The sequence below is a fragment of the Vibrio sp. KUL80 genome, from assembly GCF_059725495.1.
Map to the genome: position 1 here is coordinate 461,373 of NZ_AP045841.1, position 57,671 is coordinate 519,043.

The following is a 57,671-nucleotide window of genomic DNA, read 5'->3' on the forward strand; positions in this document are numbered from 1 at the left end:
CCAAGTGGCTGTGACTTACGATATCCCGATGGCAGAAGTGGTACTCGACTTCTTCGACCGTCTGAAGTCGACCTCTCGTGGTTACGCATCACTGGATTACAACTTCCAACGCTTTGAAGCGTCGAACATGGTTCGTGTAGACGTACTGCTGAACGGCGATACAGTAGACGCACTGGCAATCATCACACACAAAGACCAATCTCAGAGCCGTGGTCGTCAGTTGGTTGAGAAGATGAAAGAGTTCATCCCTCGCCAGATGTTCGATATCGCGATTCAGGCTGCGATCGGTAACCACATCATTGCGCGTTCGACTGTGAAACAGTTACGTAAAAACGTAATCGCGAAATGTTACGGTGGTGACGTGAGCCGTAAGAAGAAACTGTTGAAGAAACAGAAAGAAGGTAAGAAGCGTATGAAGCAGATCGGTAATGTTGAACTGCCTCAAGAAGCGTTCCTTGCGATTCTACACGTAGGCAAAGACTAATTCTTTTGCTTAACGTGGCGACATAATACAGCAGAAGTGAAAGTGCTCAGTGAGTGCTTTCACTTTCGTTATTTTTAAAGATACGAAAATTAAGGGAATTGAATGGCTAATACCTTCTCATTGATCCTCGTCATCGTGACGTTAGTGACTGGTGTCGTTTGGGTTTTGGATAAGCTCGTATTAAAAAAGCAGCGTCAGCAGAAGCTGGCCGATATCCAAGCACAAGCAAATCAAATTGATGAAGAGACGGCAAACAAAGCGGTCGCGCCATCTTGGTTTGTTGAGAATAGTGTTTCAATCTTCCCTGTGATTGCCTTTGTTTTGGTGTTGCGTTCGTTCATTTACGAGCCGTTCCAAATCCCATCAGGTTCAATGATGCCAACGCTATTGGTTGGTGATTTCATCTTGGTTGAGAAGTATGCGTACGGATTAAAAGATCCAGTATGGCGCACTCAGCTAGTTGAAACTGGCAAACCAGAGCGAGGCGATGTTGTCGTATTTAAGTACCCACCGCAGCCAAATATTGACTACATTAAGCGTGTCGTTGGTCTGCCGGGTGATACGGTTCGTTACAGCGCTCGTAAGGATATCTGTATTCAGCGTCCAGGCGAGTCAAACTGTAAGCCGGTTAAGCTGTCTAATGTCCAAGACAGTCCCTTTATCCAAAATGGTATCCCGCTTATCCAGATGGATGAAAAGCTGGGTGAAGTGGGTCACCAGGTATTGGTGAATCCACTGCGTCGTGACCGTGTTGATCAATATCAGCCACGCAATGGCGTGAACGAATGGGTTGTGCCAGAAGGTCAGTACTTTGTGATGGGTGATAACCGTGACAACAGTGCCGACAGTCGTTACTGGGGCTTTGTGCCAGAAGGCAACCTAGTGGGTAAAGCGGTTGGCATTTGGATTAGCTTCGAATTTGAACGTGGTGCAGACAGCATTCTGCCTACATGGATCCCAACCGGTGTCAGATTTAATCGCATCGGTGGAATAGACTGAACGAGAGAGCATGAATTCTCCTATTAAACTTTTAGAAAAAAAGCTCGGCTATCAGTTCAATGATAGCGAGCTGCTGATGCTGGCGCTGACTCACCGCAGCGCCCACGGCAACCATAACGAACGACTAGAATTTCTGGGCGATTCAATTTTAAGTTTTGTCATTGCTGACGATCTTTACCATCGTTTTCCTAAGGTAAACGAAGGGGACATGAGTCGAATGCGTGCCACCTTGGTTAGAGGTAATACTCTGGCTGAGCTAGGGCGTGAATTCGTCTTGGGAGATTACTTAAAATTAGGTCCAGGCGAGCTGAAGAGTGGCGGATTCCGTCGTGACTCAATCTTGGCTGATGCGGTTGAAGCGATTATTGGCGCGATTTATCTTGATAGCGATGTCGAGACGGTTCGCGGCATCGTGCTGAGCTGGTATCAATCGCGTCTTGACGCGATCAAGCCGGGTGTGTCACAGAAAGATCCAAAAACTCGCCTGCAAGAGTTTCTACAAGGTCGAAGAAAACCACTCCCTGTCTACACAGTGACTAATATTAAAGGGGAAGCGCATAACCAAGAGTTTACCGTTTCCTGTGAAGTGGCAGGTGTGGATAAGCCTGTTATCGGCAAAGGCACCAGCCGCCGCAAGGCAGAACAAGCGGCTGCGGAACTGGCTCTAGAGAAACTGACCAATGTCTGATAAACCAAATTCTGATCAAGAGTTCGATCTCGATGCGTATTTCGCTTCAACGAGCGACTCGACAAGCGCAACAACCCAAGAAAGCACTGGTGAGCAGCACTGTGGCTTTGTGGCTATCGTAGGTCGCCCTAACGTCGGTAAATCGACGCTGCTTAATCGCATTTTAGGACAGAAGATCTCGATCACCTCACGCAAGCCTCAAACAACGCGCCACCGTATCATGGGTGTGGACACTGAAGGTGACTATCAAGCGATCTATGTTGACACTCCGGGTCTACATATCGAAGAGAAGCGTGCGATCAACCGCCTAATGAACCGCGCGGCAAACAGTTCTCTAAGTGATGTGAACTTGGTACTATTCCTTGTGGATGGCACACAGTGGACTGACGATGATGAGATGGTGCTGACTAAGCTGCGTAAGTCGAACTTCCCAGTTATCTTGTGTATCAACAAGGTAGACAATGTGAAAGATCGCAATGACGTGATGCTGCACATGCAAGAGATGACCAAGAAGATGGAATTTGTTGATGTAGTGCCAATTTCGGCCAAGCACGGCAAGAACATCGACGTGATTCGACAGCATGTTCGTGAGCACCTGCCTGAAGCGATTCACCACTTCCCAGAAGAGTATGTGACTGACCGCTCTCAGCGTTTTATGGCATCTGAAATCCTGCGTGAAAAGCTAATGCGATTCACCGGTGACGAGCTACCTTACTCGGTAACGGTTGAGATTGAACGCTTCGATTACAACCCAGATACCGATGGCTTCCACATCAATGCGCTGATCCTTGTAGAGCGCAGTGGCCAGAAGAAGATGGTGATTGGTAAAGGTGGTGAGAAGATCAAAACCATCGGCCGTGAAGCTCGTCTTGATATGGAAGAGCTGTTCGACCGTAAAGTGTACCTAGAGACCTGGGTGAAAGTGAAATCAGGTTGGGCTGATGATGAGCGTGCACTGCGCTCCCTTGGCTACATCGACGATATCGAAAACAAATAATACCCTAGATCAGAGTAGCACTCGCTGCTCTGATCCCCTTTAGACAGAATATGACCTATGGATGGATTGCAACGTTGCTTTGTTTTGCATCGAAGACCTTACAGTGAATCGAGCTTAATACTCGATATATTCAGTGAGGAATATGGTCGTGTTACGCTGCTATCCAAAGGCGCTCGAAGTAAGCGCTCTAATCTCAAAGGCGCTCTACAGCCTTTTACCCCATTATTGTTGAAGTGGTCCGGCAATGGCTCAATGAAAACATTGAGACAAGCGGAGGCCATCAGTCTTGGTCTGCCGTTAACCGGTGTGAACCTCTATTCTGCTATGTACGTGAATGAGCTGATTGCTCGCGTATTGGCAAGTGAGATACCGTTTCCTGAATTGTTTCACGACTATCTTCAAGCTTTAACAGAGCTCGCCCACAATACCAATCCTGAACCTGCTTTGCGGCGTTTTGAACTCGCTCTACTTTCTGCAATGGGATACGGTGTAGACTTCTTGCACTGTGCTGGTACCGGCGAACCTATAGACCCGACAATGACTTATCGTTATCGCGAGCAGAAGGGATTCATCGCGAGTGTGCGGAGAGACAATCTGACCTTTTTAGGTGAAGAGCTCATCGCCATCAGTGAGCGACGTTTCCTAAGTAAAACACAGTTACAAGCGGCAAAACGCTTTACACGCATAGCATTAAAGCCGTATCTTGGCGGAAAACCATTAAAAAGCAGGGAGCTGTTTCGAATGAAGCAGTCCTGATCATGGAGTAATCATCGATGAGTTCTATCCTTTTAGGTATCAATATTGACCATATCGCGACCCTACGTAATGCTCGCGGTACTAAGTATCCAGACCCAGTGCACGCAGCAGAGATTGCTGAGCGTGCAGGCGCAGATGGCATCACGATTCACCTTCGTGAAGACCGCCGCCACATCCTAGACCGCGACGTGCGTATCCTGCGTGAAACGCTGCAAACGCGTATGAACCTAGAAATGGCAGTCACCGATGAGATGATCGACATCGCGCTAAAAACTAAGCCTGAATTCGTGTGTCTGGTACCAGAGAAGCGTGAAGAGCTGACGACGGAAGGTGGTCTAGACGTTAAAGGTCAGTTTGAAAAGATCAAGGCTGCGACTGAGAAGCTAACGGCAGCAGGCATTAAAGTGTCTCTGTTTATCGACGCTGATCGCGAGCAGATCGATGCTTCAAAAGCGGCTGGTGCACCATTCATCGAGCTTCACACCGGTCACTACGCGGATGCCGAAACGGAAGAAGATCAGCAAGACGAACTGAAGAAGATCGCAGCTGGTGCAAGCTACGCGGCGGACATCGGTATCACGGTTAACGCAGGTCACGGCCTGACTTACCACAACGTTGGCCCTATCGCGGCATTGCCAGAGATCTACGAGCTGAACATTGGTCACTCTATTATTGGTCGCGCGGTATTTGATGGCCTGCATAAAGCCGTTGCTGACATGAAAGCGGTCATGGAAGCGGCGCGACGCGGATAATCTGAGCGCGGTATATAACGAGTAGAGGCGAGACTTAGTGGCAATCTTAGGACTAGGGACAGACATTGCAGAAATAGAGCGTGTAGAGAAGGCGTTGTCGCGAACAGGTGAGGCGTTTGCTAAGCGTATCTTGACTGAGAATGAGTTTGCGCAGTTCCAGAGCCTGAAGCAGCAGGGGCGCTTTTTAGCTAAGCGCTTTGCTGTCAAGGAAGCTGCCTCTAAAGCTCTAGGTACGGGTATTGCTCATGGTGTCACGTTCCATGATTTTGAAGTCACAAACGATGAGCATGGCAAGCCTTTACTGACGCTCAATAAAAAAGCCGCACAAATTGCGGCTTCTATGGGGGTGGTGTCTAACCACCTCTCTATCTCTGACGAGCGGCACTATGCCGTCGCGACAGTCATCTTTGAAAGCTAGCCCTTATCTTCGCTGTTATCCCCTTTTAGATACAGTTTTGAGCTTTCCAGAACCTTATCCATCTCATCCTGCAGCTCAAACAGTTCAGGCTCAATGTCTTCCAAAGTGTCTCCGGCACGCAGTGCTTTTTCAATCGTAGCGCAGATAGATTTTAGCCTTGGGACTCCGCAATACGAGCAACTGCCGTGCAGTTTGTGGATCAAATGAATCACCTGCTCGACATCATCAAAGCCATTATCAAGGATATTCTCACTTAACTCGGCGACTTCAGGAATAAAGTCGACCAGCATTTGGAGCATATCGATAGCCAGATCTTCTTTGTTTGCGGCTTGCTTGAGTGCGGCATTCCAATCGATTACTTGTGAGGTCGGTGCCTCGATGACAATCGGTTGAGGTGTTTCTGACTGCTGTGCTACGTCGCTCGGTGCGACAAAATCGAGGCATGACTCTGGCTCCGATGGGCGTACCGGCACCCATTTATTGAGTACTTGCAGTAGCATGGTCTCGTCAATTGGCTTGGTGAGGTAATCATCCATACCCTCAGACAGCAATCTATCACGCTCTCCAGTCATCGCATGGGCAGTCACAGCAACCACTGGTGTCGCGCTATTTTGCTGAGTCTCTTTGACCAATTTGCACGCCGTCACACCATCCATTTGCGGCATTTGAATATCCATAAATACCATATCGAAATGCTGCTCTTGCGCCTTCTCTACAGCCGCTTGACCGCTGGTACAAGAGACGACCGTTTCGACGCGTTCAGAGAGAAGCGCCGTAATCAGCTTAAGGTTCGCTGGGTTGTCGTCTACCGCCATCACATTGAGTGCGCGTTTCTCAGTAGAGGCCACCTCAACCACAGGGGCGATAAGTGCCGGCTGCTTCTCAACCAGCGATTGCAGCAGTTTCTTACGTGATAATGGCTTAGTGAGACACTGTACGTCATGGGTTTGCATTAGGTAATCAGAGAGCGCTAGCTGAGTACTCGCGGTACCAATGATGATGTTCGACGTCGATTGCTTACAGCGAGCGATCCAATCCTCAATTACCGTCAGTGGTACTTCTTCATTGGTAGGCAAGCAGACAATGATGTAGTCAAACGACTCAATACGCTCAGGTAAGGTTGAGCGATAGGTCACCATGACACCTTCATTGGTCAGTGTTTGTTGCAACACAGAGGCGGCTTGCATGTTTGGCTCAACCAAGAGTAGGCGCTTGTTATTGATCACCGCTGGGTCGATAGGGGCCAACATAGGAATGTCGGTTGAACTGAGTTTCACCGTAAACCAGAAGGTCGAGCCTTGGTGTAGGCGACTGGTTAGACTGATGTCACCACCCATTTGCCCTACCAATTTCTGAGTGATAACCAGACCCAGACCTGTACCGCCATAGCGTCTTGAGATACTGGCATCTGCTTGACTAAATGCTTGGAATAGCTGTGCCTGCTGACGCTCCGAGATACCGATACCGGTATCTCGCACCATAAATTGCAGTTCCACTCGGTCTTCTTTGGTGCTTTTGAGTTCTACGGAAATATCAATATTGCCTCGCTCGGTAAACTTGATTGAGTTACCCACAAGGTTCGTCAGGATCTGCTGGATACGCAGCGGGTCTCCCACCAAGCCGCTTGGGATCTTAGGATCAATTTTTAAGGTTAGCTCTAAGCCCTTTTCATGAGCGCTGGTGGCCTGCAGGGCGACGACTTCATCGAGGCTATCTTGGAACTCGAAAGGTATATTCTCCAGAGCCAGCTTACCAGCTTCTAGCTTCGAGAAATCAAGAATGTCATTAATGATGTTCAGCAGGTTGTTCGCTGATTTTTCAATGGTTTGTAGATAGTCTGTCTGGCTATTGGTGAGCTGAGTCTTCAGCATCTGACGTGTAAAGCCAATCACACCATTAAGCGGGGTTCGTAGCTCGTGTGACATGTTCGCCAAGAACTCAGATTTCACTCGGGCGGCTTCTTGTGCGCGTTTTTTCGCGATATCCAGCTCGACGTTTTGGATCTCAAGTTGTTCAAGTGTTTCTCGCAGATCGGAGGTGGCCTGGTCGATACTGTGTTGCATCTCGACATGGTACTCAGACAGCGACACCGCCATGGCGTTGATACCGTTTTTCAGTGAGTCGAGCTCACCATGCATCTTGCCCTCAATTCGCACGTCGAGGTGACCACGACGGATACGGTCGACCATATTCTTCATGTGTGAGATAGGGCGCGTAACATCGTACATGAGTCGATAAGCGAAGATGCCTGACAAGATAAGCCCTAAAACCATGACCAGGATGGCGGAGAAGACTTCTTGGTATTGCTGCAAGCGCAGCGAAGATAGGTCGAGTTCAATCGCGATATAGCCAAGCATCTGGCTGGTAGAGGTCAGTTCTCGGGTGTCCGATACTAACTGGCTCTCTGCCAAAATAGGCGCACGCAGTATCAGAGTATTATCATGAAACTCTGATGAGCTAAGAAACGGTATTGGTCTATCTTTGGGAAACGTTAGCGTATCAAAGTTGGGATGAAAGTTTGAGGTGACAAACAGTTCATGAGAGGCGTCGAACACCGCTATACTGCGGACAAATTTTGAGTTTTTGCGGTGGGCGTAACTAATAAGGCGTCGTACGGACTCGCGGCTCTGATTCACAAGTCCTTGCTCACTGGCGATAGCGAGTGGCTCTATGATGCTCGCCCCCGCATTCAGTACCTGTGATTCAAGGTCGTGATAACGGTTATACGAGAAAAAGGCACTCAGAAGAAGACCGATGATTAGGGTCGGTGCCAAGGTCAATGTGATTACGCGAGCGCGAAGGCCGTATCTTGTCATTTTAATTCGAAGTCATTATTTGCCAACAGAGTATTATCTGATGGGGGGATATGGGACAATACCCAGTATTGCATCCTCAAGATGACGTAAGCTTAATCAAAGCAGCGCTGTTCGACAATCATTCAGACTCAGAATAGTGAAACTCTAACAATATTTTAAAGGCGCAGAGCATTAACGCTTTGCCTTGGAACTGGTCATGGCACGTTTTTTTAAACCAACAAAGAAAACCTCTTTTTCCAAAAAGCACCAAGAGGTGCAGATTGAACGCTTGGATCACCACGGCGCAGGTATCGGTTACATCAACAAGAAGCCTGTATTTGTCGAGGGAGCCCTAGCGAATGAAAAGGTGTTGGTGCAGTTGACTGAGAGTAAAGCTAAGTTTGCCAAAGCCAATCTCATCAAAGTCTTAACGTCCTCAGAGCAGCGTGTCGAACCGTTTTGCCCTCATTACCATGAGTGTGGCGGTTGCAACCAGCAGCACTTAGAGCGTGAAGAACAAACTACCCACAAAGAGCGTGTGCTATCGCAGTTGATGACTAAGTTTGCAGGGCAGACTCTAGCGTTATCACCTTCGATCACAGGAGAGGGGCTTGGCTACCGTCGCCGCGCGAGATTGAGTATTCATGTCGATAAGCAGCGTGGTCTGATGATGGGCTTTCGACGCAAACAGAGCAATCAGATCGTCGATGTCGACCATTGCCCTGTGCTCGATAACAAGCTCAATGCATTGATTCCTGAGTTACGTAAGATTTTTGATGGCTTTAAACAGCCAAGTATTTTAGGGCACCTTGAACTTGTGCTTGGCGAGTCAGGACCTATCGCGGTTATTCGTCACACTAAAGCACTGAGCGAGAAAGACCAAGCTCGCTTAATCGAGTTTGCTGAGCAAATGGGCATCACGCTTTATTTGATGCCAGAGGCCAATCAATTAGAACGAGTGGTCGGAGAGCAGCCCTATTACGCCGAGGTTGGCGTCAATCTGCCGTTTTTGCCCTCTCATTTCATTCAGGTCAATCAAGCGATCAATGCGCGTATGGTGACGCAAGCGCTAGAGTGGCTAGCGCCAGTAGAAACGGATCGCGTACTAGACCTATTCTGTGGGTTGGGTAACTTTACCCTGCCGCTGGCCAGTCGCAGTGCCCACGTGGTTGGTGTTGAAGGGGTTCAAGATATGGTCGACTGGGCCGCGGACAACGCGAAACTAAATGGCCTTTCGAATGTCGAATTTTATCAAGCGAATTTGGAACAAGAGCTGTCTCAGCAGCTTTGGGCATCGCAGCAGTTTGACAAGATTTTGTTGGACCCTGCGAGGGCAGGTGCGAGCGGCGTGATCGACCAAGTTTCCGCATTAGGTGCGACACGTGTCCTTTATGTTTCTTGCAATCCTGCTACCCTTGCGAGAGACAGTCAAAGCCTACTTGAACAAGGCTATACATTGACTCGATTAGGTATGATGGATATGTTCCCTCATACCAGTCACCTTGAGTCGATGGCGTTGTTTGAAAAATAGCGCAGATGTCATAGTAATAACGCTAACTGGGATAGGTTAGTGAACCAATAAACTAGGAAGAAAAAGAAATGGTTGCGGTAAGAAGCGCGCATTTGAACCCAGAAGAGCAATTCAATTTGGACAATTGGATTGCATCACTTAAGCAAGATAAAAACACCTCAAAAAGATTGAAAGACGTGTATCGTCAGTGCGAGGAAATCGTTGCCGATAGTGAGCAAGGGGCATTGCTGTTGTGGCGCGGGAGAGAGATGAATGAAATCCTCATTACCCTGTCTATGGATAAAGCGACGCTGGTGGCGGCGCAATTGTATCCCGTGGTCTCTAGTGGTCTTTACGATCGTGAATTGCTAGAAGAAAACTACGGCAAAGAAATCATCAAACTGATCGACGGCGTGGAAGAAATGGCTGCCATCGGTCAGCTCAACGTCACCCTTGAGGACTCTGAGGCATCAGGACAAGTCGATAACGTGCGTCGCATGCTACTTGCCATGGTTGACGACTTTCGCTGCGTGGTTATTAAGCTTGCAGAGCGTATCTGTAACTTACGCGAAGTGAAAGATGAGCCTGATGAGGTACGCCGCGCGGCCGCGAAAGAGTGTGCCAACATTTACGCACCACTCGCCAACCGCCTCGGTATCGGTCAGCTCAAATGGGAAATTGAAGACTACGCCTTCCGCTACCAGCAGCCAGACACCTACAAACAAATTGCCAAGCAGCTTTCTGAGCGTCGTATTGTCCGTGAGCAATACATCAAAGACTTTGTTGACGATCTAACCAGTGAGATGCAAGCCTCGAGCATCCTTGCAGAAGTCAGTGGTCGTCCAAAGCATATCTACAGCATCTGGCGCAAAATGCAGAAGAAGAGTCTGGATTTTGACGAGCTGTTTGACGTGCGCGCGGTGCGAATCATCGCTGAGCGTCTACAAGACTGCTACGCCGCTCTAGGTGTCGTACACACCAAATACAAGCATTTACCGAGTGAGTTTGACGATTACGTCGCTAACCCTAAACCGAATGGTTACCAATCGATTCATACTGTGATCTTGGGGCCAGAAGGTAAAACCATTGAAATCCAGATCCGTACCAAACAGATGCACGAAGACTCAGAGTTGGGTGTTGCCGCGCACTGGAAGTACAAGGAAGGCGGCAGCGGCGGTCGCAGTGGTTACGATGAGAAGATCACGTGGCTGCGTAAACTACTCGACTGGCAGGAAGAGATGTCAGACTCTGGCGAGATGCTCGATGAGCTTCGCAGTCAGGTGTTTGATGACCGCGTTTATGCCTTTACACCGCGTGGTGATGTGGTCGACCTACCAATGGGCGCGACTCCGCTTGATTTTGCTTACCACATTCACTCTGAAGTGGGACACCGATGCATTGGCGCTAAGGTCGCTGGACGTATTGTCCCGTTTACTCACAAGCTCGCAATGGGTGATCAGGTTGAAATCATCACCGCGAAAGAGCCAAACCCATCTCGTGACTGGTTGAACCCATCACTTGGCTTTGTGCACTCTGGTCGAGCTCGCGCCAAGATCAATGCGTGGTTTAGAAAGCAAAGCCGCGAGAAGAATTTAGAAGCGGGTCGTGAGATCCTTGAGGCCGAGCTGGCTAAGATCGGCGCGACACTCAAAGATGCTGAGCAATATGCCCTGAAGCGTTTTAACGTAAACTCGGCGGACGAGCTGTATGTCGGTATCGGCAGTGGCGATCTGCGTATCAATCAGATCATCAACCACATCAACGCCTTGGTCAACAAGCCAACGGCGGAAGAAGAAGACCAGCAAGCGCTTGAGAAGCTACAAGAGTCAGAGAACAAGGCTCCAGCGCAAAGCCGCCCGCACAAAGATGCGGTGGTGGTGGAAGGTGTCGATAACCTAATGACTCACTTAGCGCGCTGCTGTCAGCCAATTCCAGGCGACCAGATCAAAGGTTATATCACCCAAGGGCGCGGTATCTCGGTACACCGCGCTGACTGTGAGCAGCTTGAAGAGCTCAGTCATCACGCACCAGAGCGTATTATCGATACGGTATGGGGCAGCGGATTTGTTGGTTCATACATCTTAACGATTCGTGTTGAGGCGATGGAGCGTGGTGGTCTACTGAAAGACATCACTACCTTGCTGACCAACGAAAAGATTAAGGTGACTAGCATGAAGAGTCGCAGTGATTACAAGCGCCAATTGTCTATCATGGACTTTGATCTGGAAGTGAACAATATTGAGGTGTTGTCGCGCGTGACTAAGCGTATTGAGCAGATTAAAGATGTGATGAATGTGAAGCGGTTGGGGTAGTTTAGTTGATTGCTGTTAGTTCAGTGGATCTTACCCCTCCCAGCCTCCCCTTATAAAGGGGAGGAGCAAACGGCTCGCTGCGCATCGCCTACTAATCTTGGCGATGCGACGATAGGAGCGAGCAGTAGTTCTCCCCCTTTATAAGGGGGAGTTAGAGGGGGTAAAAACCACGCGCTCCCAACTCAATCCAAATAAAACAAAAACCAAGGGCGAGTGCTATCACACTCGCCCTTGTCGTAACCAGGAACCCAACATGACCCAACCCATAGACCAACTCCTCACCATCATGGCTCAGCTCCGCGACGAAGAAAAAGGCTGCCCATGGGACAGAAAACAAACCTTCGAAACCATTGTTCCTCACACCATCGAAGAGACCTTTGAGGTGGTGGATGCCATCCACAACAAAGACTGGCCGAACCTAAAAGAAGAGCTGGGCGACCTACTTTTCCAAGTCATCTTTTATAGCCAGATGGCCAAAGAGCAGGGACTGTTTGATTTTAATGAGGTAGTAGAAGGGCTTAACGAGAAGCTTACCCGTCGTCATCCGCACGTTTTTTCTGACGTCGAGTTTGAAGATGAAGCGGCGATCAACGCCAACTGGGAAGCAGAGAAACAGAAGGAAAAAGCCCAACTAGGCAAAACCGCGCAAAGTATTCTAGACTCAATACCACAGTCGCTTCCTGCACTTTCTAAAGCCAACAAAATACAGAAACGTTGCGCAAAATTTGGCTTCGATTGGGATGCGCTTGGGCCTGTGGTTGAGAAGGTTCAAGAAGAGATCGAAGAGGTCGTTGAAGAAGCGATACAAGTCGATGTAAACGAAGACAAACTGGAAGAAGAAGTGGGCGATTTGTTGTTTGCCGCGGTGAACCTTTCTCGTCATTTGAAGAAAGATCCTGAAGTGGCGCTGCGAAAAGCCAATGACAAATTTGCACGCCGATTTAAGGGTGTAGAAGCCCGTGTTGCGGGCGAAGGTAAGTTATTGACAGACTTTAGCCTTAACGAGTTAGATGCGTTTTGGAATGATGTAAAAAAACAAGAAAACAGCTCGGATTTGTGAACCACTTCTCGCTGGTGTAAGTTTCTACTATTGATTTGAAGCAAAAAATAAAAATTTTGAATGTGATAAGTTTCACGTTGTGGCGGTAAAGGGCTTCTGGTATATTTGCATCCCGTCCAGAAGAAATCCATTTTCCCTCATTCAACCAACTTCAGGTTAAACATGACGACAAATTATATTTTTGTTACTGGCGGGGTAGTATCCTCTCTAGGTAAAGGTATTGCAGCAGCATCTCTTGCAGCAATTTTAGAAGCACGTGGTCTTAAAGTGACCATGATGAAGCTTGACCCTTACATCAACGTTGATCCAGGCACAATGAGCCCAACTCAGCACGGTGAAGTGTTCGTCACGGAAGATGGCGCTGAAACTGACCTTGACCTTGGTCACTACGAGCGTTTCATCCGTACCAAGATGACAAAACGCAACAACTTTACTGCTGGTCGTGTTTACGCTGACGTTCTACGTAAAGAGCGTCGTGGTGACTACCTAGGTGCGACTATTCAGGTTATCCCACACATCACAAATGCTATTAAAGATCGTGTCATCGCTGGTTCTGAAGGCCATGACGTTGCGATCGTTGAAGTTGGTGGCACCGTTGGTGATATCGAATCTCTACCATTTATGGAAGCAATCCGTCAGCTAGCGGTTGAGCTTGGTCGTGAGCGTGCAATGTTCATGCACCTGACTCTCGTTCCTTACCTAGCAGCAGCGGGCGAAGTGAAAACTAAGCCAACGCAGCACTCTGTAAAAGAGCTTCTATCTATTGGTATTCAGCCAGACATCCTTGTTTGTCGTAGCGATCGCATGATCCCTGCAAACGAGCGTAAGAAGATCGCTCTGTTCTGTAACGTATCAGAGAAAGCGGTTATCTCAATGAAGGACGTAGATTCTATCTACAAGATCCCTCAGCTTATCAAATCGCAAGGCCTTGACGATCTTGTTTGTACTCGCTTTGGCATCAACGCTCCAGAAGCTGACCTATCTGAATGGGAACAGGTTATCTACGAAGAAGCGAACCCAACGGGTGAAGTTGTTATCGGTATGGTTGGTAAGTACATTGAGCTTCCAGATGCGTACAAGTCGGTGAATGAAGCGCTTAAGCACGCAGGTCTTAAGAACCGTCTGAACGTGAAGATCAAGTACGTTGACTCACAAGATGTTGAGAGCAAAGGCGAAGAAGCACTAGCAGGTCTAGACGCTATTCTAGTACCAGGTGGCTTCGGTGACCGTGGTGTAGAAGGTAAGATCCGCGCAGCTCAATACGCACGTGAGAACAAAGTACCTTACCTAGGTATCTGTCTAGGGATGCAAGTGGCGCTTATCGAATACGCTCGTAACGTAGCGGGCATGGAAGGCGCACATTCAACAGAATTTAACAAAGAGACGAAATACCCTGTGGTAGGCTTGATCACAGAGTGGGTTGATGGTGAAGGTAAAGTTGAAGAACGTACTGAAACCTCAGACCTTGGCGGTACAATGCGTCTAGGTTCTCAGCTGTGTCACCTTGAGAAAGGCACGAAAGCTTTCGAACTTTACGGCAACGCGAAGATCCACGAGCGTCACCGTCACCGCTATGAAGTGAACAACGTACTTCGTCCTCAGATTGAAAAAGCAGGTCTTAAAGTTTCTGGTCTGTCAGCAGACAAGAAACTGGTTGAAGTGATCGAGAACCCAGCACACCCATGGTTTGTAGCTGCGCAGTTCCACCCAGAATTCACTTCAACACCACGCGATGGTCACCCACTGTTCTCTGGCTTTGTTAAGGCAGCAGGTGAGTACCAGCGCGGTACTGAAGAAGAGTAAAAAGGATACGGGCGGCAGCGAAGGTTGTGCGGCTGCCCTAAATTTGACATTTATATTTAATGAGAGGAAACATTAATGTCTAAGATCGTTAAAGTTCTAGGTCGTGAAATCATCGACTCACGTGGTAACCCAACTGTTGAAGCTGAAGTTCACCTAGAAGGCGGTTTCGTAGGTATGGCTGCGGCTCCATCTGGCGCATCTACTGGTTCTCGCGAAGCTCTTGAGCTACGTGACGGTGACAAAGCACGTTTCCTAGGTAAAGGTGTTCTTAAAGCTGTTGAAGCTGTGAACGGTGCAATCGCTGAAGCTCTAGTTGGTAAAGACGCTAAAGCTCAAGCTGATGTTGACCAAGTAATGATCGACCTAGACGGTACTGAAAACAAGTCTAAGTTCGGCGCGAACGCTATCCTAGCTGTTTCTCTAGCAAACGCTAAAGCTGCTGCAGCGGCTAAAGGTATGCCTTTGTTCGAGCACATTGCTGAGCTAAACGGTACTGCTGGTCAGTTCTCCATGCCTCTACCAATGATGAACATCATCAACGGTGGTGAGCACGCAGACAACAACGTTGACATCCAAGAGTTCATGATCCAACCAGTTGGTGCTAAGACTCTTAAAGAAGGTCTACGTATCGGTGCAGAAGTATTCCACAACCTAGCTAAAGTTCTTAAGTCTAAAGGCTACAGCACTGCAGTTGGTGACGAAGGTGGTTTCGCTCCTAACCTTAAGTCTAACGCTGAAGCTCTAGAAGTTATCGCAGAAGCTGTTGCAGCTGCTGGTTACGAACTAGGTAAAGACGTAACTCTAGCTATGGACTGTGCAGCATCTGAGTTCTTCGACAAAGAAGCTGGCATCTACAACATGAAAGGCGAAGGTAAGACTTTCTCTTCTGAAGAGTTCAACCACTACCTAGCTGAGCTTGCTAACCAATTCCCAATCGTTTCTATCGAAGACGGTCTAGACGAGTCTGACTGGGATGGCTTCAAGCACCAAACTGAACTACTAGGTGACAAGCTTCAACTAGTAGGTGACGACCTATTCGTTACTAACACTAAGATCCTTGCTGAAGGTATCGAGAAAGGCGTAGCTAACTCTATCCTTATCAAGTTCAACCAAATCGGTTCTCTAACTGAGACTCTAGCTGCTATCAAGATGGCTAAAGACGCAGGTTACACAGCTGTAATCTCTCACCGTTCTGGCGAAACTGAAGATGCAACTATCGCTGACCTAGCGGTAGGTACTGCTGCAGGTCAAATCAAGACTGGTTCTATGAGCCGTTCTGACCGTGTTGCTAAGTACAACCAGCTAATTCGTATCGAAGAAGCTCTAGGTGAAAAAGCACCTTACAACGGTCTTAAAGAAGTTAAAGGTCAAGCTTAATTCTTGATTTTTAAAAGACTTTGAAAAAGCCGCTCAATAGAGCGGCTTTTTTATGGTCAGATTAGCCCCACTGTTCTGTGACGCTTGTCATCAAAACGGGTAACAGTTTAAGTAACAGCATCCAGTATGTTACTTCTGAAATATGCCTCATCGGTTAAAGTGACTACAGTTTTCATAAAAACGTATTCCTACTTATACAGAGGACATTACCATGGCTAAAGTTAGCAGCCCTACTACTACGTTTAACAACGAGTACTTCTCATTCATCGTTTCTGAATCTTGGAAGCACATTGGTGCCTCTCAAGCACACGCTGATATCCTAGCGCACAACCTTCTTGTAGGTGGCCTACAGGGTAAACTACACCAAGGTCTGGGTGTTATCGAAGCGGTAACTATCCCGTACGAAGCGGGTATCCTTGATACGACTACAACTCCAGAAATCGAGTCTGAAGGTGACACTTGGGCTGTTTACAACGGTAAGAAGTCTTCTGGACACTACGTATGTACGCTAATGGCTCAAACGGCTATCGAGAAAGCACGTAAGCACGGTATCTCAATCGTATTCGGTTACGACCACTGTGACGGCGGCAACTTCTCTAACTACACACAGATGGCAATGAAAGAAGGCATGTTTGCGATGTCTTCAAACAACTCTGTACCTCTAAACGCACCATTCGGCGGTATGGATCCAGCAATGTCTTGCCCTCCATTCGACGCTGCATGTATCGGTGGTGAAGAGCTTCCGCTAGTCACGTCTATCATGATCGGTGAAGGTTACGACTCTCACATCTGTGACGCTATCGTTAACGACCGTGACCTACACGTTGCAGCACTTGTTGACCAAGACACGGGTGAGCTAACAGCTGATGCACGTAAGTGGGGCTCTCTAATCGAAGGTTACGGCCGCGTTGCTGACTGTAAAGCACCATGGACGTTCCTAACGCCACGTCTATACTCGCTAAACATCTGGAACGAAGTAATGACTGCAATCATCAACCCGAAAGGTAAGATTGCTCCTGAGCTTCCAGCAGTACCAAGTGACTTCTTCACTATGGAAAATGCACCATGTCCAGTAGGTGGTTCATACATCCTAGTGATCGATCCAAGCCACTTCGGTCCAATCGAAGAAGTGAAGCGTAAGTCTGACATGTTCGTTAAAGCACTGAAAGAAAACCGCCCACGCGCTGGCTTCAACGAAGTATTCATTCCAGATGAGTGGGGTCTAAAAGCGCTTGCAACTGCAACTGATGAGCACCAAGTAATGGACGCTCACTGGGACGGTTTCAAAGACTTCCTAAAACGTTCTGGCACTTCAATCGAAGAGCTAAACGCGAAGTGGGAAGCGAAAGTTGGCGCTGAGCGCGCTGCGGAAACTATCCGTAAGTAATTTGAAAATCATACGCACATGATTTTTACGCCCAGTCCTTTGGACTGGGCTTTTTTATGCTTGTTACTCATAGAGTAGATAACTTTGGAAGAGATCGACGGGGCTTATTGTGGTTTGTTCTGCACACGAAACTGCTTAGGACTGCAGCCAACGTAGCCTTGAAAAGCTCGGAAAAAAGGTGGGGCAGAGTGGTAGTTCAACATGTCGGCAATCTCCGCCGTCGATAGATCTGAGCTAACCAAAAACTCCTTGGCGACACGCATTCGTGTATCCAAAACCAGATGCTTGAAGGTAGTGTTCTCTTTTTCTAGTTTGCGACGCAGCGTGCGTGGCGTCATGTTCATTTCCTCGGCGACCGCCTCCATACTAGGAAGGCCGTATTTCAGCTGAGATAGTAGCTTGACGCGTATCTGGTAGCTGAGCGGCGCATCCATTTCATCATCAAGCTGCTGACTTTGGAGTGAGGCGATGTGAGTGACCAAAGATGGCTGCAAGCTAATCGCATGATGGATCCAATCTACGGGGAAGCGCACTTGATGCTGATTGGCATCAAAACTTAGGTTGTCTGAGAACACCTCTTTGTAAAGCGCTGCGTAGCTCGGGGCCGGATAGGCAAAATCGACATGAATCAAGGTCGCATCAAATCGCTCTCCCAGAAACTGTTGTATACCCAGGTAATAGTGGCAAAGTGATTCTTCGACATTGTAATGCTGGGGAGAGAGGCCATCAGAGCGATCAACAATGGTGATGTAAGCCCACTCGCTATCGTAGCCAATATGGATATCGACATAGTCTTTGGTCACAAACGAAAACTGCAAACCCGTATCGAGCAGCTGTTTGATATTTTGGCAGTTGATCATAGCGTATCCCCACGCTCCCATATCTTGCAGCTTCAATCGCTTAGCAATGCGAAGCCCTAGACCGTCAATATGGAGTTGATTCACCGTGCTGCTCATCAATTGGTGTACCTGTGAGACCTCAATCGGGTGATAGTGACCGAGATTGATGCGCACAATATTAGCCCTACGTAAGAATTGTTGGGCATCGAAGTCACTGCCGACAGATTGACGCACGACTGCTTCCCAGTGACCGATAATGGCTTGCAAAAAGTGCTGACGGTTTAAAGAGTACACAAATAATGTCCTGAAATATCATGTTGCTGTCCTGAAGTGTAATTAATAACTCAGGGGTTAGCCACTATAATGAGCCTATCTTGAGAAGCAACGCTGATTTGCTTGTCCAATAACGAGAGGAATTATCCATGTTTAAGCCAAAACGTGTTGAAATTGCGAAAGAGAAGCTAGACCTATACCAAGACATCTACTGGAACAAGTCAGATGCTGATTTCTACATCAACGAAGACATCGCTCCTATGCAAGCACGCATGGCTGAGCAGGGCGTTGAAGCATTCAGCTTACTAGGTAAGCAGCACGTTGGTGCGTTTGGTGCGCCATATGTGAACAGCTTTGAAGGCGTTGACATTGCAATGTACGGCCTAACTATGGATAAGTGCTCACCAAACGCTGGTGGCCACAAGTTCGGTCCTGCCGCTATCCGTGAAGCATCAAAAACGGGTATGGGCATGATTCACCAAGACGGTACGATGCCGTTCGAACTGTGTAACATCATCGACTACGGAAACTGGGATGGCCTAGGTCAGTTCAACCTAGACGAAGAAATGCGTGCAGCTCAAGAAGTGGTAGATGACATGGTTATTAACCACGGTATCACGCCATTCTTCTTTGGTGGTGACCACACTGTGGCATACCCAGGTCCAGCGGCACTGGCGAAAGTTCACGGCCCGGTATCGCTCATCCACATTGATGGTCACTTTGACCTATTGACTCGCAAAGACTTTGACTACGAGTCATACTCAGGCAACTGGTACTGCCGTCTAGCATCAGAAGGTGCGATGGATCCATCTACGAGTGTAAGTCTTGGTATGCGTGGCCGCTGGTGTGCATCACAACAAGGTAAAGCGAAAGCGATTGGTGGTAACTTCTACCTAGCGGACGAAATCTACGACCTAGGCATCGACTACATCGTTGAGCAGATCCTTGAGAAACAAGGTGACGGTCGTCCAGTATACCTAACGTTTGACCTAGACGGCCTGGATCTTCTAGACCACAGTGCAAACTCAAGCCCAGATCCATTCGGTGTAACTGCGCGCATGTACTACGACATCTTCCGTAAGCTTCGTGCGACTAAGCGTATTAACCTAGTAGGTGCAGATATCGCGGAATTTGCTCCTCAGAAGAACTCTGACGAGAAAGATGCGCTACTAACAGCGGCATTCGGTTGGGAACTACTGACATGGTTGGCAGAGTGTCGCCACATCCGTGAAGGCAAGAAGAACCCAACTAACTGGCCAATGAACTTCGGTCGTAACATCGAGTTCTAATCTGGTTTTAGATAGAAAAATGCCCGCTCAATTGAGCGGGCATTTTGTTTTGTAGCAAAAGGAAACTATTTGCTGAAATTCATCGCCATCGCAGCAGCGATGTTGCGAGAAGTCATCTCGACATTAAACGCCGCCTCTTTCAAAGCCGTTGGCAGATCGGTCGCGCCCAGTACCACACTGTAAGCTGCATCAATACCGTGTTCATGCACTACTGCGCAATCTTTCGCAGTGCTACCAGCAATCGCGATCACAGGAATATCGTATTGCTTAGCGGTGCGCGCCACACCAATTGGCGTTTTTCCATGGATAGTTTGGCTATCAATTCGACCTTCACCAGTAATCACAAGGTCGGCATCTTTGACCACTTCGCTAAGGTTTACAGCATCCATCACGATCTGAATGCCCGGACGAAGCTCGGCATCGAAGAGACCTAAAAGTGCAGCGCCTAGACCGCCCGCAGCGCCGGCGCCTGCGGTATCCACTACGTCACGACCATTGGTCGATTTAATTACTTCTGCGTAGTGCGCCAGGTTACTGTCTAGCGTTTCAACCATCTCAGGTGTTGCCCCTTTTTGCGGGCCGAACACATGAGAGGCGCCCTTAGGGCCACACAGTGGGTTATCGACATCGCAAGCCACTTCAAGTCTGACTTCGGCCAAGCGAGGATCTAGCTCAGAAAGGTCGATACTTGCAAGCTTACTTAGCTCACCCCCACCAAAGCCCAGCGCATTGCCATCGGTATCAAGCAGTTTTGCACCTAGAGCCTGCGCCATGCCAATACCACCGTCATTGGTCGCGCTACCACCGATACCAACGATAATGTGTTTAACGCCGCGATCCAGCGCCGCTTTAACCAGTTCACCTGTACCAAAAGTGGTGGTCACAAGCGGGTTGCGCAGCTCTGGTTCCACCAAGTGAAGACCAGAAGCCGCTGCCATCTCGATGATGGCTGTGGAACCATCACCCATCAGACCGAAGAAGCCTTCGACAGTTTGACCTAGCGGGCCAGTGACCTCACAAGTAACAATCGAGCCGCCAGTAGCATCAACGAGTGACTGTACTGTACCTTCGCCGCCGTCTGCCATAGGTAGTTTGATGTACTCGGCGTCGGTGAAGATTTTCTTGAAACCTGCCTCAATAGCTTCGGCAACTTCCATGGCCGTTAGACTTTCTTTGTATGAATCTGGAGCGATAATAATTTTCATAATTAAACCTTAAACAAATAGACCGAATACACCGAAGATCATTACCGAAACGAAGGCGATCATCAGACCAACCGCAGACTCGTAAGGAATGAGTTTGAGACGCTCGCGGATATCCATATGCACAGCGCCGCCTGTGGCGTGGAAGAAGCTACCGTGTGGCATGTGATCCAAAACAGTAGCACCAGAGTGAATCATGGCTGCGCCCGCTAGAGCAGGAACGCCGAGTTCAAGAATGGTTGAGCTAAATACGCTAGACGCGACCGCTGTACCTGCTGTGGTCGAGGCTGTTGCCAATGCCATCATGGCACCAGAAATTGGTGCAAGAAGGTAAGAAGGCAAGCCAGATGCGGTTAGCACATCAATAAGACCGTCTTTAAGACCGGAGTTAGCGATGATGCCAGCAAGCGTACCCGTACCAAGAAGCATCACAGCCACTGGCGCCATGCGCGATAGACCAGATACTGCAAAGTGGTTGGTATCGGCAAAGCGACCCATTACTACAGCACCGATCAAGCCACCTAGTGGTAGTGCGATAAGCGGGTCAACGTTGATGCCAGCAATAGGACGAAGCGCAAGCAGTGCGATAGCGACAAGAGGTGCCACAATCGCAGCGCCAAATTTAGGTAGCTTAGAGTGGTCAACTGCAACGACTTCGCTCTCTGCGACCTTCGAGCCTTTGTTTACCAGCTTTTTCGCGATGAAGTAGGCGAAGATCATGCCGCACAAACCAGGGATGACACCGGCTGCCATTACTGAGGTCAGTGGAACGTTGAACGCATCGGCTGCTGCTATGGCGTTCGGGTTTGGTGACATTACGTTGCCCGCTTTACCACCGCCGACCATCGCCAGCAAGATAGCGGTTTTTGAGATGTCAGCACGACGTGCAATGGCAAGTGCGATAGGCGAAACTGTGATAACTGCCACATCAACGAATACGCCAACCGCAGTTAGGATCATGGTGGCAATCGCCAAAGCGAGAAGCGCGCGGGTTTCGCCCACTTTTTTAACGATGGTCTCTGCGATGGATGTTGCGGCACCTGACTCGATCAATACGCCCGCCAGCACACCAGCAGCAAGGATGCGCAATACCGCTGTGACAATGCCTTGTGCACCGCCAATCATTAGCGCAACCGTATCGGTGAGAGACACGCCGCCAACGACACCACCGACAAGCGCGCCGATGATCATGCCGTAAGCAGGTGGAACTTTTTTAAGGATGAGAGCAATAGCAACAACCAGAGCTGCTAATGCGCCAAGGGTAGAGACTTCAATCATGGTTTGGTTTCCGCAGTATTTATTTTATTAATTTTTTAGTGGGGTCTTGTGACCCTTATTGAGCGGAAGAGTAGCCATTTAGGGGGAGATTTTCTTTATGCGAACTGACGAATTTATCACTGCTGGTTATCGTTAATTTGTGCAAATGCACAAATTAACGGATTTTTTACATACATTTTAACGCAAGATAGAGCTGAACTTTTTCATCTAAGTTGTTGATATTTAATTTGGTTGTCTGTTCTATTTTCTCAAGTCGATACCGCAAAGTGTTACGGTGGATATGGAGGGTTTCACAAGTTTGAGCTAGGTCGCAGTTTTGCTCAAAAAAGGTGCGCAGTGTCTTTAACATTACGCCTTTACTATCTGCAGCTACCAGTTTTTCGATCGGAGCCTTCAGTTGAGTCGCCCGCCACGGGTCATGTTTAATGCTGCTCACCAGCACCGAGAGTTTCCGGTCTTGGTAGAACAGTATGGGACCATCACTGAGATGACTGCTCTCAATGGTGGCTTTGGCGGTTTCGTAAGACTTTGCTATGCCAACGAGTTCAGGGAAATAGTCTCCGATGGCCATCTGAATAGAGAAGTCACACTCTTGGTCGATACGCTTAAGTAGTTTAGCGACTCGCTTTTCTTCCTCTTTGCGATTCCATGCGTTATTGACGACTGTCACCGGTTTCAATACTACGATCTCATTCATCGATACCGAGGCAATTCCGACGATGTTGTCGCGCTCAGGGTACTCCAGAAGATGTACCAGTTTCTGCAGGTGTTCCAGTGTGACTGGTTCACCAGGCAGCGGGATCACTTTGATCACCGTGGCCACACGAGGCTGAGCGAGATCAAGATCGAGCCGCTGAGCAATAGAGAGCAGCTGTCCCTCATTTAAACTTGATCCCTCAATGAGTTGAAGTAGTAACTCCTCGCGGTGGCGTTTATTCCATTGCACCTGCGACATAAGCGCAGCTTGCTCGACAATTAGCTCAGCCGTCATCTTTACTAGCTCACCGTAGCTTCTCACCTCTTCAGGCGTGCCCGAGATCCCGACAACACCAATCACCTTGCTATCGTAAATGATGGGTAGGTTGATGCCTTTTTTAACACCGGACAATGTAGAAGCAACGGAATCATTGATCTCTAAGGTTCTATTATCTCGGATTGCTAGCAGTGCCCCTTCATGTGTTTGGTGCAAGCGTGACGGGTCGCTAGAGCCAATGATCATGCCATTCTCGTCCATCACGTTGATGGAGTGCTCGATGATCTTCTTGGCACGATCGACAATTTGTTTAGCAATGAGAGAGTTAAGCTGCATAGGATCTGAGTCATAGAGAGCGATGTCATGAGTATACCCGATTGTCTCGCAAACTAAGGTATAATCGCCGCGAGATTACCAAGAGAAACAGTGATGGAATTCGAGTTTATTAAAAACAGTTTCACAGGTGAGTACCTAGTGAGATGCGAAATGGGCCAAGAAGTGATTGCTCGTTTGCTGCAAGAAGAGATCAGTACCAGTGACCGCACCATCATGGAAATTACCGAGTTGCTCACCCAAGCTGCCCAGTTTTCGGGCAATGAGTTTAAGTGGCAAGGCAAGGAGATTTCACTCAGCGTGGTGGACTCCGAGGTTCATGTTTACGAAAACTCCTTAGCTTTTGATAGCTTAATGGAAATGGACGAAGAGTTTTCTGTCTATGAAAGTGAGAGCCATAGCGAGTGTGGGCTAGAGGATTTTCGCTCAGTTTTAGAGCAATGGGAGCGTTTTATTCATAATAGGTAATGATCCTTTGCCCCAAATTTGCACACTCCTAGTGCTAATAACATAAAACGCATTATTTTTGTGAATACCTTGCACCATTAAAGTGCAAGGTATTTTCATTTCTGTAACATGAAATAGTCAAATCCTTATATATCAATAGTTTAAAAAGTTGGCACGCACCTTGATTACTAGAATACGTAACAGGGATAAAAGGCGAAGGGGATGCCATGAAACTTATTAACGCAATCATTAAACCATTCAAACTCGATGATGTAAGAGAAGCACTTGCAGATGTTGGTATTGAAGGTATGACAGTTTCTGAGGTCAAAGGATTTGGCCGTCAGAAAGGACACACAGAATTATATCGTGGTGCTGAGTACCAAGTGGACTTTCTACCGAAAGTTAAACTTGAAATCGCGACGCACGCAGACAACGTAGACCGAGTTATTGAAGCGATCACTAACGCTGCTCAAACCGGCAAGATTGGCGACGGAAAAATATTTGTGTACGACCTAGCCCAAGCAGTACGTATTCGTACGGGCGAAATGGACGCTGAAGCACTTTAAGGGATTGGAGAATTTATTATGGAATTAGCAACAACTGTCAGCGAACTGCGTTATGCGCTGGACACTTTTTACTTTCTTATTTCAGGCGCACTCGTAATGTGGATGGCGGCAGGCTTTGCAATGCTAGAGGCTGGCCTAGTTCGTTCGAAAAACACCACAGAAATCTTAACTAAGAACTTCTGTCTTTACGCGATTGCGTGTACTTGTTACCTCATCGTAGGCTACAACATCATGTATGTTGATAACGGCGAAGGCGGTTGGCTACCATCATTTGGTGCTCTAATCGGTACGCAAGGTGAAGGCGCAGACCACTCTCTAGAGTCGGACTTCTTCTTCCAAGTAGTATTCGTTGCAACAGCAATGTCAGTGGTCTCTGGTGCGGTTGCTGAGCGTATGAAGCTTTGGTCTTTCCTAATCTTCTCAGTAGTGCTAACAGCATTCATCTACCCAATGGAAGGTTACTGGACATGGGGCGGCGGTTTCCTATCAGAAGCAGGTTTCAGTGACTTCGCAGGTTCAGGTATCGTTCACATGGCCGGTGCGGCAGCAGCACTAGCAGGTGTTCTACTATTAGGTGCTCGTAAAGGTAAATACGGTAAGAACGGTGAAATTCACCCAATCCCAGGTTCGAATATGCCGCTAGCAACGCTAGGTACGTTCATCCTATGGCTAGGTTGGTTCGGTTTCAACGGCGGTTCTCAGCTAATGGTTTCTGACTTCGAGAATGCAACAGCGGTTGGTCAAATCTTCCTAAACACCAACGCAGCAGCGGCAGCGGGTGCAATCGCAGCAATGCTAGTCTGTAAGACAACGTGGGGCAAAGCTGACCTAACAATGATTCTTAACGGTGCACTAGCAGGTTTGGTTGCAATCACAGCAGACCCACTGTCTCCATCACCAGTTTACTCTGTAGCAATCGGTGCAGTAGCAGGTGCGCTAGTAGTATTCAGCATCATCGGCCTAGACAAGCTTAAGATTGATGATCCAGTAGGTGCTATCTCAGTTCACGGTGTGTGTGGTTTCTTCGGTCTAATGGTTGTTCCACTAAGCAACGGTGATGCAACGTTCGGTGCACAGCTTCTAGGTGCAGCAGTTATCTTCGGTTGGGTATTCGCAGCAAGTCTAGCGGTATGGGCAGTACTAAAAGCAACAATCGGTATCCGTGTATCGGAAGAAGAAGAGCTAGAAGGTATGGACATGCACGACTGTGGTGTTGGTGCTTACCCAGAGTTCGTCAGCATGAAGTAATATTTAGTTACACTTATATTAAAAACCTGCCTTATATGGCAGGTTTTTTTATATTGGATCATTGTTTTCCTAATAAATATGAATATAATAACGCAACTGATAAACGTTCTCATTATGAATTAAAGGAACTAACACAATGAAAAAACTGCTAACTCTTTCAGCAATTGCAGCAAGCTTCGCTGCTCCAGCAATGGCTGCAGAAGAAGTCAACGTTTACTCTTACCGTCAACCTTTCCTTGTTGAGCCAATGTTCAACGAGTTCACGAAAGAAACCGGTATCAAGGTAAATGTGAAGTTTGCTAAGAAAGGTTTGGCAGAGAAGCTTCAGCAAGAAGGCGAATACAGCCCAGCTGACGTTGTGCTAACAACGGACATCAGCCGTCTTGCAGAGCTCACTGACAAAGACGTAGTTCAAGCGGTAGACAGCGATGTGATTAATGCGAATGTTCCTGCTCAGTACCGTGATAAAGAGAATGAGTGGTTTGCACTGACTCTACGTACTCGTAACGTTTACTCATCTCGTGACCGTGTAGGTAAGCTAGGTGCAGAGTTCAACTATGCAGACCTTGCTAACCCTGAGTACAAAGGCAAAATCTGTACTCGTAGCGGTAAGCACCCATACAACGTATCTTTGGTTTCATCTATGATTGCTCACCACGGTGAAGCAGAAACCAAAGAGTGGCTAGAAGGCGTTAAAGCAAACCTAGCTCGTAAGCCACAAGGTAATGACCGCGCGCAAGTTAAAGCGATCAAAGAAGGTCTTTGTGACGTTTCTCTAGGTAACAGCTACTACCTAGGCAAAATGGTTAATGACAAAGAGCAAAAAGCGTGGGCTGATGCGGTTTACATCAACTTCCCGAATCAAGAAACCACTGGCACGCACGTTAACGTGAGTGGCATGGCAATGGCGAAACACTCGCCAAACAAAGAAAATGCACTGAAGCTAATGGAGTTCCTAACAGGCGACAAGGCTCAGCAAATGTACGCAGAAGTAAACTTTGAGTACCCAGTAAAAGAAGGCGTTAAGCGTTCTGAGCTTGTGGCATCTTGGGGTGACTTCAAAGCAGATTCTATCTCGCTTGACGACATTGCTGGTTACCACAGCGCAGCGATCAAATTGTTAGATGAAGTTAAGTTCGACCTATAATCGATAAAAGGGGGTATAATGCCCCCTTAATTATTCTGGTTTATGACTTCTCGACTTCGCGTCGCCTGATGTATGTTTAGGCAATGAAAGAAAAAAATGTTGTTTGGAAAACCAGTAGTGGAGTGCTAACTCTGCTACTGGTTTTGCCTATTTTAGCGATCTTCTATACTGCACTTGGTGAATCAAGTGATCTTTTTGCACACCTGATGTCCACGGTGATGCCCACCTATGTTCTCAATACCATCAAATTGGTCGTTGGTGTTTTGCTGCTCTCTCTTGTGTTCGGGGTACCCAGTGCTTGGCTAATGGCCATGTGCAAGCTGCCTAGCGAACGCGTATTGCAGTGGGCCTTAGTACTGCCACTAGCGATGCCAAGTTACATCATTGGCTACATCTTCACTGACTGGTTTGACTTTGCAGGTCCTGTCCAAGTGTGGCTACGTGATGTTTTTGCTTGGCAGGTTGGCGACTACTGGTTCCCAGATATCCGTACCGTGGGCGGTGCTACGGTTGTGCTCTCTTTGGTGCTGTACCCATACGTCTATCTGCTGTGCCGCGCGGCATTTATGGAGCAGAACGTCTCTTTGCTGCAATCGGCTAGACTTCTCAAATGCTCCCCTTTAGAGAGTTTTTGGCGTATCTCGTTGCCGCTTGCTCGTCCATCCATTGCGGTAGGTCTATCGCTGGTAGCGATGGAGACCATTGGCGACTTCGGTGCGGTTAGCTACTTTGCAGTCAGCACCTTAACCACAGCGGTTTACGATACTTGGCTTGGCTATTCCAATTTAAGTGCAGCCGCCAAAATTTCCGCCATGATGATGGTGGTGATTGTGCTTCTACTGGGTGCTGAGCGCTATAGCCGCCGTAAACAGAAACTGTTTCAAAGCCAGTACAACAGCCATGAAGATTTTCGTTATGAATTGCGAGGTTGGAAAAAGTGGGCAGCATTAACTTGGTGTTGGGGCTTGGTATCAGCAGCGTTTATCTTCCCGCTTGGCCAGTTAATGATTTATGCCTACAAGTACTTTGAGCAAAGCTGGACCGAAGAGTTTCAAACCTATGCCATCAACAGTTTACAGGTCTCGATCATTGCCGCCATCATTGGCGTAATCGTCGCTTTAGTGGTTAATTTCTATCGCCGTTTGGATCCAAGTCGTAAGGGTGTCGTTTTCATGCGTGCCTCGTCGCTGGGCTATGCCGTGCCGGGAACGGTGCTGGCGATCGGCGTGATGGTGACTGTCCTGTTTATGGATCATTCAGTAAATGACTTTGCCAAAGCGATGGAGTGGCAGCGCCCAGGTCTGATCTTCTCTGGCTCTATGTTTGCGCTGATTTTTGCCATGGTGGTGCGTTTTTCAGCGGTAGCGATTGGCAGTATCGAAACCAGTCTAAGTAAGGTGTCGCCTTCGCTTGATATGGCCTCGCGTACTATGGGCTGTAAGAAGAACCAGATGTTGGTTCGCGTGCATCTGCCTCTGATTAAACGTGGTGTGTTGATTGCTGGCTTGTTGGTGTTTATTGAGTCGATGAAAGAGCTCAATGCTGCGCTGCTGCTGCGTCCATTCAACTTTGAAACCTTGGCCACCTACGTATTTAACTTTGCCTCAGATGAGCATTTGGAGCTTGCTGCGATGCCAGCCGTGTTGCTGGTGCTCGTTGGGTTACTACCGCTCATTATTGTTAACCGTTCATTGGAGCAAAATCACTGATGACCACTGCACTGTCGATTGAAAATTTATCTTGTCAGTATGATGAGCAAACGATTCTTGAGAATTTATCTCTGAAGGTTAATCAAGGTGAAATTGTTTGTTTGCTGGGCGCCAGTGGCTGCGGTAAAACCACCTTGCTGAAGGCGATCGCCGGTCTATTACCCCTGTCTGCGGGCAAGATGACGCTGGGTGAGCGAGAGATTGATAACGGTGAAACTTGGATGCCGCCAGAGCAGCGTAACATCGGCATGATCTTCCAAGATTATGCGCTGTTTCCTCACCTAACGGTGGCGCAGAACGTTGCGTTTGGGCTTAAGGGCATTCCGAAGTCAGAGCAAGATGCGATCGTGATGGAGATGCTGTCACTGGTGCATCTAGAACAATTCATTGACCGTTACCCGCATCAACTATCAGGTGGTCAGCAGCAGCGTGTGGCGATTGCTCGCAGTTTGGCGTACAAACCTGATCTACTGTTACTTGATGAACCATTCTCTAACATCGATACCCAAGTGCGCCACGAACTGATCCGTGAGATCCGCAAAATCTTCAAAAAGCAGGGTGTGACAGCGATTTTCGTGACTCATAGCCGTGAAGAAGCGTTCGCGTTTGCAGACAAAATGGCGGTGATGAATCAAGGCGTAATCGAGCAATATGGCGCGGCATCAGAGCTCTATTTCTGTCCATCGAGCAAGTTCGTTGCAGATTTCTTGGGTGGTGGTAGCTATTTGCAAGCCAAGCATGTCAATGACACAACTTTCGAGACCGCTATTGGCCAGGTTGAAGCACAGTCGTGTGCCTTGATTGAGCAGGGGGCTGATTGCCAACTCTTGGTGCGCCCACAGCACATTCAATTGACTCAGTCAGAAAAGAGCACTATCACGGTTATCGAGCAGCAGTTCATGGGTGACCATTGTCGCTATGTGGTCGATATTGAAGGCACCCGCGTTTTAGCCACCTCATTAGAAGCACTTGATGTTGGCCAAAGTGTTGCGGTGAGTGTCGATGCGCAGGGCATTGTCGCGTTTGCTTAAGCCCTAAAAAAGCCCGGAGACAGTCGTTCCGGGCAAAGATGTTCTCCACCTATAGGGAGCTTTTTGCTAATAGGTGACCAAGAAGGTGAGTCGAGGTCACTTAGGGCAAAAAGTGAAGGGAACAGTGACTACAAAGACAAAAAGTCTTTCATCTGCTGAAGAACATATTCCGCTTGTTCTTTGTCTTCCATTTCACAGAAAATTCGTAATAGGGGCTCCGTACCCGAGAAGCGAGCAATTACCCAACCACCGTTCTTAAAGTACACTTTCGCACCATCGGCGTAGCTTACCTTTTCTACGTCATAGTCAAACTCAGGGAGCAGTTTTTCGACATAGAGTTTGTGGTACAAGCTGTCTTTTTGTGAGGGTTTAAAGGTGCAATCGCCTTCGGCTGTATAGGCGTAGCCATACTTGCCGTAGATCTCTGATAGCAACTCGGAAAGCGTCTTCTGAGTGACACTGAGCATTTCGACTAAAAGGCTAGAGGCAAATACGCCATCCTTGCCTTTGATGTGGCCGCGAATGGTTAAACCACCTGAACTCTCACCGCCAATCAGTGAATCGTCGGCCTCCATTTGACTACTGATGTGCTTAAAGCCTACAGGAACCTCAAAGCTCTTTTCACCGTAGTCGGCAGCAACTTTATCTAGTAGGTGAGTGGTAGCGATATTACGAACCACTGAGCCTTTCCAGCCTTTGTACTCAAGTAGGTAGTAGTAGAGCAGTAGTAGGACTTCATTCGGGTGAATGAAATTACCTTGCTCATCAATGATGCCAAGGCGGTCTGCGTCGCCATCGGTACCAATACCAATATCGTAGCCTTCTGCCGCCACAAGGTGCTTAAGACGATATAGTGTCGCTGCACTTGGTGAAGGCATTAAGCCGCCAAAGTCTGGGTTTTTACCATCGTTGATGACGTCAACATCACAGCGTCCATTGATAAGCACCGTTTGCAGTGCGTTTTTCGCAACCCCAAACATCGGGTCGATGAGCACTTTAAGATTGGCGCGTTTGATAGCGTCGATGTCGATAAGGTCGATGATCGAATCAACAAACTCGTTCATTGGGTTGATAACAGTGATCGCGCCGCGCTCCACGCACAGCTCGAAATCGCCAGAAATCACTTCTTGATGAGTCAGGGTGGCAATTTGCGCTTCGATCTTCTCAGTGATCACCTCATCAGCGTCACGACCGCCTTCAATAAACACCTTGATACCGTTGTAATCCGCCGGGTTATGAGACGCGGTGATACATGCAGAGTACGCGCAGCCCATGCTTTTCGCCTTGTACATAACAATTGGGGTCGGCACGAACTTATCGATAAAGCTCACTGGGATACTGTTAGCTGCCAATACTTCTGCAAACCAGCGTCCCGCCTTGTCTGATAAAAAACGGCGGTCATAGCCAATCACGAACCCGCGCTCGGCTACGTTTTCGGCTTTAATGATGTTAGCCAGCGCTTGAGCGACGAGCTTCACGTTATCCTTAGTGAACTCTTCGCCAATAAAGGCGCGCCAGCCGCCTGTTCCAAATTTGATCATCTCTCTCTCCTAAGAGGTTATTTGTTCACGCAGTGTGGGCAATGATGAGCTCACTCAGGAGCTCATCATTGCCGAGCGAATTAGCCCAGTACCACATGAACTTGGTTCACGCTGCCTTCCGCTTGCTGTGGAATAGCCCCCTCGATCGCTTCGCCGTTTAGAGTGATAGATTTCACGCCTTTGCTAACATTGCTTGGGTTGTCGACTTTGATTTGATACGTTGCACCGCGCCATTGACGCGTCACCTCAAATCCTGGCCACTCTGTTGGAATACATGGGTCAACCACTAGGCCATCGAAGCTCAGTCTCACGCCGAGAATATAGTTGGTCGCAGCGAAGTAAGCCCAGCCAGAAGTACCCGTTAACCAAGGGTGGTTAGCGCGACCATGATCTTGGTGGTCACGGCCCATGATGAACTGCACGTATGAGTACGGCTCTGTGATACGCGTTTCGATCATATCGTTTTGGTTATATGGATTTAGTGCGTCGTAGTACTTCATGGCTTGATCGCCACGGCCTAGTTTCGCTTCGGCTACCCATGCCCATGGATTTGGATGTGAGAAGATCGCGCCGTTTTCTTTTACGCCCTGATAAACGCGTGTTACGAAGCCGATGTCGTCATTAGGTGTTGCGAACGATGGAGCGTTTAGATGTAAGCCGAAGTCTGAGTAGAGGTACTCATCGACCGCATCCATGGCTTTCTTACCGCGCTCTTCGCTTACTGCGCCAGAAACCACTGCCCAGGTGTTGGACTCAAGGTGAACCTTACCTTCAGTTTGTTTACTGGTACCGACCTTATCGCCGTTTTTGGTGATACCACGGATGTACCAACCACCGTCTTCATCCCAAAGGTGCGTTTCACAGGCATCTTGAACTTTTTGCGCCATTTGTTGGTAGTAGGCGACATCATCAAGCTCGCCACGGTTGCGTGCGAGGTCAACGAAGTCTTGCAGTGCCCAGTAGTGCAGGAACGCGACCATGGATGATTCACCACCACCGAGGTTTAGACAGTCATTCCAGTCTGCGCGTAGACCTTTGGCGATGCCCGTGGCACCAACGTGCTCGTCGGTAAAGTTAAGTGCTGCTTTCATGTGCTCGTAAACGGTTGCATTACCGCCGTCAGCGTATGGGATCACCTCATCAAAGAAGTCTGTCTCGCCGGTTTCCATCACGTAGCGGCAGATCGTTGGTACTAGCCATAGATGATCATCGGAACAGGTGTCGGCAATACCATGGATCTTGTCTTCATCACTTGGTGTCGGAACCACCGTTGGTGATTTTGATGGCTCAACATCGGCTTTGTCTGGATCAAACCAGTCTGGATCGAATAGATGTAAACCGTAACCAGCTTTCACTTGGCCACGCAGTAGATCAACGATTCGTTTGCGAGTCATAGCCGGTGCAGAATGAGGAACGGCCATAGCGTCCTGAGCGGTATCTCGATAGCCCAGTCCAGTACGTCCTCCAACCTCGATAAATGAAGCGAAGCGTGACCAAACGACACAGGTCTCGGCTTGATACAGAGTCCAAGTGTTCAGCATGGTATCTAGCCCCTCGTTAGGAGATTTCACCTGGAACTTGGCGCAGCGCTCATCCCAGTGAGCCTTGATGGCATCAAACGCTGCATCGACCTCTGTTAAGTCTTGGTATTTTTGACGAAGACGCTCACCGTTGCCTTTGCCAATACCCAAAACGTAGGCAAAGCGCACCTCTTCTCCCGGTGCGATGACAAATTGCTTGTGCAGTGAACCACAATGGTTGTAACAGGTTTGTGTGTGATTAGAGCATTGCCCTTTTTCAACCGCGATTGGGTTAGATTCATCGCGATATAGGCCTAAGAAGCTATCGCGCTGACCATCATAGCTGTCTGGGCTAAAAGTAGAAGCAAGGTAGTAGTAGCCTTCGAAATCGTTGGTGTTGTAGAAGAGATCATACTCAATGACACCATCTTGATAGCTTGTTCCCGCTGAGTATAGCGACATTTGATGGTTTTGATTGTCAGAGGCGATGTGGCTGAAGGAAAACTCCACAAACGAGAAGGCACTGATGGTGCGTGGCTTGTCCCCAGTATTGCGGATCACCACATCCCACACCTCAGCATCTTCGCCTTTTGGCACAAACAGAGTTTTTGTCGCCTCAATATCTGAGTATTGACACTTAAACTTTGAATAAGAAAGCCCGTGTCTTACTTCATAGTTTGCTTCATCAAGGCTTTTAGCGACCGGCTGCCATGAGATAGACCAGAAATCACCTGTCTCATCATCACGCAGATATACATAATGTCCTGGGCGATCGAACGTCGCATTTGGGCGGAATTTGGTTACACGGTTGTACTCAGGTGAGTTGTAAAAGGAGTAGCCGCCCGCATTATGGGAGATAACGGTACAGAACTTCTCTGTGCCTAGGTAGTTAGTCCAAGGAGCGGGGGCATCGGGACGAGTGATGACATATTCTCGGTTCTCGTTATCGAAGTAGCCGTATTGCATGATGATATCCTTATTGGGAAAATTTAAATTCGTTAAGTAATGTTGGCTTTGAATGTTGAACGTCAGCCATTCTCTTTTTGGCTCTCTGGCCATGGGTGTCTGTATCGCACATCTTGTCTATCTAACAATTGGAGGTGTGGCTTAAGCCGAGACAAGAAGGCGTGGAAGTCTTTTGAGTGATCTTGTGTCCATGCGGTTTCTGCAAGCGCAACCAAGCGCGGAAACATCATGTAGTCGAGCTGCGCCGGAGAGGTAACTCTCTCTGTCCAAAGTGCGGCCTGCATGCCCAAAATGCGTTTCTTGATTGGGTCTTGCTCATGAAGTTGAACGAGAGGTTCGTATTGATAGGCGTTTTCTAGGGTAATAATGTGCGAGCGGTACACGCCTAACTCGCAAACGCTGTAATCTTGCGCCATATCTAAGTAGGTACTTTGCCCTGGCTGAAGGATGACGTCGTAGCCCAGCTTGGCACTATTAATGGCGGCTTCCTCGCTCAGCCAAGAATAGACGACCGTGTCTTTGCTTACCTTGCTACCAAAGTGCGCCTCTTCCCATCCAAGCATGCGCTTGCCCATGGATTTGAGCTTATCTTCGACGTAGCGTAGCAGATGACCTTGCAGGTCTTTCGGATTGCGATAGCCTTGCTCAGCCATGAGTTCACGACAAGACGGGCTGTTGGTCCAAACCCCAAAAGGTACTTGGTCTGCGCCGATATGAACGTAAGGGGCTGGGAACAGCTGAGCAATCTCTTCAAGCACGGCATCAAGAAATTGGTAGGTGCCAGAGATCCCTGGTGATAACACGTTGTCGGTGTAGTTTTGTTCACTGCGGTAATGAGACTGATCCTCTGGGTCGACTAACAGATCCGGTAGCGCGGTAATCGCGGCGCGACTGTGGCCAGGAATGTCGATCTCTGGGATCACTTGGATGCTGCGATCCTTAGCGTACTGAACAATCTCGCGGATCTCTTGCTGTGAGTAGAATCCCCCATAGTCATCACAGATGCTGTGAAGCTGCGGTTTTAACGGGTGAGTCGGGCCACGCCAAGCACCAATGTCCGTTAGTTCTGGAAATGCTTTGATTTCAACGCGCCAGCCTTCGTCATCGGTAAGGTGCCAGTGGAAGGTATTGATTTTGTAATGCGCAAGAAGGTTGATAACGCGCTTTATCTCGGTCACAGGCTGAAAGCTGCGTGCACTGTCTAGCATTACACCACGGTAGCGAAAGCGAGGAGCGTCTTGGATGCGGACATGAGGCACGTAGATAGTGTGGCGATCATGGTCAAAGTCCATCAACTGAATCAGCGTTGCGCAGCCGTAGGTAAAGCCTGCATTGCTGTTGGACTCAATCTCAATCCCTGAACCATCAACAGTCAATTTGTAGGCTTCAGAATCTAAAACAGGAGAGCGCCGAAAACGAATGTCTTGCTGTCCAATCGATTTATGGCTTAGTCCAAATAGACGCTCCACCTCTTCACTTAGCCAGTTGGCGACACATTGCATGGATTGATCTTCGACGCAAATCTGACTGTAGCGCGTTAGCTCAAACACGCTTTCCCCAAACTCCATGTATTGAGGATGTGGGATAAGAGCGTGGCGTCCTGCGCCTACCTCTGGCAGCGATACTCGGCGGTCGTCAACTGCCCCAAGCACAATCGGTGAAACCGCAACAGGAAGCTGGGTTTGTGCATCGGTGTCGAGATAGGCGTCGTTAATGCCATCACTCAGTAAGTTGAATGCGGACGTCGCGGTGCAAAACTCGACATAGACGTGGTTATTGGCATACAACGGCGTCTCGTTAACGTTTAGGGTACAGAAGGTGCCGACTTGCGTGAGCTCGCCTTGTGATAAGCTGTCTGGAATCACAAAGCACTCAAACGCAAAGTTAAGCTTCCAATTGGCGTGACTTTTCTCGGATAGGTTATGCAAGGTTAACCCGAAGCGACAGCCTTTCGCTAGATGTTCAACAATGGCTAAGTCGACACGAAAATCCATACTCACCCCTACTCGTAAAGGTTGTGTTGCTTGTTACCCGTTATCATCAGCGCGCCATCCATCGCATCCCCTTTAGGGGCGACGATCCAGCGCTGAGCCGCAGGAGATAACCAGTCATAGATACGCTCAGCGATACTGCCCATCAGACATATTTTGTCCGCGCCTTTGTTGTTGAGCGCGCACAAAAACATCTCAATGTCGTTGGCGGTTTCCAGCAGAAGCGATTTTGCCAACCCATCGTTGAGGTAGGCATACTCAAAAATCGCCGGAGAGAACTGACCGTAATCACGTGGTAACGCTGTTTTTGACCACTCTACGATAGCGTCGATATCCTGATTGAAATGTTCCATAACGACATCGGCGAGGGAAGAGTGGGGCTTGATACCATCTTGGATAAGCAGGACTTGCTGGATCAACCTAAGTCCCATGACAGCGCCGCCTCCCTGGTCTGAAATCGGGAACTCTCGACCGCCTACCACATACTGATTTGTCCCTTTGATCAGAAGACCAACGGAGCCAGTCCCGGCAATCATGATGGCACCATCTTCACCCTGATGGGCGCCAAGGCAGGCACCGTAGCCATCGGTGTTAAGCGTTAGGCTTGCGAATGGGTGTGATGTCGCCATAAACGCTTGATAGCTGCTTTTGTGCTCGGCCCCCGCGAGCGCGCAGCCAACATCCATCTGGGCAAAATCGGCTGAGCCAAGACCTGCTGATTGGGCCGCAGACTCAATCGCTTCAATAATCGACGTCAAAGCAAGTTCGGCGCCCAACATAATGTTCGCGCTGCCGCTTTTCGCCTCACCAATGACTTGCTGCTGTTCATTGATGATTCTGGCGCGACACGATGTACCACCGCCATCAATTCCTACTCTGTACCTAGCCATATTTAACCCTTAATTCTTATAGTATTGCTGCCACAGTGCCAAAGCGAGAAGTAGCCAGCCTGCATGGGGAATCCACTGCTCACCCCAGCGCCAATTTTGTAGCATGTCGTCTTTATGAACTGGTGGGTTAAAGGCAATATCAGCCTCATCTTCAAAGCCTGCGGTGATACCGTTGCACACCCCTCCGAGAGCATTGAAGAAACCAAGCTTCGGTAGGTAGTCGGGGTTGTTGTGGCCATGACCATCGAGCATGCACATATCATAGGGATTAGCACCGAGCACCCAGCTAATACAGTCATCGGCATAGTGCGATAGCTGAGCTTTCAAAGCGGAGTCTTCTAGGTGCGGTTGAGCCAAAAAAGCCATTGAGGCAAGTGAAGCCAAGCGAGCATTTTCGCCTTGCCACCAGTAACCAGACTCGTTTTGATGAGGGATAAAGAACGCGTCATGTTTGACCCCATCGACGGCTTTTACGTACTGCCTTGGGTAGCCAAAAGGGTTGTAAACCTTGTGAGTGATACTGATTTCAAACTGGCAGGCTTTATTGAGCGTTTCTCGCGCTGCTTTGACTCGCTCTGCTTCGGTTTCTATTGCTAGATACTCTGTCAGTGCAATGTTAGGCAGCCCAGCTTCTGCAGCATGGAAGTAAGGTCGACTACCATCTTCATTTGCAGCCCAGTAAAAAGCATGTTGCTGGTCGCTTAGAGCTCTTTTGGCTAATGCATCAAACCAGCTTCTTGCTTCCGTTAGGTACTGTGGTTCCAAGGTGGCTTGATACAGAGCCACTGACGCCACTAGTGCGCAATATTCGTCAATGATGTTCGGTGTACGATCATCAAGGTATTGTTCGTTGTGCTCTTTGAGGTGCCAATACCCGGCTTTTGCCGCTTCTAAATAAGTGGCGGCGTTATCCTTTGAAAGTGAGCTCACCTGACTGCTTTTCGCCAGTGCTGCGATGGTCATGCCGCCACCTTGACGAAACCCAGCCTCATGGTTGGTTTTCTTATGACCGAGTTGAGTCTCGTAAGCGCAGATCTCTCGCTGCGTGGGATCTTTACTCCATTTGTCAAAAACGGTCATATAGAAATAGCCACTTTGATGCTGCATGCGCGAAAGGAACTCGGCACCGTAAAGCGCTTCTTCTAGAAGCCGGGTAGCAACAAAGTTTGGGCTCTCGATGCGCTCGCACACTATGTCGTGTGCCTTGAGCATATTCCAAACCACCATAGGGGTTTGTTGAGGATTCAAATAGTTGGCGTAGGACAGGTGGCTTAGGTACTTGCTGACATCACCAGACGCGTCATACCAACCACCATGGACATCCACCGAATCTTGGCTGCCTACAATCGAAGCTTGCTTGTCGGCGGCATCAAACTCCCCACCGCATCGTTGAGATTTGAAGTAGTGGACAATGTCCGAGAAGGAGCGGTTATAGAGCTGATTCTCGGCGATTTCAAAAGATTGAGATCGTACCGCCTGATAGCGTAGGTAATAGTGACCTTGCTCTGTCCATTGACTGAAATCGAGAGTGAAGAAAACACCTTGATGCCAATTATCCACTTTAGCGCCATCAATAGGGCTCAATTCGAGCACGATTTCGTCATTGTGAGCATCCACTAAAAAAGCACTAGCGAGTTCATGCTGTGACTGATGAGTCATTAACACGGCGCGCTTTTCACTGTTTATGTGGTAGCCAATGTGGTTAGTGAGTAATTGCATGTTTTCTTCCATAACTTATCCCTACAGCTAGGCTCCCGAGAAGGGAGCCGGGTATTAGTTCTCGTATAAGTAGCAACGTACGAAGTGGTTGTCTGATAGTTTGGTAACGCTAGGTAAGGCTTCACGGCACTTAGTGGTGGCGTGCTTGCAGCGTCCGGCAAATGGGCAGCCTACTGATGCTGGTGTCCACAATGGGATTTCACCTTTGTTTCCTTCCAGCTTCTCGTGGATGGACTTGGATGGATCGGGGACGGCAGATACCAGCAGTTGGGTATAGGGATGCTGAGGGTTAGCAATGACCTCGTCAGTGTCGCCCCATTCGACCATGTGACCGACATACATCACGGAGATGTCTTCTGCGATGTAGCGTGCCGTTGCAATGTCGTGGGTGATGTAAAGTAGCGACATCTGCTTCTCGAACTTCATCTCTTCCATCAGGTTGAGAACGCCTGCTCGAATCGATACATCCAGCATGGATGTCGGTTCGTCTGCGAGCACGACCTCTGCACCTACGGCAATGTTTCGAGCAAGGTTGACACGCTGTCTCTGACCTCCAGAAAGTTGATGCGGATATTTCGCCGCTGTCTCTTTTGGTGGGATCAATCCAACTTGTTCTAGTAGGTCGTAAACACGCTCTTCCAACTCTTTCTTGTTGCCCTTGCTGACCTTGTTATGGATAAGAAGCGGTCGGGCAATGTGGTGGAAAATAGTGTGCGTTGGGTTAAGTGAACCAAACGGGTCTTGCCACACCATTTGTACACCTTCGCGATACTGCATCAGGTCACGGCGCGAGGTGATCTCTTGAATGTCACGACCGCGGTATTTGATCTCACCTCCGCTTGGCGCATACATCTTGGCAATCATCTTAGCTGTGGTGGATTTGCCCGAGCCGGACTCACCTACGACTGATAATCCACGGCTCTTGTACATCTTGAATGAGACATCGTTAATCGCACGCATCATTGGCTGAGATAGCGCATTACTATTGATCGGAAAGTCTTTAACGACGTTGTTGCCTTCTATGAGTAGTTCACCATAGTTGCTCATAATTGTTCTCCAGAAATCCTTGTTAATACTTACTTCTTCGCTGGTGGTCGTTATGACAACTCTTGCGCGACGGCAATAGGTTCACCGTACAAGTGGCAGTTTGAAAAACGGCTGTGCTCGATTTGACGCAGCTTAGTGGGTATGCGAGTACAAGCTTCATGTACTCGGTCACAACGAGCTTGGAATCGGCAGCCTTGAGGCACCTCTAAAAGGTTTAAAGGATTTCCAGGAATACCAGTCAGCTTGGTCTTAGGGCCCGTTAACGGCGGGAACGAACTACCCAGCCCTTTGGTGTAAGGGTGGTAAGGCGATTCAAGGATCTGTTTCGACGGTGCAACCTCAATAAGCTCTCCTGAATACATGATCCCAATGCGATCAGAAAACTCGACCATAAGTGAGATATCATGGGTAATGAACAAAATAGAAAAGCCAAACTCTTCTTTTAGTGCATAGATCTTTTGTAAGATCTCGCGTTGCACAACCACATCCAGTGCTGTGGTTGGCTCGTCCATAATGATCATCTTAGGGTTCAGTGCTAGCGCGATAGCGATGACCAGTCTCTGACGCATACCGCCAGAGAATTGGTGTGGATAGTCATTCAAGCGGCTAGGGTGGATATCAACGATTTCCAAAAGACCTTGAGCGCGTTTTACTGCCTGCTCACGAGTCATGTTGGTGTGGCGCATAATGACGTCACAGAACTGCTCTTCCATGGTCAGTACAGGGTTTAGCGCGTTCATCGCACTTTGGAAGACCATCGACATTTCGCTCCAGCGGAATGTCTGCATGCGGTCGTCACTGTACTGAAGAATGTCTTCACCATTAAACAGTACTTGACCGCCGCTGATATAAGCAGGTGGCTTATGAAGACGCATAAGAGAGAAGGCGACTGTTGACTTGCCACAGCCAGACTCGCCAGCAAGACCGAAGACTTCGCCTTTGCCGATATCGAAGCTGACGTTGTTACAAGCGCGCACGTCGCCAGCATCGGTAATATAGTCAACGCAAAGGTTGCGGATTGAAATTAGTGGTTCTGACATGATTAACGATCTCCGCTCCATAGTGCATTTTGAGGCGCGACTTCAACTTCACGCTGCTTTTTGTCTTGTGCTGCGATTTTCTTCCAGCGTTTCATACCTTTATGTGAACGAAGCTGCGGGTTAGCAATTTCATCGACCGCGAAGTTCAACAAGGCTAAACCTGTCACTAGGAACGTCAGTGCTAAACATGGTGCAATCACTTCCCACCACGCGCCGATAAGCATGGCAGATGAGGTTTGAACGTTGTAAAGCATGATGCCCCAGCTGATCGTGTTTGGATCGCCCATACCTAGGAATGAAATCGTTGCTTCCATTAAGATGGCGTACATAACAGAGCCGATGAAGCTTGCTCCAACAATGGAGATAAGGTTTGGCAGTAGCTCAACGAAGATAATACGAAGGCGCGATTCGCCCAGAACTTCGGCTGCTTTTACGAACTCTTTCTCACGTAGTGATAGGGTTTGTGCTCGAATGACCCTGGCGCCCCACGCCCAGGACATACAGCCGATGACCAAGGCTATAGTTAGCGGACCTGCCTCGCCGATAAATGCGGCCACCACAAACAGTAATGGGAATGGAGGGATAACCAGCATGATGTTCATGGCTGAGGTCAGTACTTCGTCAACTCGACCACCAAAGTAGCCTGCAGAGATACCAATAACGGTGGCTAGGAAGCAAACGGTGATACCGGCGCCAAAACCAACCATTAGTGAAACACGTGCGCCGTAAACAACCTGTGACCAGATATCACGACCCATACGAGTTGTGCCCATTGGATGATCGGCTTTTTTCGACATCAGGAGCGTTCGGCGATCATCTGCAAGATTTTGTGCCACCCAGCCATCAGGGTTCGCTTGGGCAAGTTTTACCACTGCACTTGGGTATTCATGAGAGTTACCCGTGCGTTTGTCTGGTGCGTGTTTGGTGATAAGTGGGGCGGCCACTGCCATAAACACGAACAAACCTATGATTGAAAGTCCAAGTCTGGCAGTGGTATTACGCCACACGAGTTGTAAGAAACCTTTCATGGTTATTTGCCTCCCTTGCGTAGACGAGGATCAAGCACGACATAAAGCATGTCAGCCGCTAAGTTAAAGAAGAGCATAAACAGAGTCATAATAAGCAGCTGTCCTTGCAGAACTTGGTAGTCACGGGCGTGAATGGCGTTTAGCATCACTGAGCCAAGACCTGGGTAGTTAAAGATGATTTCGACAATCAGCTGGCCACCAATCGCAACACCAAGAGACATCGAAAGTGCGGTCACACTTGGTAGCAGTGCGTTACGAGCGGCGTAGTTGAACACCACGCGGTTTTCACTCAGGCCCTTACCTTTTGCCATCGTGATGTAGTCTTCATTGAGAAGGTTGATCATGTTGTTACGCATATTGACCAGGAAGCCACCGATCTGAATAACCGTCGCACAGAATAGAGGCAAGACCGCGTGGTAGAGCACGTCTTTGATGAATGCCCAGCTGGTCCAGTCTGGCATGGTGCCAGCGGTATAGGCGTAACCTGTAGGGAACCATTTCAGACCGATTGCGAAGATGAACATGGCCATCATAGCGATAACCACCTGAGGCATTGCTTGGATGATAAGCATGCCTGGAGTGACGAAGGTGTCGAACTTAGAACCTCGTTTCCACGCGGCGAAAATGCCTAGTACCGAGCCGATTGAGAACGAAAGAATAACCGCGCTGCCTGCCAGAAACAGTGACCAACCGAAAGCACTGCCTAGCAGCGTATTTACCGATAGCGGGAAGAATTGAATCGAGGTACCTAGCTCCCAGCTCAGAATGTTTTTCATGTAATGTAGGTACTGAACGAAGTAGTTGCCGTCCACAAAACCCAGTAGCTCTTTCATCGCAGCAATACGTTCTGGCGTTACCTGAACCGTTGCATTGGCGAACATCATGGTGACCGGATCGCCTGGCATTGCACGAGGAATAATAAAGTTGATGGTGGCTGCAACCAGAAGTGCCACCATATAAAAGGACAAACGTCTTAAAAAATAACCCATAACTCACACCTTAATTACCCAGCTTTTCCTTGCTGCTGGTAGCCTCATCTCAAAATTTGAAACGAGTAAGCCCCTGACGACGAGCGCCACACATCAACACTGATATTGAGGGGAAGAAAGCGGTACGGACGTACCGCTTTAGTTTGTGTTTACTTACTTAACTGGTTTTAGGTCCAGTACGTGAAGTAGACGCTCTGGGATACCAGCCCAGATGTTTGGACGACCTTTAGGATTTTGCTCGTTCCACCAACCCGCGAAGCGAGTCGTGTTGTATTGGAACATGTAAGCACCAGACATAACCGGGATAGTGACCTGGTCTTGAGCAATGATTTTCTGGATGCCGTGAGCGATTTCTAGCTGCTCAGCTTTATCTGCAGTTTTGTAGAAGCTGTTTAGCAAGTTATCTAGCTCAGCATTCTTGTAGAAGTGCATGGCAAAACGAGGCATACCGTCACCACTTTGCAGGGTCGAGTTGTAGCCAGAGTTCCAGTATGTGTACGGGTCTGCACCGTGGAAGTAGTTGGTGTAAGCAACGTCATAGTTTGCTTCAAGCATTGCTTGGTTGTACACAGAGAAGTCTGGTGTACGAGCTTTTGCTTTAATGCCGGCTTCTGCAAGTTGCTCAACCGCTAGCTGAACTGTGTTGTTGAAGTCGGTCCAACCGTTAGGAGATTGAATCAACAGCTCAAATGATTTGCCTGATGGAGTATCTACAAAACCATCACCATTGACATCTTTAAAGCCCGCTTTTTCAAGCAGTGCTTTGGCACCGTCGACGTCGTAAGAGTTGTAGCCCTTGTACTTGTTGTGTGTCGATTCATCTGACCAAGTAGCAAATGCGTAGCCTAGACCTGAAGCGAAGTCATTTACCGTACCGCCGCCATAAAATGCGATATCAATAATTGTTTGACGGTCAAGAGCCATAGAGAATGCGCGGCGGAAGTCAACGTTAGTCAACGCTTCGTTTTTAGCAGGATCTTTATGTTTAAAGTTCACAAGAAACGCTTGTGTACCTGCTGGTGGATACCAGTATTGATGATTTGGCGACGCTGCTGCATAAGTGCGGTCAATATCTGGGATGAACGATGATGTCCAGTCCATCTCTGAGTTTACAACTTTACCTAGGAACTGGTCATTGTTGGCGATCTGAGGAACACGCAGACAGTCTACTTCTAGATTGTCGTTATCCCAGTAGTTAGGGTTGCGACACTGAACGTAAAGCTGTGGAGTGAAGGTGTCAATTTCAGTGAAAGGTCCTGAGCCTACAGGATTCTCATTAGTGAACGTTGTTGGATCTTTCACATCTTTCCAAACGTGCTCAGGCACGATTGGCACCTTAACGATTTCATAAGGAACGTTTGAGTTAGCCTCAGTTGTGTAGAACTTAAGCTGGTAGTCGTTGAGTTTCTCTACCTTAGTTACCCAAGAGTTGATACCACTTTGGTCTAGGGCTGGGTTGTTCTTCACTAGGTTGAACGAGAACAATACGTCGTTAGCATCAAATGTTTCGCCGTCAGACCACTTCACACCTTTACGAATATCAAAGGTTACAGACATAAGATCGTCTGCCATTTTGAAGCCTTCAGCTAAACGGAACACAGGCTCATTGCCGTGCATTTCGTTAAATACAACAAGCGGCTCGTATAGGAAGTCGGTTGTTGTGTGTAAGTAGGTTGCACCCAAATATGGGTTGAAGTTGCGAACAAAGGTGTTGAACTCTTTCGGGTGGATAGTGAGTTCGCTGCGTTCTGCTGCTGTTGCTACAGAGCTGAAACCTGTTACTGCGGTCGCAATAATTGCTGTCGCCAGTGCTGTTTTTTTAATATGCGCAAGCATAGCTATTCCTTACTATTTGCTTTTGTTTCACAGAGAGACCAAGTGCTTCCCTCTCACATGTTGCTAAAGCCTACCTCTCTAAATAGGGTCCTAAAGAGTGGCCTGTAGGCCTTAGGCGTTACTAAGAAAACACCTTAAAGCACAATTTATCAATTACGCTTCCCGTCAAAAACGTCAAAACTGAGATTGAGTCCGTTAAAAACGTTAAATTCACGGCTAATTGTATGTTTTTTCATCGAGTTTCTAAGTTGGTTTTCTTCATTTAAAGGTGAACTTTTGGATCTGGTGTAAGTGCTTACTATCAATAAATGTACAAGTAAATTGGTGGCTTCTAAGTGGTGTTAACAAAAAGTGAGATAGGTCACTACTCAAAAGTGTACGTTAATTCTACCCGAAAAATAGCACAGTGAATTTGTTGTGATAACTATCGCAAAGTGGTCATTATTTTGCTTTTCTATAGGCGGAGACTGAGAAATATGTGGGCTAATGATGTTGCTCTTGGTGTTTGTTTTGAGCCGTTAATAAAGTTTGTTTGTTGAATAACTTGTTCAAGAATCAACTGAGAAAATGGCGAAAACAAGTATTAAGAGGTTGAATGAAGAAACCGATGACACGTCTAGAGACGCGAAGATTGGGATGTGTAAAGAGTGGTATAGGTACAAAAAAGCCCGATTAACGAGTGCGTAATCGGGCTATTTCATAAAATGCTTTCGGGACTATTTAGTATGGAATATCTGCTCTGTCTCTAAAGAGGTCATGCCGCGGATTTGACGCCAAATATAATAGAAAATACCCATCATCATCAACATGCTTGGGATGGCGATAATAGGGTAACTGTAGAGCGTGAGCTTCCCGAGCTCTTCATTAAATGCTGCAGTACCTGCTGGGCTGGTTACTATCCAGGTTGCAAGAAAGTAGTTCATAGCCGATGAAAACGCAAAGGTACTTGCGAACAGGTAGTTTGACGACATTAGGCAGCGGTCGAAGGCTCGTGTCTTACCGCGTTCTTGCAGGCGTTCGTTAATGAGACTCAAGTTTAATACCGTGTCGTTGAGAATCATCTTTTGCATAAATGGGTAGCGAGTAAATGTTGAACCTAGAACCGCTAAGCCAATCAGTCCTGGAATCAATGCTTCTTTTAGTGCTAACCAGCGGGTATCTAACTCAAGTAGACCTATACCGCCAGTTAGAAGTACGCTGATGAAGCCTAACGCGGCAATAAAATTAAACTTCTTATTACGAACCAGGTCCATCCCGCCGTACACCACAGGAAACAGCAGAGCAACAACCAATGCCATGGCGGTACCCAAATGCTCATCACCACTAAACTTCATCAAAATAAAGGAGGGGATAAATACGTTGAATAGGATTTCAAATAGGGGGTTCGACTTTTTCGCCGTAGTGGTACTCATAATGCTCTTCTAACTCTATCTATTGCTGCATGCTCTGCTAAAGAAGAAAGTGTTCAACTTCACGCTTGAGATGTAAAGGACTAACGTCTCACTTATGTAACTAGATATAAGATAGCGCTAGTTGTCGTGTGGGTAAATAATACTACTATATAGCAGTATGCCTACAGACATGTAGCTAGCGCAAATCTGTACGGTGGTTCAATCGATAGAGACACTTTTCTGGATAGGTTTGGATACAGCAGATGTGTGTGGCTTTGTGAGCTATCAGCAGGGATATGTTCTGGTAATTTTAATGTTTACTGTCCTATTTAACAGTAGGCTTTGATTTTTCAGGAGGCCACGTTAGAGCTCGAAGTCGCCAAAAAAAGTAGATTCGGCGCTTCCTGTTCATTCGATAAACTACGGGTAGTTGAGTTGTGGTTCGAGTCTCACAAGAGGTATTTATCGTATTTAGTGGTCGTTTTTTATCGTTACTTTTGGCGAATGTACTCTTTAATATCTTGAATCTTGATAAATGGAAAGCAACTTGTTGCACATTTGCGGTGTGAGATACGTCTAGGTTTGTAAGCTAGGATATTATATTTATTTGCGATAGTTCACAAAATACATTCGATGTAATGAAGAACAATTAAGATTTTATTTTCGTAAGATAAATGTGCACATGTACATTTTAGTTACTTTTAAAGGTTTTTTAAGTTCTAATATCAGAACGGTTTTCTCAAGGGGTAAGAGATTGTTGTCGCTCAACGAAATGTAAGTTTCTCTGACTAGGTTGTTGAGTGCTAACAAGTTTTTATAAAATATGTTAAATACCTTACTGGATGAAAGTGTATGATGCTTTAACTATACTGAAAATTGGTTTTAACTACCAAATGTCGAAAATCAAAGTGAATGATTTTAAATTATTGTTTTTATTGTTTTTATTGTTTTTATTGTTTTTATTGTTTTTATTGTTTTTATTGTTTTTATTGTTTTTATTGTTTTTTTGGAGGGTGAAGGTGGTGTTGATTTTAATGTGTTGAGGTTGGTTTCACATGTCCTGCCAAGGTGATTAATGAGTTGTACTTAATCGAAAGAAAGTTATTTCAGATATTTTTGTATTATTTTTTAATTGACTGCAATAAGCCTATTTAAAGACTGTGAATAGTTCGGTAGACATCATGTGTATGAATTGATTTTTCTCTGCTACATATAGCCAAAGCAAAATTTGACCTAGTTAAACTCAATTATTTACGTTGAGTGATCATCTAATAATAGGTCAATATTTTATGGCTTTTGCATTGAAACCTTATATATAGCAAGCAGTTTCCCTGAGGGGTTCAGCGTTAGGGTTTCGTGTTCTAATCATATCGATTGTTGTCCTAGTGAAATAAGTGGCTAAACAAGATTGAGTCTTTGTCCAACCCAACGAAATTAATGAGATTATACTATGAACAAACTACAACTTACGATTCCTTTGGTATGTGCGTCGTTACTCCTCGGTGGGTGTTCTGACGACGAGCAAACATCTGGAAAGCCTGGAGGAGGTGAGGGTGATCCTACTACGCTGACAGGTGTATATTGGGAGCTCGACCATGAGGGAGTGAAAGTGGCGGCGGCTACTGATACAGACCTTCCAAACGTTTACTACTTCTCTGGAACTCGCTTGAAGTACTACAATGATGACAAAGTGAGCGGGATTTATGAGATTGAGTTCTCTGATTTCGAATATGATGAAGTGACTAAATCTATCTCTTTCAGCTACTATGATACCGATGTTAAGGAAGTTCAAGGCACGTACAGTTTTGATGATGGCAAGCTTATCATTGACGGTGGCAATGATGGTATCTACAACGGTGTTGACCAGTCTGATAATAAATTAGTTGAAGATGCAGCCAAAGATGCTGATGACCGTTACGGTGAGACTAAGGTCGCGCGTATTCAAAACGTTACTGAGGAACTAAGTGGCACTCTCAATATGGCACTCAGTGAACCGGCTTCTGAAGGCTCGTTCGACGCAGATATTACTTATCGTTTAAATGAAGATGGTGCTGAGGCCGGTGATTCTAAGGCCTACGTCGCTGTTTATACGAATGGTTTTTCGTCAGCAAACAGCTACGGTGAGTTATTGTTCGAAGCTATTGATGACGAGCGAGCGCAGATTAAATACCGTAAGCTCTCAAATGCTTTCTCTGATCCGATTTGTGAGTTCACAATGGGAGAAACGCTTCCTATCAAGACTACTTGGGGTAATGATCAGTTCTCATTTACCATCGACAATGCTGAAGTGATTGCTGATAGCGCTGATATTGAAGGTGATACCTGTGAAGCAACGGTTAACTATGCTGTTAGCAATGAGCCGGTGAAGTTCCTGAACGTGCGTGTTGCGGCTAAGAAGACAGAATCTTCTCACGAAGTACTTTTAGATAACGTAAAATCGCTATCAGGTGAAACAGTGTTGTTTGACAACGACTTTGAAGGCTTTGATGATGGCTATGAGCTTGGTGGGGGCCATGGCTTCCGCGGAGAGAGCGCACAAGCTACGATCGTGACGGTAGCAGGTCAACAATAATTTGGATGCTCTGTTAAAAGCATAAATATACCTAGTCCCTGAGGGCAATTATTGCTCAGTCAGGGACTTTTTTATAGCTACCCTTCCGAACACAACTTACCTTGTTACCTAAGGTAGTCTGTTAGTCTCCCTACCTGTTGTCACTCTTTTTGATATCAATTCGATGATTTTGCTCGCTTGAGCAATAGATATACCCCCCCCGTTAATCCGTGAGTGAAGTACTACTGAGTTACATTGGTATATCGCCCGGAGAATGGCTCTGGGCCGATTCTGGTTGAATGACGTTACCTTCATCCCTTGAGATGGCAAAACCGCGCTGTGGCGATTGGGTGGAGAGATTCACATGAGTATATGTCGCTGGATTTACCATGTGTTATGTGGCTAGAAAATAGATCTGACTAGAAACAACAAAGGCCCGTGAATTTCTTCACGGGCCTTCTAAAATTTGGTGGCCCCTCGCAGACTTGAACTGCGGACCAATCGATTATGAGTCGTAAAAATCCTGAAAAGCTGAGAAACATTAAGAAAACTAATGAAAGGCTTTTGTCGTTGAAAATAAAGGCTTTGCGCCATTTCAAACCATGTTAAAGTAGTTCAAAAGTTGTCTGTTAGTTGCACCCTTAGATCACCCATTGGATCACCCATTTCGCGATTGGGTGATCTAACTGAGCCGATTGGGTGACTTAACGGAGGGCGTAAACGAGACTTGAACAGGGGACTAGCCAAATGAAAACGCTGACCGAAAAAGAGATAAGAGGCGCAAAGCCACGCATAAGCCCGAGCGGTAAGCCTACCAAGTATGAACTGATCGACAGCACCCGAGAGCGTGGAGTTGGGCGGCTGGTGGTCCGAGTGTCTGCAGCAGGCTCTAAGGAGTTCGCTTACAAGTATAAATTCGACGGCAAGGTGGCTTACATTCAGTTAGGCCGCTTCCCTGCTTTGTCATTGGCTCAAGCTCGCGAGGAAGTTAAACCGCTAATCAATCTGCTTAAAGCTGGCCGTAATCCTAAGGTCGAACGCGAAAGGCAGAAGCGAGCGGAAGAAGCCGCCGAGAAAGCAGAAGCGATGCAAGGTAGCATCGAGCAGTTATTCAAAGGTTACACCGACAAGATGAAAGCGGACGGAAAGCGAACATACGCCGCCGTTTTAACGTCCCTTGAGAAAGAAGCATATAGCCACATTAACCCGACGACTAAGGCAAAGGACGTAGCGCCAGCCGATATTGTGGCTATTCTCGCCGCCATGATAGACCGGGGCGCGGCTACTCAATCAAACCGTGTGCGATCCTACCTGGTAGCGGCGTTTAACTACGGCTTAAAGCACGACCTCGACCCCGCTGTGGCTAATACGGGCGTTAAGTTCGGCCTAACTACTAACCCGGCTCAAGTCGTACCGCGGCAAGCAGCAGCCGAGCGCGTTGGGAGTAACTACCTTAACCTTGAAGAAGTCCGCCACGTTCTGACCACATTCTCACAGGTTGACCGCATAGGAGAACAGACCGCCGCGCTTATGGCGTTATGCTTCCATACTGGCGGCCAGCGTCCTTATGAAATCGCAGCTAGTCGTTGGGAGTCGGTTAACTGGGCCGAAAGTACACTGCTAATCACCGCCGATGTATCGAAGAACAAGCGCGACCACCTTGTACCGCTGACTGATACGGCGCTGGCTTTGCTTAAAGAGTTGCAAAGCAAGTCGAAAGGCGGCCCGTTCATCTTCCACCAGCGCACCAACATTAATAAACACCTTAGAACCGACAGCCTATCGACAGCGATCAGCCGTTACCGTCAAGCCAATCCCGACTTTAAAGGATTCGTAGCCCGTGACATTCGTCGCACCTGCAAAACCTTGATGGGCGAACTAGGGATCAGCAAAGAGACGCGCGACCGATTGCAAAACCACGCTTTGAACGATGTGTCGAGCAAGCACTACGACCGTTACGACTACTTGCAAGAGAAGCGCCACGCACTGACAGCGTGGGAGAACAGGCTAGCGGGCGAAGCTGGCGGAAATGTGGTAGAGCTGGGAGGCGTCGCGAATGGATAACAAGACGATGCAAGCGCTATGCAATAACCCCGACCTAAGACTTCACAAAGAGCCGGGCGCGGCTGCAGCTTTCCTATTGGCCGCCAGTGAAGCACTGAGCACGACTAATGGCGACATAGAATTAACGCCCCGACTTCGAGAGGTATTGGCGGGGCTATTCCGTGAGGCCGCTATTGTTGGTGTGAACTCGGGAGACAAACAAGCCGCCGACGTTCTGGCGAAAGGATTAGGGTTTAACACACCCAAGGGCACCGACTGCCCGCCAGAAATGGTACAAGCTGCCAGAAATGGCGCGACGAAAACGGAGCTAGCCGAGCATTTTAATGTGGGTAAAAATAAGGTCCCCGAAAAACTAGCGCCCCTAATAGCTGAGGAACGCGATCAGCTCGAACAGCGCTTGTCGCATACAGTTGGACGATTGTTAAGGCTGGTGGATGAAGTCGGGCCCGGTGCAGAAATTACCGAAGTAACCGCTCGCCTCCGTGGTTATCTGACTCCACAGTTCAGGCTATTAACCTCTGATCTGATAGACGATCATATTCAAAACGCTCTTAGAATTGCAAAGTCGGAAGAACTGATCCGACTAACTGGCATAACAATCACTCGCCTAATCTAACCGCACCCCCTCCCGTTTTTCCGAAAAGCGGGAGATTTTCAACTATCCGCCAAAGCCGCTCGGCTACAAGTCAATATTTCCCTGTCTTTCAAACCATTGCAAACAGGGGCAAATCATGGCTAAGCAAACCACAAACACTGATCGCATTATCCGCCGCCCGGCCTTTCGTGAGCTGGCGGGAATATCTTCCTCCACAGAATGGCGCATGAGCCAACGCGGCGAACTTCCTAAATCCGTCGTAGTTGGTGGCCGAGTCCTTGGCTATCTGGAAAGCAGCGTCAACGAATGGCTAACAACCCACACCGTTTAGAAAGCAAAAAGCCCCGCACGAATGCGAGGCCTTATTGACTCAATCAGTCGCTAACCAACAAGCCAGAAGGCAAGCAACATGACCAGTATACAAAACAACCAACTGAATAACCAGCCCGGACTGGTGACAGCGCTGGCTAGCGGCGGACCGCTCGCAGGGCTGGCAGCCTTTCCGCAGTTCATCAACTGCAAAGGGAAGGTACCCGTGGACACCACGACAGGCGAAAGCATTAACCCGCACGACAGAGCCAACCACCTAACAGCCGTGCAAGCGATAGAACGCGCACAGCTAACAGGGTGCGGCGTAGGCTTTGTGATCACCGAGGACGACCCGGTAGGCTGCTTAGACCTAGACGGCTGCTTAATAAACGGCTTTACGCTGTCAACGCTATCACAGCACTTAGTCGGACAGATGCAAGGTGCAGCCGTTGAGCGATCGCAAAGCGGAACGGGCTTGCACTTGTGGTTTTCCTATCAAGGCACAGCGCCAGAGCACGCAAAGAAGAACACCGCCGAGCATATAGAGCTATACACAGAAAGCCGCTTCATTGTGCTAACTGGCGACATGATGCCAATACCCGGCAGCGCTTCAAATGATTGTACTAAAGGCCTTTACTCGGTAATCCACGGTTACTTCCAACCGAAGCAGCACGCGCAGGCCGTCGAATGGACGGACGCCCCGGCAGAAGGATACACGCCGATAGCTGGCGACGACGAGCTGATCGCCAAGGCGAAGGCTAGCGGCAACCTAGCGCGACAGGCTTTTAGCAATAAGGCGACATTTGCACAGCTCTATAAGGCTGACACCGACGCGCTCGCGGCGATCTTCCCTTCTCAAAATGACCACAGTAGCTACGACGGTAGCAGCGCCGATCTAGCACTAGCTAACCATGCTATCTGGTGGACGGCTGGGGATTGTGAGCGCGCCAAATGCTTAATGGTGGGATCGGGCCTACAGCGTGACAAGTGGGAGCAACGCCCCGAGTACCTAGAAGAAACGATCCTTAACGCACTAGCAGCAGCCCAGCAGCGCCCAGACGAGCAGCGATTCTACGGCTACAAGCGCACAAAGCCGCAGCAGCTAGACGAAGGCGAGAGCTTTGTGGTTGTGTCAGAGGAAAAGGCGATCCTTTCCAGCAACGGGCAACTATTACAGCGCGACCAGTTCAACGCCAAGCACGGCGACAAGAAAGCATACGACGAGGTGGTCTACCACTGGCACGGAGCACCACGAGCTGATCGCGTCGAGTTCAACCCGCGAGTCGAGCCAATGGCGATCACCGAGCGCGACGGCGTTAAGTATGTGAATACCTACCGCGACCCACAAGTTAGAAAAGTAGCAGGAGACGCGGGGCCGTTCTTGTTTCACTTAAACAAGTTATTGCCGAGCGAAGCAGATAGCCAGATCGCGCTGGCATATTTAGCCGCTTGCGTTCAGTTCAAGGGCGTCAAGTTCCCGTGGACGGTTTTATTCCAAGGCACAGAGGGCAACGGGAAGACTTTGCTAACTCGCTGCGTCGCTTATGCCGTCGGTAACTGCTACACGCACCTTCCACCAGCTAGCGAAATATCCGAGAAGTTCAACGAGTGGCTATTTGGCAAAGTGCTAATAGGCATTGAGGACGTGTACGTCCCAGACCATAAGCGAGAAGTGATCGAAGTGCTTAAACCGATGATCACAAATGACCGCTTAGCAATGCGCGGAATGGGCCGCTCTCAAATCATGGGCGACAACCTAGCCAATTTCATACTGAACAGCAATCACAAGGACGCGATCCGCAAGACCGCCAACGACCGCCGCTTTGCAATCTTCTACACCGCGCAGCAGTGCGCCGAGGACCTAGCCCGTGACGGCATGGACGGCGACTACTTCCCGAGCTTGTATTCGTGGCTTAACGCTGATGGCTACGCGATTGTTGCTAACTACCTTTCGACTTACAGCATACCCGACGCGCTGAACCCCGCGACGATGTGCCACCGTGCGCCAGTAACAAGCAGCACCAATGAAGCACTAAGAGCCAGCTTAGGTCCAGCAGAGCAGATCATCCAAGAAGCGATCGACCTCGACGAGCCGGGCTTTGCTGGTGGTCTGATTTGCACTAAGGCCGCCAGCTCACTTTTGAAGGACAACCGCAAGAACCTAAGCCCACAGAAAGTGGCGGAGGTGCTGGCGAGTCTCGGTTATGAGCGCCACCCGGCGTTAGAGCGTTCAGCGGGTAAGGTTAGGATCGGAGGGCAGCCGCGCCGCCTATACGTCAAACCCGGAACGCTAGCCGCGCAGCTAACAACGGTCGACGGTATCCGCGAGCATTGGGAAAAGTCACAGGGTGGGGGCCGTTCCGACGTTCCTATCAGTTCCATCTTCTCGGAACGGCTGGAAGCCCCGCCAACACTAGCCTCCCCCTTATCTGTTCCAACTATTCCAAGTAAATAGATTAAAGAGAGAGTAGAGATATATAGGACGGTATGTGTGGAAAGTGTGGGTATATACAGGGGAGTAGGAACGCGGTTGGAACAGTTGGCAAAAAACCGCTAAGCCCTTACACGCCAAGGCCTACAGCCGTTCCAAAGGAACGATCCAAGATCGGAACAGAACAGAGGATTTAGGCGAATGAGCGACACGACAGAGCGAGCGGCAGACGCGATAGCACGGCTAGCCGCAGCGACAGAGAAATTGAACGAATTAGCCGCAGAGCTGGCGGCGTTACGCAAAACAGGAGAAAAGCAGAAATGAGCAACTTCGTACCAAATGACAACGACAACCTCGTAGCGTGCTGGCTGACAGATAGCGGGCACCAGCAAGAGACTAAGCTGATCGGTTATCGCATCACCGAGGGCGGCCGCGCAACGCTGGTGGCTGACCTAGGTTGTGATCAACACCGCCCCTTTGTGGTACTGGACCGCGCGACGGACACATGGCGCAGCGCATCGGGCCGACATTCTGGCAAACGTTCAGACTTGGCGGGCTATCTAATGTCGGCCAACAAGAAAGAAGTAGCCGCCAACCACCTACAGCGAGTGATAGATGATCACCACCGTTTCGACAGGGCGCAGGCCTCCATTGTGGCATTGCTGGACGAGATCGACGATATGACCACCAGCCTTACACCAACCGGGCTAGCAGCAGCCGCGAAACTCACAGCCGCGATCGCCTTAGTCGATCCGCTGGCATGGCGTGAGATGCACAAAGAATTCAAATCATCACTTAATACCATCCGAACCATGACGACAGGAGAACAGCACCATGGACGCAGTATCGCAAAAGCTGATGAGAGCATTCAGCAAAATGATTAAGGAGCATAAAGCCCTTAAAGATGAAATCGAGGCACTAGCCGACCGAATCGAAGAACTAGAGGAAAAGACCGATGAACAAACTAAATAAAATCCAACAGCTAGCTGCCAGCGTTCGCGCTGCACTTGCAAACCTTAAACCTAAGGCTGATCTATCAAATATTGATGAAGCCGCCGCAGAAGCCGCCCAGCTCCGCGAGAAGTTGAACCTGCTTGAGAGAGCAGAGCAAGACGAACAAGCCCGACTAGATGAAGCACAACGCCAATCCGAAGCGAAAGCAAGGCAAGCGGCCCTACAGGCTATCACCGAAACGGCTAACGAAATGACAGCGAAGCACCAAGAGCTAACAGAACAAGCCGAAACGCTGATCGGCCAACTGGTGGCGGTACTGGCTGAACGTGATCAAGTATTCGACGTTCGAGCGTCGGGCTTGTATGACGCAGCCCTCAACTCAAACGAGCGTCAGCAACTCCGCGAAGCGCTAGAACGCACCGCCAGCCCGGTATCTATCGGGCAGTTTAAAGAGAGCTGGAGCCGAGCAGTTAACCAAACCACTAGCGGCGGGACGGCTAAGCGCCTGATCGAGTTAGTCGCAACGCTAGGCTACACGGCCCACACGCCCGATCCATTGCGCCCGGCTACCAGCCGCCTAGCCGAAGTCGCGCACAATATGGCTACTAGCCCTCGCGTGCCAGAACAACCAGCCGCAGAGCCGCAGCCAGAACAACCAACCCACGAGAGCTACACCGTGGATCTAAGACCACAACAAGAGGAGGCCTGATCATGGCTAAACGAGAGACACCAGCGGAGCGCCTAGCCCGCAAGCAAGCAGCGCAGCAGCAAACCGCCGCACCCGGTTCACAAATGGAGCTGGCCAACAAGCTAGCAGAGGAACTAAAGACCAAGCGCCAGCAGCAAGCAGGGGCGACACAAACCGACGGCCCGCAAATGGCTAAGGCTAAAGAGCTTGTCGCCGGTATGCGCAAAGCGCAGGGGGCAGCGCCCCACCAGCGCGGCGCGTTCAACCCGGCAGCATTTGCCCGAGCGCGACAGCAGTTAGGATTGTGCGACTAGCAGCGGAGAGCGACGCGTCGCTATGGCGTGTCGCTCACGGCTCACGGCACAAGGTACTGTACGGACCCCGGGGCACCCCTGCCGTTTTGTTTCGCGCCCCCGGGTAACTCGGAAAGTCTAACGCGGGAAACTGATTTCCCACCCCCTCAGGGAGAGACCTAAACCATGACAACACGAATGACCAAGAACCAGCTAGTCAAGCTGACGAACATCCCCCGCACCTCGCTCTATCGCCAATTCGAGAAGCCGCCGCTATCTGACGCTGTATTGCCTAACGGCCAAGTGTCGCTAGACCACCCAGCAGTGCGGGAGCTATTAGTCGAACATGGTGTGGAATTGGAGAGCGACGCGATCCCGTCAAGAATCCTTAAAGGAACGCTAACCACCCGCGACTTCCACGACCTAACAGTGCGAGAGCTGCTAGCGGCTGGCAATGGCGACCTCGATATGCTGAAAGAGCTAGCGCAGATCGCAAAACATATCAGCACGACAGAGACCCAACAGTTCGCGCTGAACGAGAAGCGCCGCGAGTTTATCCACGTTCAACATGTTCAGCAGTTAGTAACCCATGTGGACGCACTGCAAAAAGCCTTATTGACTGACGCCGTTAAGAACATGGCAACACGTAGCGAGGCACAGTTTGCCGCTGGCGAAAGTCGGAGAGAAGTTGAGAGCGCAATGCGTAACGTGATCAGCCGGACCATTAAGGCCACAAAATCAGAGTTAGAGCGGAGGTTACGCGAATGACGGTAACACTAAACATTATCGAACTATACGGGCTGACCGCCAGCTATGCCGCGGTCGGTGTGCTCTACGGCTGCTTACTGGGGGGGCTATGGAAGCGTTAGAATTTGAGATTGGTTATTCAAGAGGGCGATCAGAGCAGCCCGAGGTTGGATTGTTTGCCGCGGTAATCATGCTAGCCGTGGAAGACGCCACCAAGCGAAAAGGCGAACAACAGGAACGGGCCGAGCGCTGGCTAAAGCTATCGCCTATCTGCCGCGACTACTGCGATATTGTGGGCATAGAGCACAGGACGCTGATCGGTAAGCTGGAGAACTTCTCGCGAACGTTACCCGGCTTGAAGTGGATGCCTAAGCGGCAGCAATGGCGGGCGGAGTATAGCCACAGTTTTTTAGGATACTTTGACGACAAGGCCGAGGCAGTCAGGGCCATAGAGGAGGCGAAAGGGTGAAGAACAGGCGTAAACGGTGGTGGTACTACAAGAACAAGCGGGGCTAGGTGCTCCGCTTTTTTTATATGACTTTTTCTAATGGCAGTTAAAACCCTAGATCACCCATTAGATCACCCATTTTGACAGGTACAAAAAAAGGCGTAGCGGTTACTAACTCGCTACGCCTTGCTGTATATGGTGGCCCCTCGCAGACTTGAACTGCGGACCAATCGATTATGAGTCGACTGCTCTAACCACTGAGCTAAGGGGCCGATAGGTGGATGATTATAGGGTAAGGGCGTCCAAGTGTCTAGATGCAGTAGGTGCTAATTGAGCTTACTTTTTAGTCACTTAAACCCTGAAGATACAAAAAGGTGAGCCAGTGCTCACCTTTTTGTTAAAGCTTGATGCGATTACTCGTCAAGGAAGCTGCGCAGCGTTTCTGAGCGGCTTGGGTGACGAAGCTTACGCAGTGCTTTTGCTTCGATCTGACGGATACGCTCACGCGTTACGTCGAACTGCTTACCAACCTCTTCTAGAGTGTGGTCAGTGTTCATATCGATACCAAAGCGCATACGAAGTACTTTCGCTTCACGAGGCGTTAGACCAGCTAGTACGTCTTTCGTTGCAACACGCAGACTTGTCATCGTTGCAGAGTCTACTGGTAGCTCGAGCGTCGTATCCTCGATGAAATCACCTAGATGCGAATCTTCGTCGTCACCGATTGGTGTCTCCATAGAGATTGGCTCTTTAGCGATTTTTAGTACCTTACGGATCTTATCTTCAGGCATTTGCATACGCTCTGCCAACTCTTCAGGAAGTGGCTCACGGCCCATTTCTTGAAGCATTTGACGAGAGATACGGTTTAGCTTGTTGATAGTCTCGATCATGTGTACTGGGATACGGATGGTACGAGCTTGGTCAGCGATTGAACGCGTAATAGCCTGACGGATCCACCAT

At 48.6% G+C, this 57,671-nt stretch carries 48 protein-coding genes and 1 tRNA gene (2 of these 49 cut by a window edge); 31 read left to right on the plus strand and 18 right to left on the minus strand.

The genetic code is table 11. The annotated features are described in order from the left end of the window. The 7 genes from lepA to acpS all read left to right on the plus strand — a co-directional run. On the plus strand, positions 1-484 hold the 3' portion of the coding sequence (gene lepA / locus AC6I8U_RS02145; protein WP_042473300.1) for a translation elongation factor 4. The gene continues 1,310 nt to the left of window position 1, outside the view; the window shows 484 of its 1,794 coding nt (coding positions 1,311-1,794); its start codon lies off the left edge, out of view; it ends in the stop codon at positions 482-484. 102 nt (positions 485-586) lie between these two features. Beyond that, the gene (lepB, locus tag AC6I8U_RS02150; RefSeq protein ID WP_498017620.1) at positions 587-1,483 is read left to right on the plus strand and encodes a signal peptidase I; all 897 of its coding nucleotides are present in this window, start codon (positions 587-589) and stop codon (positions 1,481-1,483) included. A 10-nt stretch (positions 1,484-1,493) separates the two neighbouring features. After that, complete coding sequence (gene rnc / locus AC6I8U_RS02155) at positions 1,494-2,171, plus strand: ribonuclease III (RefSeq protein ID WP_042473301.1); 678 nt, start codon at positions 1,494-1,496, stop codon at positions 2,169-2,171. Further along, positions 2,164-3,168 carry a GTPase Era gene (gene era / locus AC6I8U_RS02160; RefSeq protein WP_498017621.1) on the plus strand — a complete coding sequence of 335 codons (1,005 nt, stop codon included), beginning with the start codon at positions 2,164-2,166 and terminating at the stop codon, positions 3,166-3,168. The genes rnc and era overlap by 8 nt, the downstream gene beginning before the upstream one ends. 57 nt (positions 3,169-3,225) lie before the next feature. Continuing rightward, the gene (gene recO, locus AC6I8U_RS02165; protein ID WP_498017622.1) at positions 3,226-3,924 is read left to right on the plus strand and encodes a DNA repair protein RecO; all 699 of its coding nucleotides are present in this window, start codon (positions 3,226-3,228) and stop codon (positions 3,922-3,924) included. Between the two features lie 17 nt (positions 3,925-3,941). Then, on the plus strand, positions 3,942-4,676 hold the full coding sequence (pdxJ, locus tag AC6I8U_RS02170; protein ID WP_042473306.1) for a pyridoxine 5'-phosphate synthase: 735 nt from the start codon (positions 3,942-3,944) through the stop codon (positions 4,674-4,676). Between the two features lie 37 nt (positions 4,677-4,713). Further along, positions 4,714-5,094 (plus strand): holo-ACP synthase, encoded by a 381-nt coding sequence (acpS, locus tag AC6I8U_RS02175; protein ID WP_498017623.1) that lies wholly within the window; start codon positions 4,714-4,716, stop codon positions 5,092-5,094. Here acpS and barA read toward each other — a convergent pair. Next, positions 5,091-7,910 (minus strand): two-component sensor histidine kinase BarA, encoded by a 2,820-nt coding sequence (gene barA / locus AC6I8U_RS02180; protein ID WP_498017624.1) that lies wholly within the window; start codon positions 7,908-7,910, stop codon positions 5,091-5,093. The two genes, acpS and barA, sit on opposite strands and share 4 nt — an antisense overlap. 196 nt (positions 7,911-8,106) lie before the next feature. Here barA and rlmD point away from each other — a divergent pair, with 196 nt between their 5' ends. The 6 genes from rlmD (at position 8,107) to AC6I8U_RS02210 (ending at position 17,338) form a co-directional block, all read left to right on the plus strand. Continuing rightward, positions 8,107-9,420 carry a 23S rRNA (uracil(1939)-C(5))-methyltransferase RlmD gene (rlmD, locus tag AC6I8U_RS02185; protein WP_498017625.1) on the plus strand — a complete coding sequence of 438 codons (1,314 nt, stop codon included), beginning with the start codon at positions 8,107-8,109 and terminating at the stop codon, positions 9,418-9,420. A 68-nt stretch (positions 9,421-9,488) separates the two neighbouring features. Continuing rightward, positions 9,489-11,711, plus strand: a complete 2,223-nt coding sequence (gene relA / locus AC6I8U_RS02190; RefSeq protein ID WP_498017626.1) for a GTP diphosphokinase — start codon at positions 9,489-9,491, stop codon at positions 11,709-11,711. Between the two features lie 253 nt (positions 11,712-11,964). Beyond that, entirely contained in the window at positions 11,965-12,771 is an 807-nt protein-coding gene (mazG, locus tag AC6I8U_RS02195; RefSeq protein WP_252012578.1) for a nucleoside triphosphate pyrophosphohydrolase, read from the plus strand. Between the two features lie 162 nt (positions 12,772-12,933). Further along, positions 12,934-14,574 carry a CTP synthase gene (pyrG, locus tag AC6I8U_RS02200; RefSeq protein ID WP_128648964.1) on the plus strand — a complete coding sequence of 547 codons (1,641 nt, stop codon included), beginning with the start codon at positions 12,934-12,936 and terminating at the stop codon, positions 14,572-14,574. Positions 14,575-14,649: 75 nt separating this feature from the next. Beyond that, positions 14,650-15,951, plus strand: coding sequence for a phosphopyruvate hydratase (gene eno / locus AC6I8U_RS02205; RefSeq protein WP_042473318.1), 1,302 nt, complete (start codon positions 14,650-14,652; stop codon positions 15,949-15,951). Between the two features lie 211 nt (positions 15,952-16,162). After that, a complete protein-coding gene (locus AC6I8U_RS02210; RefSeq protein WP_498017627.1) occupies positions 16,163-17,338 on the plus strand; it encodes an Ldh family oxidoreductase in 1,176 nt (391 codons plus the stop codon). Positions 17,339-17,442: 104 nt separating this feature from the next. Here the strand turns inward: AC6I8U_RS02210 and AC6I8U_RS02215 are convergent, their stop codons facing one another. Continuing rightward, positions 17,443-18,471, minus strand: a complete 1,029-nt coding sequence (locus AC6I8U_RS02215) for an AraC family transcriptional regulator (RefSeq protein WP_498017628.1) — start codon at positions 18,469-18,471, stop codon at positions 17,443-17,445. A gap of 128 nt (positions 18,472-18,599) precedes the next feature. Between AC6I8U_RS02215 and AC6I8U_RS02220 the strand changes: the two genes are divergently transcribed. Beyond that, positions 18,600-19,739 (plus strand): arginase family protein, encoded by a 1,140-nt coding sequence (locus AC6I8U_RS02220; RefSeq protein WP_042473326.1) that lies wholly within the window; start codon positions 18,600-18,602, stop codon positions 19,737-19,739. A 65-nt stretch (positions 19,740-19,804) separates the two neighbouring features. Here the strand turns inward: AC6I8U_RS02220 and AC6I8U_RS02225 are convergent, their stop codons facing one another. The 3 genes from AC6I8U_RS02225 to AC6I8U_RS02235 form a co-directional block, all read right to left on the minus strand. Continuing rightward, entirely contained in the window at positions 19,805-20,944 is a 1,140-nt protein-coding gene (locus tag AC6I8U_RS02225) for a glycerate kinase (RefSeq protein WP_498017629.1), read from the minus strand. 9 nt (positions 20,945-20,953) lie between these two features. Next, positions 20,954-22,219: a GntP family permease gene (locus AC6I8U_RS02230; RefSeq protein ID WP_042473331.1), complete on the minus strand. Its 1,266-nt coding sequence runs from the start codon at positions 22,217-22,219 to the stop codon at positions 20,954-20,956. A 166-nt stretch (positions 22,220-22,385) separates the two neighbouring features. After that, positions 22,386-23,528, minus strand: coding sequence for a sugar diacid recognition domain-containing protein (locus AC6I8U_RS02235; protein WP_498017630.1), 1,143 nt, complete (start codon positions 23,526-23,528; stop codon positions 22,386-22,388). Positions 23,529-23,621: 93 nt separating this feature from the next. Between AC6I8U_RS02235 and AC6I8U_RS02240 the strand changes: the two genes are divergently transcribed. The 6 genes from AC6I8U_RS02240 (at position 23,622) to AC6I8U_RS02265 (ending at position 29,673) form a co-directional block, all read left to right on the plus strand. Then, the gene (locus tag AC6I8U_RS02240; protein ID WP_042473337.1) at positions 23,622-23,993 is read left to right on the plus strand and encodes a YacL family protein; all 372 of its coding nucleotides are present in this window, start codon (positions 23,622-23,624) and stop codon (positions 23,991-23,993) included. A 206-nt stretch (positions 23,994-24,199) separates the two neighbouring features. Then, positions 24,200-24,538, plus strand: a complete 339-nt coding sequence (locus AC6I8U_RS02245; RefSeq protein ID WP_038229080.1) for a P-II family nitrogen regulator — start codon at positions 24,200-24,202, stop codon at positions 24,536-24,538. Between the two features lie 18 nt (positions 24,539-24,556). Beyond that, positions 24,557-25,786, plus strand: coding sequence for an ammonium transporter (locus tag AC6I8U_RS02250; protein WP_498017631.1), 1,230 nt, complete (start codon positions 24,557-24,559; stop codon positions 25,784-25,786). A 136-nt stretch (positions 25,787-25,922) separates the two neighbouring features. Continuing rightward, positions 25,923-26,933, plus strand: a complete 1,011-nt coding sequence (locus tag AC6I8U_RS02255; RefSeq protein WP_498017632.1) for a Fe(3+) ABC transporter substrate-binding protein — start codon at positions 25,923-25,925, stop codon at positions 26,931-26,933. Positions 26,934-27,016: 83 nt separating this feature from the next. Next, positions 27,017-28,642 (plus strand): ABC transporter permease, encoded by a 1,626-nt coding sequence (locus AC6I8U_RS02260; protein ID WP_498017633.1) that lies wholly within the window; start codon positions 27,017-27,019, stop codon positions 28,640-28,642. Then, positions 28,642-29,673 (plus strand): ABC transporter ATP-binding protein, encoded by a 1,032-nt coding sequence (locus tag AC6I8U_RS02265; protein ID WP_446567721.1) that lies wholly within the window; start codon positions 28,642-28,644, stop codon positions 29,671-29,673. Before AC6I8U_RS02260 ends, AC6I8U_RS02265 begins: the two co-directional genes overlap by 1 nt. 128 nt (positions 29,674-29,801) lie before the next feature. Here AC6I8U_RS02265 and AC6I8U_RS02270 read toward each other — a convergent pair whose 3' ends face one another. The 11 genes from AC6I8U_RS02270 to AC6I8U_RS02320 form a co-directional block, all read right to left on the minus strand. After that, positions 29,802-31,214, minus strand: coding sequence for a phosphoglucomutase/phosphomannomutase family protein (locus AC6I8U_RS02270; protein WP_498017634.1), 1,413 nt, complete (start codon positions 31,212-31,214; stop codon positions 29,802-29,804). 80 nt (positions 31,215-31,294) lie between these two features. Then, positions 31,295-33,700 carry a glycoside hydrolase family 94 protein gene (locus AC6I8U_RS02275; RefSeq protein ID WP_498017635.1) on the minus strand — a complete coding sequence of 802 codons (2,406 nt, stop codon included), beginning with the start codon at positions 33,698-33,700 and terminating at the stop codon, positions 31,295-31,297. A gap of 62 nt (positions 33,701-33,762) precedes the next feature. Further along, complete coding sequence (locus AC6I8U_RS02280) at positions 33,763-35,694, minus strand: beta-N-acetylhexosaminidase (RefSeq protein WP_498017636.1); 1,932 nt, start codon at positions 35,692-35,694, stop codon at positions 33,763-33,765. Between the two features lie 8 nt (positions 35,695-35,702). After that, a complete protein-coding gene (locus AC6I8U_RS02285; RefSeq protein WP_498017637.1) occupies positions 35,703-36,581 on the minus strand; it encodes a glucosamine kinase nucleotide-binding domain-containing protein in 879 nt (292 codons plus the stop codon). Positions 36,582-36,590: 9 nt separating this feature from the next. Continuing rightward, complete coding sequence (locus tag AC6I8U_RS02290; RefSeq protein ID WP_498018303.1) at positions 36,591-38,300, minus strand: glycoside hydrolase family 9 protein; 1,710 nt, start codon at positions 38,298-38,300, stop codon at positions 36,591-36,593. A gap of 54 nt (positions 38,301-38,354) precedes the next feature. Next, positions 38,355-39,347 carry an ABC transporter ATP-binding protein gene (locus AC6I8U_RS02295; RefSeq protein ID WP_394150877.1) on the minus strand — a complete coding sequence of 331 codons (993 nt, stop codon included), beginning with the start codon at positions 39,345-39,347 and terminating at the stop codon, positions 38,355-38,357. Between the two features lie 50 nt (positions 39,348-39,397). Then, positions 39,398-40,387, minus strand: a complete 990-nt coding sequence (locus AC6I8U_RS02300; RefSeq protein WP_498017638.1) for an ABC transporter ATP-binding protein — start codon at positions 40,385-40,387, stop codon at positions 39,398-39,400. A 2-nt stretch (positions 40,388-40,389) separates the two neighbouring features. Beyond that, positions 40,390-41,415: an ABC transporter permease gene (locus tag AC6I8U_RS02305; RefSeq protein ID WP_252012542.1), complete on the minus strand. Its 1,026-nt coding sequence runs from the start codon at positions 41,413-41,415 to the stop codon at positions 40,390-40,392. Positions 41,416-41,417: 2 nt separating this feature from the next. Continuing rightward, positions 41,418-42,404 (minus strand): ABC transporter permease, encoded by a 987-nt coding sequence (locus AC6I8U_RS02310; RefSeq protein ID WP_498017639.1) that lies wholly within the window; start codon positions 42,402-42,404, stop codon positions 41,418-41,420. 153 nt (positions 42,405-42,557) lie between these two features. Further along, positions 42,558-44,240, minus strand: coding sequence for an ABC transporter substrate-binding protein (locus AC6I8U_RS02315; protein WP_498017640.1), 1,683 nt, complete (start codon positions 44,238-44,240; stop codon positions 42,558-42,560). 716 nt (positions 44,241-44,956) lie between these two features. After that, on the minus strand, positions 44,957-45,652 hold the full coding sequence (locus AC6I8U_RS02320; protein ID WP_498017641.1) for a VC0807 family protein: 696 nt from the start codon (positions 45,650-45,652) through the stop codon (positions 44,957-44,959). A 1,429-nt stretch (positions 45,653-47,081) separates the two neighbouring features. Between AC6I8U_RS02320 and AC6I8U_RS02325 the strand changes: the two genes are divergently transcribed. From AC6I8U_RS02325 to AC6I8U_RS02375, 11 genes are all read left to right on the plus strand, one after another. Beyond that, complete coding sequence (locus AC6I8U_RS02325; protein ID WP_498017642.1) at positions 47,082-48,203, plus strand: hypothetical protein; 1,122 nt, start codon at positions 47,082-47,084, stop codon at positions 48,201-48,203. A 726-nt stretch (positions 48,204-48,929) separates the two neighbouring features. Continuing rightward, entirely contained in the window at positions 48,930-50,246 is a 1,317-nt protein-coding gene (locus tag AC6I8U_RS02330; protein WP_498017643.1) for a tyrosine-type recombinase/integrase, read from the plus strand. Next, positions 50,239-50,862: a hypothetical protein gene (locus AC6I8U_RS02335; RefSeq protein WP_277829191.1), complete on the plus strand. Its 624-nt coding sequence runs from the start codon at positions 50,239-50,241 to the stop codon at positions 50,860-50,862. Before AC6I8U_RS02330 ends, AC6I8U_RS02335 begins: the two co-directional genes overlap by 8 nt. A 115-nt stretch (positions 50,863-50,977) precedes the next feature. Beyond that, complete coding sequence (locus tag AC6I8U_RS02340; protein WP_277829190.1) at positions 50,978-51,172, plus strand: helix-turn-helix transcriptional regulator; 195 nt, start codon at positions 50,978-50,980, stop codon at positions 51,170-51,172. A gap of 78 nt (positions 51,173-51,250) precedes the next feature. Continuing rightward, entirely contained in the window at positions 51,251-53,605 is a 2,355-nt protein-coding gene (locus AC6I8U_RS02345) for a phage NrS-1 polymerase family protein (protein ID WP_498017644.1), read from the plus strand. Between the two features lie 177 nt (positions 53,606-53,782). Next, positions 53,783-53,905 carry a hypothetical protein gene (locus AC6I8U_RS02350; RefSeq protein ID WP_498017645.1) on the plus strand — a complete coding sequence of 41 codons (123 nt, stop codon included), beginning with the start codon at positions 53,783-53,785 and terminating at the stop codon, positions 53,903-53,905. Continuing rightward, positions 53,902-54,465, plus strand: coding sequence for a hypothetical protein (locus AC6I8U_RS02355; RefSeq protein WP_498017646.1), 564 nt, complete (start codon positions 53,902-53,904; stop codon positions 54,463-54,465). The genes AC6I8U_RS02350 and AC6I8U_RS02355 overlap by 4 nt, the downstream gene beginning before the upstream one ends. Positions 54,466-54,536: 71 nt before the next feature. Next, entirely contained in the window at positions 54,537-55,244 is a 708-nt protein-coding gene (locus tag AC6I8U_RS02360; protein WP_498017647.1) for a hypothetical protein, read from the plus strand. 2 nt (positions 55,245-55,246) lie between these two features. Next, positions 55,247-55,537 (plus strand): hypothetical protein, encoded by a 291-nt coding sequence (locus AC6I8U_RS02365; protein WP_498017648.1) that lies wholly within the window; start codon positions 55,247-55,249, stop codon positions 55,535-55,537. Between the two features lie 165 nt (positions 55,538-55,702). Next, positions 55,703-56,284 carry a hypothetical protein gene (locus AC6I8U_RS02370; protein WP_498017649.1) on the plus strand — a complete coding sequence of 194 codons (582 nt, stop codon included), beginning with the start codon at positions 55,703-55,705 and terminating at the stop codon, positions 56,282-56,284. A gap of 88 nt (positions 56,285-56,372) precedes the next feature. Further along, positions 56,373-56,732, plus strand: a complete 360-nt coding sequence (locus AC6I8U_RS02375; RefSeq protein ID WP_498017650.1) for a hypothetical protein — start codon at positions 56,373-56,375, stop codon at positions 56,730-56,732. 175 nt (positions 56,733-56,907) lie between these two features. On the opposite strand, the gene AC6I8U_RS02380 is transcribed toward AC6I8U_RS02375, so the two are convergent. Continuing rightward, positions 56,908-56,983 (minus strand) — tRNA-Ile (locus AC6I8U_RS02380). A gap of 141 nt (positions 56,984-57,124) precedes the next feature. Beyond that, positions 57,125-57,671, minus strand: partial view of an RNA polymerase sigma factor RpoD gene (gene rpoD / locus AC6I8U_RS02385; protein WP_498017651.1) — the final stretch only. It continues 1,307 nt past the right edge of the window; the window shows 547 of its 1,854 coding nt (coding positions 1,308-1,854); the start codon falls outside the window, past its right edge; the stop codon is at positions 57,125-57,127.

Excerpts from the sequence above, each read along its gene's own strand:
- lepB (WP_498017620.1), top strand. The coding sequence starts at position 587 with ATGGCTAATACCTTCTCATTGATCCTCGTCATCGTGACGTTAGTGACT.
- rnc (WP_042473301.1), top strand. The coding sequence starts at position 1,494 with ATGAATTCTCCTATTAAACTTTTAGAAAAAAAGCTCGGCTATCAGTTC.
- era (WP_498017621.1), top strand. The coding sequence starts at position 2,164 with ATGTCTGATAAACCAAATTCTGATCAAGAGTTCGATCTCGATGCGTAT.
- recO (WP_498017622.1), top strand. The coding sequence starts at position 3,226 with ATGGATGGATTGCAACGTTGCTTTGTTTTGCATCGAAGACCTTACAGT.
- pdxJ (WP_042473306.1), top strand. The coding sequence starts at position 3,942 with ATGAGTTCTATCCTTTTAGGTATCAATATTGACCATATCGCGACCCTA.
- barA (WP_498017624.1), bottom strand. The coding sequence starts at position 7,910 with ATGACAAGATACGGCCTTCGCGCTCGCGTAATCACATTGACCTTGGCA.
- rlmD (WP_498017625.1), top strand. The coding sequence starts at position 8,107 with ATGGCACGTTTTTTTAAACCAACAAAGAAAACCTCTTTTTCCAAAAAG.
- relA (WP_498017626.1), top strand. The coding sequence starts at position 9,489 with ATGGTTGCGGTAAGAAGCGCGCATTTGAACCCAGAAGAGCAATTCAAT.
- mazG (WP_252012578.1), top strand. The coding sequence starts at position 11,965 with ATGACCCAACCCATAGACCAACTCCTCACCATCATGGCTCAGCTCCGC.
- pyrG (WP_128648964.1), top strand. The coding sequence starts at position 12,934 with ATGACGACAAATTATATTTTTGTTACTGGCGGGGTAGTATCCTCTCTA.
- eno (WP_042473318.1), top strand. The coding sequence starts at position 14,650 with ATGTCTAAGATCGTTAAAGTTCTAGGTCGTGAAATCATCGACTCACGT.
- AC6I8U_RS02210 (WP_498017627.1), top strand. The coding sequence starts at position 16,163 with ATGGCTAAAGTTAGCAGCCCTACTACTACGTTTAACAACGAGTACTTC.
- AC6I8U_RS02220 (WP_042473326.1), top strand. The coding sequence starts at position 18,600 with ATGTTTAAGCCAAAACGTGTTGAAATTGCGAAAGAGAAGCTAGACCTA.
- AC6I8U_RS02225 (WP_498017629.1), bottom strand. The coding sequence starts at position 20,944 with ATGAAAATTATTATCGCTCCAGATTCATACAAAGAAAGTCTAACGGCC.
- AC6I8U_RS02230 (WP_042473331.1), bottom strand. The coding sequence starts at position 22,219 with ATGATTGAAGTCTCTACCCTTGGCGCATTAGCAGCTCTGGTTGTTGCT.
- AC6I8U_RS02235 (WP_498017630.1), bottom strand. The coding sequence starts at position 23,528 with ATGCAGCTTAACTCTCTCATTGCTAAACAAATTGTCGATCGTGCCAAG.
- AC6I8U_RS02240 (WP_042473337.1), top strand. The coding sequence starts at position 23,622 with ATGGAATTCGAGTTTATTAAAAACAGTTTCACAGGTGAGTACCTAGTG.
- AC6I8U_RS02245 (WP_038229080.1), top strand. The coding sequence starts at position 24,200 with ATGAAACTTATTAACGCAATCATTAAACCATTCAAACTCGATGATGTA.
- AC6I8U_RS02250 (WP_498017631.1), top strand. The coding sequence starts at position 24,557 with ATGGAATTAGCAACAACTGTCAGCGAACTGCGTTATGCGCTGGACACT.
- AC6I8U_RS02255 (WP_498017632.1), top strand. The coding sequence starts at position 25,923 with ATGAAAAAACTGCTAACTCTTTCAGCAATTGCAGCAAGCTTCGCTGCT.
- AC6I8U_RS02260 (WP_498017633.1), top strand. The coding sequence starts at position 27,017 with ATGAAAGAAAAAAATGTTGTTTGGAAAACCAGTAGTGGAGTGCTAACT.
- AC6I8U_RS02265 (WP_446567721.1), top strand. The coding sequence starts at position 28,642 with ATGACCACTGCACTGTCGATTGAAAATTTATCTTGTCAGTATGATGAG.
- AC6I8U_RS02270 (WP_498017634.1), bottom strand. The coding sequence starts at position 31,214 with ATGATCAAATTTGGAACAGGCGGCTGGCGCGCCTTTATTGGCGAAGAG.
- AC6I8U_RS02275 (WP_498017635.1), bottom strand. The coding sequence starts at position 33,700 with ATGCAATACGGCTACTTCGATAACGAGAACCGAGAATATGTCATCACT.
- AC6I8U_RS02280 (WP_498017636.1), bottom strand. The coding sequence starts at position 35,694 with ATGGATTTTCGTGTCGACTTAGCCATTGTTGAACATCTAGCGAAAGGC.
- AC6I8U_RS02285 (WP_498017637.1), bottom strand. The coding sequence starts at position 36,581 with ATGGCTAGGTACAGAGTAGGAATTGATGGCGGTGGTACATCGTGTCGC.
- AC6I8U_RS02290 (WP_498018303.1), bottom strand. The coding sequence starts at position 38,300 with ATGCAATTACTCACTAACCACATTGGCTACCACATAAACAGTGAAAAG.
- AC6I8U_RS02295 (WP_394150877.1), bottom strand. The coding sequence starts at position 39,347 with ATGAGCAACTATGGTGAACTACTCATAGAAGGCAACAACGTCGTTAAA.
- AC6I8U_RS02300 (WP_498017638.1), bottom strand. The coding sequence starts at position 40,387 with ATGTCAGAACCACTAATTTCAATCCGCAACCTTTGCGTTGACTATATT.
- AC6I8U_RS02305 (WP_252012542.1), bottom strand. The coding sequence starts at position 41,415 with ATGAAAGGTTTCTTACAACTCGTGTGGCGTAATACCACTGCCAGACTT.
- AC6I8U_RS02310 (WP_498017639.1), bottom strand. The coding sequence starts at position 42,404 with ATGGGTTATTTTTTAAGACGTTTGTCCTTTTATATGGTGGCACTTCTG.
- AC6I8U_RS02315 (WP_498017640.1), bottom strand. The coding sequence starts at position 44,240 with ATGCTTGCGCATATTAAAAAAACAGCACTGGCGACAGCAATTATTGCG.
- AC6I8U_RS02320 (WP_498017641.1), bottom strand. The coding sequence starts at position 45,652 with ATGAGTACCACTACGGCGAAAAAGTCGAACCCCCTATTTGAAATCCTA.
- AC6I8U_RS02325 (WP_498017642.1), top strand. The coding sequence starts at position 47,082 with ATGAACAAACTACAACTTACGATTCCTTTGGTATGTGCGTCGTTACTC.
- AC6I8U_RS02330 (WP_498017643.1), top strand. The coding sequence starts at position 48,930 with ATGAAAACGCTGACCGAAAAAGAGATAAGAGGCGCAAAGCCACGCATA.
- AC6I8U_RS02335 (WP_277829191.1), top strand. The coding sequence starts at position 50,239 with ATGGATAACAAGACGATGCAAGCGCTATGCAATAACCCCGACCTAAGA.
- AC6I8U_RS02340 (WP_277829190.1), top strand. The coding sequence starts at position 50,978 with ATGGCTAAGCAAACCACAAACACTGATCGCATTATCCGCCGCCCGGCC.
- AC6I8U_RS02345 (WP_498017644.1), top strand. The coding sequence starts at position 51,251 with ATGACCAGTATACAAAACAACCAACTGAATAACCAGCCCGGACTGGTG.
- AC6I8U_RS02350 (WP_498017645.1), top strand. The coding sequence starts at position 53,783 with ATGAGCGACACGACAGAGCGAGCGGCAGACGCGATAGCACGGCTAGCC.
- AC6I8U_RS02355 (WP_498017646.1), top strand. The coding sequence starts at position 53,902 with ATGAGCAACTTCGTACCAAATGACAACGACAACCTCGTAGCGTGCTGG.
- AC6I8U_RS02360 (WP_498017647.1), top strand. The coding sequence starts at position 54,537 with ATGAACAAACTAAATAAAATCCAACAGCTAGCTGCCAGCGTTCGCGCT.
- AC6I8U_RS02365 (WP_498017648.1), top strand. The coding sequence starts at position 55,247 with ATGGCTAAACGAGAGACACCAGCGGAGCGCCTAGCCCGCAAGCAAGCA.
- AC6I8U_RS02370 (WP_498017649.1), top strand. The coding sequence starts at position 55,703 with ATGACAACACGAATGACCAAGAACCAGCTAGTCAAGCTGACGAACATC.
- AC6I8U_RS02375 (WP_498017650.1), top strand. The coding sequence starts at position 56,373 with ATGGAAGCGTTAGAATTTGAGATTGGTTATTCAAGAGGGCGATCAGAG.